Consider the following 57,671-nt stretch of genomic DNA (forward strand, 5'->3'; position numbering starts at 1 on the left):
TCACGAACGGTACCCGCGCCGCTGACCTTGGCATCGGCATCGCCCGTTAGAATGGGCGGCCCAGAGCCAGCCCTGCGATCGTATGACTGCCAGCCCGGATCCCGCTCAGCGCATCGATGCACTGCGCCGTCGCATCGAAGACGCCAACTACCGGTATCACGTGCTCGACGAGCCGCAGATGGCCGATGCCGATTACGACAAGCTGATGCGCGAGCTGGAGGCCTTGGAGCGCGCGCACCCGGAATTGGCCAGCGCCGATTCACCAACCCAGCGCGTCGGCCATCTGGCCGTCTCGCGGTTTGCCGAAGTGCGGCATGCCTTGCCGATGCTGTCGTTGGGCAATGCCTTCAGCGATGAGGAAGTGACCGAGTTCGTGCGGCGCATCAGCGAGCGGCTGGAGGTCAAGCAACCGCTGTTTTCGGCCGAACCCAAACTCGATGGCCTGGCGATCAGCCTGCGCTACGAGAATGGCGAGTTCGTGCAGGGCGCCACGCGTGGCGATGGCGCCACCGGCGAGGATGTCAGCGCCAACCTGCGCACCGTCAAGGCGATTCCGTTGCGGCTGCGTGGCGAGGGCTGGCCGCAAGTGCTGGAAGTGCGCGGCGAGGTCTACATGCCGCGCGCCGCGTTCGAAGCCTACAACGCACAGATGCGTGCGCAGGGCGGCAAGGTGCTGGCCAACCCGCGCAATGGCGCGGCCGGCTCGCTGCGGCAGCTGGATGCACGCATCACCGCGCAGCGCCCGTTGAGTTTCTTTGCATACGGCGTTGGCGAAGTGAGCGAAGGCGCACTGCCGCAGAGCCATTCGGCGATCCTGGCGCAGTTGCGCGCGTGGGGCTTTCCGGTCAGTGCGCTGGTGGAGGTGGTGCAGGGCAGCGACGGTTTGCTGGCGTATTACCAGCGCATCGGTGAGGCGCGCGACGGGCTGGCCTTCGATATCGATGGCGTGGTGTACAAGCTCGACGATCTGGCCGGGCAGCGCGAAATGGGCTTCGTCTCGCGCGCACCGCGTTGGGCGATTGCACACAAGTTCCCCGCACAGGAGCAGTCCACCACGGTGGAGGCGATCGAGATCCAGATCGGCCGCACCGGTGCGGCCACGCCGGTGGCGCGACTGAAGCCGGTGCACGTAGCCGGGGTGATCGTCACCAACGCCACGCTGCACAACGCCGACCAGATCGCGCGGCTGGATGTGCGCGTGGGCGACACCGTGATCGTGCGCCGCGCCGGCGATGTCATTCCTGAAGTGGCCGCTGTGGTGGCCGACCAGCGCCCGCCCGGTACCCAGGCCTGGCAGATGCCGACGCAATGCCCGGTGTGCGGTTCGCAGATCGTGCGCGAAGAAGGCCAGGCGGTCTGGCGCTGTTCCGGCGAATTGACCTGCCCGGCGCAGCGCAAGGAGGCGTTCCGGCATTTCGTCTCGCGGCGCGCGATGGATGTGGACGGCCTGGGCGAAAAATTCATCGAAGTGCTGGTGGATAGCGGCCTGGTGAAAGGCGTGGCCGACCTGTATCTGCTCAGCGTGGATCAGCTGCTGCAATTGCGCCTGATCAGCACCGCCGAGAGCCCGCACGCGTTTCTGCGCGAGGCGCGCGACCATCTGGCCAGCGGCGCATATGCGCAGCTGGAGGCCAGCGTGGTCGGCATCGGCGTGGACGTGGCCGGCGAGCGCGAGGTGCCGCAGACCTGGCAGGCCGATCTGCTGCGCGCAGGCTTGCCGAGCTTCGACTGGAACCGCAAGAAGATCGCCACCAAGTGGGCGGAGAATCTGATCGAGGCGATCGAGACATCGCGCGCCACCACGCTGGAGCGTTTCCTGTTTGCACTGGGCATCGAGCATGTAGGCGAAAGCACGGCCAAGGCCTTGTCGGCCTGGTTCGGCGATCTGGAATTGATCCGGCATCTGCCGTGGCCGCTGTTCAAGCGCGTGCCGGACATCGGCGGCGAAGTGGCGCGTGCGCTTGGGCACTTCTTCGATCAGGCCGGCAATCAGCAGGCCATCAATGACCTGCTGCAGCGTGGCGTGCGTATCGGCGATACGCATCCGCCTTCGCCCAAGCTGAGCGAGGCGCTGAGTTTTGCCAGCGTGCTGGAAGACATGGACATTCCCAAGGTGACGCCGGTGCGTGCGCAGCAGCTTGCCGCGGCGGTGGATTCGTTCGCTGCGTTGCGCACGGCCGGTGCCGATGCCTTGCAGCAGGCCGGCGTTCCCGCACCCGTGGTGGCCGCGTTGCTGCAATGGCTGGATCGCCCCGAAAACACTGCGCTCGCGAATGCGGCGCAGCAGGCGATGGAAACCGTGCTGGCGCGTCTGCCCCAAGCCGATGCACTGCAGGCCGGCCCGCTCGATGGCCAGACCGTGGTCATCACCGGGACCCTGGCTGCATTGACCCGCGATGCGGCCAAGCAGCGGCTCGAAGCATTGGGCGCCAAGGTTGCCGGTAGCGTGTCGAAGAAGACCGCGTTCCTGGTGGCCGGCGAAGAAGCCGGTTCCAAGCTCGACAAGGCGCAGTCGTTGGGCGTGGAGATCTGGGACGAAGCGCGTCTGCTGGCCTTCCTGGGCGAGCACGGCCAACAGCCATGAACACGGCGCAGTTGGATCTGGCCGCGCTGCAGTTGCGGGCGCGGCTCAACGCCACGATCCGCGAGTTTTTCGCCGAACGCGGCGTGCTGGAAGTGGAAACGCCGGTGCTTTCGGAGGCCGGCAATACCGAGCCGAATATCGAAAGTTTCAGCACGCGCTTCACCGGCCATGTCGATGCCGGCGCGCCGCTGCGCTGGCTGCGCACCTCGCCGGAATATCCGCTCAAGCGCCTGCTTGCCGCCGGCGTGGGCGATTGCTACGAGCTGGGGCGGGTGTTTCGCAATGGCGAAGCCGGTGGCCGTCACAACCCCGAGTTCAGCATGCTCGAATGGTATCGGGTGGGCTGGAACGATCGCAGTCTGGCGCAGGAGACCATCGAACTGGTGCGTCGCGCGCTGGCACTGGTCGGGCGCCAGGCGAGGGTGCAGGTGCTGACCTATCGCGCGCTCTTTGTGCAGACGTTGGGCATCGACCCCGTGTGCGACCCGCTCGAAAGGCTACGCGCTGGCTTGCATGACGTCGCCATCGATCCCGTGGGCCTGACCCGCGACGATTGGCTGGACCTGCTGATGACCCATCGCATCCAGCCGGGCTTTGCCAGCGACACCCTGACGGTGGTGCACGATTGGCCGGCCAGTCAATGTGCGTTGGCGAGGATCCGCCATGATGACCCGCCGGTGGCCGAGCGCTTCGAGCTGTATCTGGGCAGTTTCGAGGTGGCCAATGGCTATCACGAACTGAACGATGTGCAGGAGCAGCGTGCGCGGTTTGAGCGCGACAACGCCGTGCGTGCGGCACGTGGATTGCCGCAGCTGCCACTGGACGAGCGCCTGCTGGCGGTGTTGTCGCAGTTGCCCGACTGCGCCGGTGTGGCGGTGGGCGTGGATCGCCTGTTGATGGCCTTGCGCGACACCACGCAGATTGCCGACGTGCTGGCGTTCGACTTCGCCCACGCCTGATTCATCTGGCTGTCATCGGCGCCGTATTGCTATCTTCACATCGATGATGCTCTCATCTTCACGTCCACGGGGGCGCGGCGAAGATCGTTCGGGGTGAGGATTGTCGGCATGAAGTGGCTGGTCAGCTTATGCGGTTTGTGGTGCTTGCCGCTGCTGCTGCTCGCCGATGCGCGCGCGTCCGACCGCGCAGCCGGCGTGGTGCGCTGCGAGTCCAAGGACCTGGCGCGCGTGCACTGCGCGATGGAGACCGCCCAAGGCGTGCAACTGGTCCGCCAGCTCTCCGAAACCAGCTGCATCCGCGGTAGCGAATGGGATGTCGAACGCGATGGCGTGTGGGTCGAACAAGGCTGCCGCGCCGAATTCGCCGCAACCCGTGCGCAGACCGCAACCGTGATGCGCCGCGTGGTGCGCTGCGATTCCAATGGCGGCACCGTGGCATGCCCGGTAGTGCTGCGTGGCGCGCCGGTGCGGCTGCTGCGGCAACGCTCGATGTGGCCGTGCAAGGAAGGGCGCACCTGGGGCGTTCGCCGTAACGAAATCTGGGTCTCGCGTGGATGCGATGGCGAATTCGAGGTGGGCGCGGAAGACGGCTCTGGCTTCGTCGCGGTGCCGCGCATGGTCACCTGCGAATCGAAGAAAAGCGCGCGGCGCACCTGCGGCGTGTCGGTGGAACGCGCGGTGCGCCTGGGCCGGCAGATGTCCAAGACGCCATGCGTGGAAGGCCAGACCTGGGGCTGGAGCCGCGATGGGGTGTGGGTGAACGACGGCTGCCGCGCCGAGTTCATCGTCGACTGAGAGCAGCACGACATCGCGCGCGGTCGTCCGGTTGGCAGGGGCGACGCGCAGCAAGCGCCGGTGTACCCGTGGTACGAGCACCGGCCGCGCCCGCCTGCCGGCTGTACAGTGGTGTTGTTCGCCGCGCCAAGACCGCGCGTTCGTGCAACAGCGCAGGCGCTGCGCGCGCCTTACAATGGACGCATGAACGACAGCGCCCATATCGATTACGCCCGCTACGACCACATCCGGCCACTGTTGTGGACCGGCGATGCCCTTGAACTGCTCGACCAACGCAAGCTGCCCTTCGAGGTGGCGCATGTGCGTTGCGACAGCAGCGATGCGGTGGCCGAGGCGATCCATTCGCTGGCCGTGCGCGGTGCGCCGGCGATCGGCATTGCGGCAGGTTGGGGCGTGGTGCTGGCCGCGCGCGACATCGCTGCCGACGACGGCAGCGCTGCGCTGCAGAAGCTCGAACCGGCGCTGCTGCGGCTCAACGCGGCGCGTCCGACTGCCGTCAACCTGGCCTGGGCACTGATGCGCATGCGCCGGGTGCTGGGCGCGGCCGGCGCCGACTGGCGCGAGGTGCTCGCGCGCGAGGCGCAGGCCATCGCCGATGAAGACTTGGCCGCCAACCGCCACATGGGCGCGCTTGGCGCCGCGCTGATCGCCCCAGGCAGCGGCGTGCTCACCCATTGCAACACGGGCTCGCTGGCCACCGCCGGATTCGGCACCGCACTGGGCGTGATCCGCGCCGGCATGGCGCAACAGCGCATTGCCAAGGTGTTCGCCGGCGAGACCCGGCCGTGGCTGCAGGGCGCCCGCCTGACCGTGTGGGAGCTGCAGCAGGACGGTATCGACGCCACCCTGATCGCCGATTCGGCGGCCTCGCATCTGATGAAATCCGGGCTGGTGCAATGGGTGATCGTCGGCGCCGATCGGATCTGCGCCAATGGCGATACCGCCAACAAGATCGGCACCTACCAGCTGGCCATCGCCGCGCGCCACCATGGCGTGAAGTTCATGGTGGTGGCGCCTTCGTCCACGGTGGATATGGCAACGGCCAGCGGGGACCAGATCGAGATCGAGCAACGCGATCCTGGCGAGCTGTTCGGCGTGGGCGGGGTCAGGACGGTGGCCGACGGCATCCATGCCTGGAACCCGGTCTTCGACGTCACTCCGGGCGAGCTGATCGACGCAATCGTCACCGAACGTGGCGTGATCGCGCAGCCGGACCTGGCGCGGATGCAGGCCGCCTTCGGCAGCTGAGCCCGGGGCCGGCCGCCCGGCTGCCAACACCGCCAAAACTCCCTGCAAGTGCTTGTTTCTGGCTGGTAAAGCGGAGGCGTCGGGAGGCCCTGCCGTGGTACAATCCGGCGCTTGAATCGATCGGCGGGAGCGTGGGGTCGGCAGCCTGATGCAAGGGCGCTCCCGACGCGGCTTTCCGGCTCGCCCGCCACCTCACATACGGAACCCGAATGGCAGAAACCGCCAAGGAAATCATCCAGGTCAACCTGGAAGACGAGATGCGCAAGAGCTATCTCGATTACGCGATGAGCGTGATCGTGGGCCGCGCACTCCCCGATGCCCGTGATGGCCTCAAGCCTGTGCACCGGCGCGTGCTATACGCGATGCACGAGCTGGGCGCCCACAGCAACAAGGCCTACTTCAAGTCGGCGCGTATCGTCGGCGACGTCATCGGTAAATACCATCCGCACGGCGACCAGTCGGTGTACGACACGCTGGTGCGCATGGCGCAGCCGTTCTCGCTGCGCTACATGATGGTGGACGGCCAGGGTAACTTCGGTTCGGTCGACGGCGACTCTGCTGCGGCAATGCGTTACACCGAGTCGCGCATGTCGCGGCTGGCGCATGAGCTGATGGCCGACATCGATAAGGAAACCGTCGATTTCCAGCCCAATTACGACGAAAAGGAACAGGAGCCGACGGTCATGCCGACCCGGTTCCCGAGCCTGCTGGTCAATGGCTCGGCCGGTATCGCGGTGGGCATGGCCACCAATATCCCGCCGCATAACCTGACCGAAGCGATCAATGCCTGCATCGCGCTGATCGACACGCCCGAGCTGGACGTCGAAGGCCTGATGGAATACATCCCGGGCCCGGACTTCCCCACCGCCGGCATCATCAACGGCACCGCCGGCATCGCCGCCGGCTATCGCACCGGCCGTGGCCGCGTGCGCATCCGCGCCAAGGCCGATGTGGAAGTGGCCGACAACGGCCGCGAGGCGATCGTCGTTACCGAGATCCCGTACCAGGTCAACAAGGCGCGGCTGATCGAGAAGATCGCCGAGCTGGTCAAGGAAAAGAAGCTCGAAGGCATCAGCGAGCTGCGCGATGAGTCCGACAAGGACGGCATGCGCATCTACATCGAAGTCAAGCGCGGCGAATCGGCCGAGGTTGTGCTCAACAACCTGTACCAGCAGACCCAGATGGAGGCCGTGTTCGGCATCAACATGGTGGCGCTGATCGACGGCCGCCCGCAGTTGATGAACCTCAAGCAGATGCTGGAGGCGTTCATCCGCCACCGCCGCGAGGTGGTCACCCGTCGCACCATTTTCGAACTGCGCAAGGCGCGTGCGCGTGCGCACGTGCTGGAAGGCCTGACCGTAGCGTTGGCCAACATCGATGAAATGATCGAGTTGATCAAGACCTCGGCCAATCCGCAGGAAGCGCGCGAGCGCATGCTGGCCAAGACCTGGCAACCGGGCCTGGTGGGTGCGCTGCTGGGCGCGGCCGGTGCCGAAGCCTCCAAGCCGGAAGATCTGCCGCCGGGTGTGGGCCTGATCCAGGGCTTCTACCAGCTCAGCGAAGTGCAGGCCTCGCAGATCCTGGAAATGCGTCTGCATCGCCTGACCGGGTTGGAACAGGAAAAGCTGACCGACGAGTACAAGCAATTGCTCGGCGTCATCGAAGGCCTGATCCGCATCCTGGAAAACCCGGACGTGCTGCTGCAGGTGATCCGCGACGAGCTGATCAATATCCGCGAAGAATACGGCGACGAACGCCGCACCGAGATCCGTCACAGCGAAGAAGACCTGGACATCCTCGATCTGATCGCGCCGGAAGATGTGGTGGTGACGTTGTCGCACGCCGGCTATGCCAAGCGCCAGCCGGTGAGCGCGTATCGCGCGCAGCGCCGTGGTGGCCGTGGTCGCTCTGCCGCAGCGACCAAGGAAGAAGATTTCATCGACCAGCTGTGGCTGGTCAACACGCACGACACGCTGCTGACCTTCACCAGCAGCGGCAAGGTGTTCTGGCTGCCGGTGCACCAGTTGCCGGAAGCCGGCTCCAATGCGCGAGGCCGCCCGATCATCAACTGGATTCCGCTGGAAGCCGGCGAGCGTGTGCAGGCGGTGCTGCCGGTGCGCGAATACGCCGACAACCGCTACGTGTTCTTCGCCACGCGCAACGGCACGGTCAAGAAGACGCCGTTGAGCGAATTCGCCTTCCGTCTGGCGCGCGGCAAGATCGCCATCAATTTGGACGAGGGCGATGCGCTGGTCGGCGTGGCCTTGACCGATGGCGACCGCGACGTGTTGCTGTTCGCCTCCAACGGCAAGACCGTGCGCTTTGGCGAATCCACCGTGCGTTCGATGGGCCGTACCGCCACCGGTGTGCGCGGTATCCGTCTGACCAAGGGCGAGGAAGTGGTCAGCCTGATCGTGGCCGAGCGTGCCGGCGGCGTGGAAGAAGAGATCGAAGGCGAGGAGGTCGATGACGTGGTGGAAGCCGCCGATGCCGGCGAGTCTGCGGTGATCGAGGTCGCCGACGACGGCAACGTGGCCTACATCCTGACGGCCACCGAGAACGGCTACGGCAAGCGCACTCCGCTGACCGAATACCCCCGCAAGGGGCGTGGCACCCAGGGCGTGATCGGCATCCAGACCACCGAGCGCAACGGCAAGCTGGTGCGTGCGGTGCTGCTGGGCGCTACCGATGAAGTGCTGTTGATTTCCGATGGCGGCACGCTGGTGCGGACACGTGGTTCGGAGATCTCGCGCGTGGGCCGTAACACGCAGGGCGTCACGCTGATCCGCTTGTCCAAGGGCGAAAAGTTGCAGGCGGTGGAACGCCTGGATGCGTCGCTGGATGAAGTGGATGAGGTGGTGGACGAAGCAAGCGCAAGCGTGAGCGACGCGCCGCCAGCCGACGCGTGATCGCATTGCCGCTGCCATGCAGTTGACCAGAAACGCCGGTGAAAACCGGCGTTTTTTTATGCGCGACGTTTTTGGGGCGCCACGCTTTATGGCGTGCGCTGACATCTGCAACGCAGTGTCTTCATGCGTTCGCCGCAAAGATCGCAGCTCTTTCACTGGCACGGGTCGAAGGTTGCGGGTGGTGCGGCGGCGTTGCGTCGCCGCTGGTTCGAAGAGGAACAACTGGTGACGATTCTGGATCGTCCTTCCGGTCGCGGCCATTGGGCGCTGGCGACCTTGGGAGGCGTGATTGCATTACTGGGCGCGGTACTGCTTGCCGGTGGCGTGTGGCTGGCTGCGTTAGGGGGCTCCTGGTACTACGCACCGGCCGGTGCGGCGATGCTCGTTGCCGGCGCGCTGCTGTTTCGTGGCCGCAATGCGGGCGCCTGGTGGTTTGCCGGCGTAGTGGCGGTTTCGTTGCTTTGGACGTGGTGGGAATCGGGCAGCGATTACTGGCGCTGGGTGCCGCGTCTGGGCCTGATCGTGGGTCTGGCATTGGTGCTCGCGCTGCTGCTGCCGAAACTGCAGCGCCCCGTGTCGCGCACCGTATCGCGCAGCCTGGCCGGTGCGCTGGCGGTGGTATTTGTGGTGGCGTTTGCATTGGCGTTCCTGCCGCATGGCGTGATGGAAGCCGATGGCGCGCTGGCGCATGCCGCAGGCGTGCTCGGTGGCCTGGTCACCCGCGACACATCCGCCCCGGTCGCGGCGTCCGGCGCACAGCCGGCCAACGCACCTGCCGATGGCGATTGGGCCGCGTACGGACGCAGCCAGGCCGGCCAGCGCTATTCGCCGTTGCAGCAGATCAATCGCGACAACGTAGCGCAGCTGCAGCAAGCCTGGCTTTTCCACACCGGCGATCTGCCCACCAAGCGCTGGGGTGCGGAAACCACGCCGCTGAAGGTGGGCGACAGCCTGTACCTGTGTACTGCACGCAACCAGGTGATTGCGCTGGACGCCGCCAGCGGCAAGCAGCGCTGGCGCTACGACCCCAAGGTCAAGGACGAAGCGATTCCGTACACGGCGGCATGCCGAGGGGTCTCGTATTACGAAGTGCCGGCGGCTGCCAACGCTGCGGATGCTGAAACAGCTGCAACGTCATCGGCGCAGCTATGCGGCACGCGCGTGATCGAAGGTACGCTCGACGGGCGCTTGATCGCGCTGGATGCACGCAGCGGCACGCCGTGCCCGGATTTCGGCAGCAACGGTCAGGTCGATATCACTGTCGGTATGGGCGAGACGCCGCCGGGCTATGTGTCGATCAATTCGCCGCCGGCCATCGTGCGCGGCGTGGTGGTCACCGGGCATCAGGTGCTGGACGGGCAGAAGCGTTACGAGCCTTCCGGTGTGATCGAAGGCTTCGATGCGGTGACCGGCAAGTTGCGCTGGGCCTGGGATATGACCCATCCGGAATGGAACGGCGCACCGCCGCCGGGGCAGAGCTGGACGCGCGGCACACCCAATATGTGGACCACCGCCGCAGCCGATGAGCAGTTGGGTTATGTCTATCTGCCGATGGGCAATTCCACCGCCGATTACTGGAGCAGCTCGCGCACGCCGCAGGAGAACCGTTACGCGACCTCGCTGGTGGCGCTGGATGTCGCCACCGGCAAGCCGGTATGGAATTTCCAGACCACCCACATCGATGCATGGGATTACGACCTGGGCTCGCAACCGAGCCTGATCGACTTCCCCAGGGACGGCGTCAGCGTGCCGGCGGTGCTGTTGCCGAGCAAGCAGGGCGAGCTGTACGTCCTGGATCGGCGCACCGGCAAGCCGCTGGTGGGCGTGGAAGAGCGAGCGGTGCCAGGCGGTGGCGTGGAGCCGCAGATGCGTGCCAAGACGCAGCCGTTCTCGCTGTATCACACGCTGCGCAAGCCGGATCTGACCGAGCGCGACATGTGGGGCATGACCCCGATCGATCAGTTGGTGTGCCGTATCCAGTTCCGCACCGCCAGCTACAAGGGCATCTATACGCCGCCGGAAGCGGACCGGCATTCGATCGAGTACCCCGGCTACAACGGCGGCTCGGATTGGGGCAGCGTGGCAGTGGACCCGCGGCGCGGCGTGATCGTGGCCAACTACAACGACATGCCCAACTACAACCTGCTGGTGCCGCGCGCCAAGGCCGACAAGCTGGGTTGGGCACCGCGCGATGAGGTGCGTGGCGATGCGGGCGGTGCAGAAGGCGCAGGCGACCCGCAGTCCGGCACGCCCTATGCGGTCAACGTCAATGCCGGCTGGCGTCTGCCGTTCACCAAGCTGTTGTGCAAGGAACCGCCGTACGGCGGCATCCGCGCCATCGATCTGGCCAGCGGCAAGACGCTGTGGGACCGCCCCTTCGGCAGTGCGCGCGGCAACGGCCCGTTCGGCATCCGTTCCGGCCTGCCGATCGAAATCGGGACACCGAACAATGGTGGCGCGGTGGTGACGGCAAGCGGTTTGATCTTCATTGCCGCAGCCACCGACGACCTGATCCGCGCGATCGATCTGGCTACCGGCAAGGAGCTGTGGCACGCCAAGTTGCCGGCCGGCGGCCAGGCCAACCCGATGGTGTACGAATACGGTGGCCGCGAGTATCTGGTCATCATGGCCGGCGGGCACCACTTCATGGAGACCCCGGCAGGCGATGCATTGATCGCCTACGCGTTACCGCAGAAAGCGCAATGATGATGTCGGAGGTGAGCGGGATCGGCTGTTAAAGACAGGCGCGTACGCAGACGCCATGCCACGTGGTTGGTATCCAGAGTCGGAGTGTGCAATGCAAGCAGACATGCTGATTTCGCCCGCGCGTCGTCCGCCGGCAGCTAACGAGGGATCGCACCATTCGTCAGTGACTCAGGACCGTTGAAGCACGAAAAAGCGCACCGCAAGCGGTGCGCTTTTTTCTTGAAGCACATCTGGCAAGCGCTCAGCTATCTCGGCAAGACAATGCTGATCTGCCCAGTGCTTGCCCACATGATGCATCAGGCCGCACGCTTTCCCGATTCCCGATTCCCGATTCCCGATTCCCGATTCCCGATTCCCGATTCCCGAATCTCGAATCTCGAATCCCGAATCCCGAATCCCGAATCCCGAATCCCGAATCCCGAATCATCCAACGTTCGCCGCCACCTCATCATCCTGCACCGCATCGCGCACATCCTGCGCCAGCGTCGCCTTGACGATGATGGAGCGAATCGCGTCGGTGGCCTCGGACAGCGGCACATCGTTGCTCAGGCGCTGGAAGGTATCGCGGCTGTTGTAGCCGGAGCCATCCTTCAGGTAATGCTCGTACATCGACAGCAGATCCTGGCAGGCGGTGATCAGCGCAGCGACATTGCCACGCACCAGTGCATGGCCAACCTGATCGAAGCTGTGCAGGCAATCGGCAAGCCAGTGCAGGTCGTAGCGCGCGGTGGCAGGCTCGGGTGCATTGTGGCCGCGGCTGTAGGCGCTGTAGCGACGCAGGCTGCGTGCCACGCGCGCCACATGCGCGAACAGCGTGCCGATCTCGCTGGCGATATCCAGCCGCTGCACCAGCACCATGGGAATCACCTGGCCGGCCGCGGCTGCCTGCTGTTCGGAGGCGTTCTGCTCATGCTGGTCCAGCGATTGCTTGAGCACGGCATAACTGCGCTGCAGCGATTCCAGTTCCAGCGTGGTGGCCGCCGCACGCGCCTTCAGTTGCGACAGCGCCGCCTGGTAGCGGCCAAGGCTGTCCTGCGTGCTGGCAAGCTCGCCGGATTCGGCACGCAGCTGGCGGCCACGCACGAACGCCAGCCCGGTAGCGATCAGCGCCCAGAGTGCGAAGGCAGGCACCAGGTAGATCAGGATGCCCATGGGGATTCCTCGAAACGTTGCATATCTTGTCGGCCTGCAACGCGCAGACTTGAGGCTGATCCTTGGTGCAAGCCCTGATCCGCGACATCGAGCTCAGACGCCGCAACTGCCTGCTCGCCGGCGCACACGATCTGAAGCGGGAAGTGGTAGCCGGCAGAGGCCCGACAGCGGGCGCCTGCGGGTGGCAACTGCACGAAGCGAGTTTCGGGCGGGGCAGCCCTGCTGCTGCAGCGGTGCTGCCAAGCGTGACGCCGTTGGGCTGGATCAGCCCAGAATCCCCGGCAAATCCAGCCCTTTTTCCTTTGCGCAATCGGTTGCAATGGCGTAACCGGCATCGGCGTGGCGCATCACGCCGGTGGCCGGGTCGTTCCAGAGCACGCGTTCGATGCGCTTGTCGGCGGCCTCGCTGCCGTCGCAGACGATGACCATGCCGGCGTGCTGCGAAAAGCCCATGCCGACGCCGCCGCCGTGGTGCAGCGACACCCAGGTGGCGCCGCTGGCGGTGTTGAGCAGGGCATTGAGCAGCGGCCAGTCGGAGACCGCGTCCGAGCCGTCGGCCATCGCTTCGGTTTCGCGATTGGGCGAGGCCACGCTGCCCGAATCCAGATGGTCGCGGCCGATCACCACCGGCGCCTTCAGCTCGCCGCTGCGCACCATGGCGTTGAAGGCCAGGCCCAGCCGGTGGCGATCGCCCAGGCCCACCCAGCAGATGCGCGCAGGCAGGCCCTGGAAGGCGATCTTTTCGGCTGCCATGTCGAGCCAGCGATGCAGGTGCGCATCGTCGGGTATGAGCTCCTTGACCTTGGCGTCGGTCTTGGCGATGTCGTCCGGGTCGCCGCTGAGCGCGACCCAGCGGAACGGGCCGATGCCGCGACAGAACAGCGGGCGGATGTAGGCGGGCACGAAGCCAGGGAAATCGAATGCGTTGTCGATGCCGGCCTCCAGCGCCATCTGGCGCAGGTTGTTGCCGTAATCCACGGTGGGCACGCCCAGTGCGTGGAAGGTGAGCATGGCGCGGATGTGGTTGGCCATCGACTCGCGCGCCGCCGCTTCCACTTCCTTGGGCGCACTTACGCGCTTTGCGTCCCAGTCTTCCACGCTCCAGCCCTGCGGCAGGTAGCCGTTGACCGGGTCGTGTGCGGAGGTCTGGTCGGTCAACAGATCCGGCTTGATCCCGCGCAGCAGCAGTTCGTCCAGCACGTCGGCAACATTGCCGAGCAGGCCGACCGACAGCGGCTTCTTCGCGGTGCACGACTCCTCGATCAGGCGCAGCGCCTCGTCCAGTGAGTCGGTCCACGTATCCAGATACCCGGTGCGCAGGCGCATGTCGATGCTGGAGCGGCGGCATTCCACTGCCAGGCAGGAGGCGCCGGCCATTACCGCCGCCAGCGGTTGCGCGCCGCCCATGCCGCCGAGACCGCCGGTGAACAGCCACTTGCCGGCCAGGTTGCCGGCGTAGTGCTGGCGGCCCATTTCCACGAAGGTTTCGTAGGTGCCCTGCACGATGCCTTGCGCGCCGATGTAGATCCAGCTGCCGGCGGTCATCTGGCCGTACATGGCCAGGCCCTTTTGATCGAGTTCGTTGAAGTGGTCCCAGTTGGCCCAGCGCGGCACCAGGTTGGAATTGGCGATCAGCACGCGCGGCGCATCGGCATGGGTGCGGAACACGCCCACCGGTTTGCCGGACTGCACCAGCAAGGTCTGGTCCTCGTCCAGACGCGTGAGCGCAGCAACGATGGCGTCGAAGGATTCCCAGTCGCGCGCGGCGCGGCCGATGCCGCCGTAGACCACCAGTTCCTGCGGGCGCTCGGCCACGTCCGGGTCCAGGTTGTTCAGCAGCATGCGCAGCGGCGCTTCGGTCAGCCAGCTCTTGGCGGTGAGCGTGGTGCCGGTGGCGGCGCGGATGACGCGGGTTGCATCGTGACGGGTCATGCCAGGTTCCTTGCAATCAACGGTTGGCCGCAGGTGGCGCGGTGTCGGAAGAGGGCGCATTGGCGAAGTGCAGGCAGGCCTGCAGCACGTGGCGCAGGACTGCGCGCAGCACCACGGCGTGTACCGGCTGCCACGGCGTTGGCCAGTTTTCGGGAGTCAGGCTGTCCGGCTCGCGCATGTAGCCGCGGCAGGCCAGTTCCATCTGCAAGGTGTGCACGCCCTGCTCGGGCTGCGCGTAGTGGCGGGTGATCCAGCCGCCCTTGAAGCGCCCGTTGCGCACCGTGCTGGAGCCGCTGCTGCGGCACAGGCTTTCCACCGCATCGACCAGGCGCCGGTCGCAGCTGCGGTCCTCGTTGCTGCCGATGTTGAATTGCGGCAATTCGCCATCGAACAGATGCGGGATGAACGAGCGGATCGAATGCGCGTCGTAGACCACGATCTTGGCGTGCTGCGCGCGCAGGCGCGCAATTTCCTCGGCAAGCGCGGCGTGGTAGGGGTCGAACCAGCGCGTGCGACGCAACGCGATCTGCGCCTGATCCGGTGCCGCGCCATCGGCATACAGCGGCTGGTTGTCGAAGGTGGTGAGCGGGCACAGGCCGGTGGTGTTCTGGCCCGGATACAGTGAAGCCCCGCTCGGGTCGCGATTGACGTCGATGACCGAGCGCGAGATGGCAGTCCGCAGCGTGGTGGCGCCCAGCGATTGTGCGAAGTCGTAAAGCTGGTGTACCCACCAATCGGTATCGCGGCGCGCCAGCCACGGCGACACGAACTGGTCGGCCACGTCCTCCGGTAACTCGGTGCCGGTATGCGGAAAACTGATGATCAACGGCGCGTCGCCGCGGTGCAGTTCCAGCCAGTCTGGCAGGGCGCTCATCGCTGCGCTCCCTGCAAACGTGCTGCGAGCGTGCGGCATGCGTTGCGCCGCTGTGCATTGCGGATGCGTCGCGTGCGCGCTGCCGCGTCACCGTTGGTGTGTGTGTTCGAAAAGATCGCCAAAGACTGCAGCTGCGGCCGCGACGATGCAGCGATTGATTCGATGCAGAAGCGCTGCCGGCTCATACGTCCTGCTCCACACCCGGCAATGGGATCGCCACCGCCTGCGCCAACGCGCCCGAGCGCACCAATGCGCTGGCAGCCAGCATATCCGGATGAAAATAGCGGTCGTCCTGCAGTGTCGGCACCTGCGCGCGCAACAGGGCACGCGCCGCTTCCAGCGCGGTGCTGGAGCGCAGCGGCGCATGGAAGTCGCAGCCCTGCACGGCGGCCAGCAGCTCGATGCCGATTACGTGTGCGGCGTTCTCGGCCATCGCCAGCAAGCGACGCGCACCGTGCGCCGCCATCGACACGTGATCTTCCTGATTGGCCGAGGTCGGAATCGAATCCACGCTGGCTGGATATGCGCGCTGCTTGTTTTCCGATACCAGCGCGGCAGCGGTCACCTGCGGAATCATGAAGCCGGAGTTCAAGCCCGGGCGCGGGGTGAGAAAGGCGGGCAGGCCGGACAGTGCGGGGTCGACCAGCATCGCGGTGCGGCGTTCGCTGATCGAGCCGATTTCGCACACCGCCAGCGCCAGCATGTCCGCGGCAAAGGCCACCGGCTCGGCGTGGAAGTTGCCGCCAGACAGCGCTTCGCCGGTATCGCTGAAGACCAGCGGGTTATCGGACACGCCATTGGCTTCGATCTCCAGGGTGCGCGCGGCCTGACGCATCACATCCAGCGCCGCGCCCATCACCTGCGGCTGGCAGCGCAGGCAGTACGGGTCCTGCACGCGCACATCGCCCAGCCGATGCGATTCGCGAATGGCCGAATCGGCCATCAGGGCGCGCAACGCCGCCGCAGTGGCGATCTGCCCGGGTTGCCCGCGCAGCGCGTGGATGCGCGCATCGAAGGGCGTGTCCGAGCCCTTGGCCGCTTCCACCGACAACGCACCGGTGACCAGCGCGGCTTGGAGGACGGTTTCGATTTCGAACAGACCGGCCAGGGCGCAGGCGGTGGAAAACTGGGTGCCGTTGAGCAGGGCCAAGCCTTCCTTTGCGCCCAGCACGCGCGGCTGCAGCTGCGCGCGTGCAAGCGCGTCGGCAGCAGGCAGGCGCTGCGCGCCGACGAAGGCTTCGCCAACGCCGATCATCACCGCGGCCAGATGCGACAGCGGTGCCAGATCGCCGGACGCGCCTACCGAGCCCTGGCACGGCACCACCGGCGTGATGCCGGCGCGCAGCATCGCTTCCAGCAACGCCAGCGTGTCCGGCTGCACGCCGGACGCACCCTGGGCCAGGCTGGTGAGCTTGAGTGCCATCATCAGCCGCACCACCGGCACCGGCGTGGGCTCGCCGATGCCAGCGGCGTGCGAGAGCACGATATTGCGCTGCAGGGTCTGCAGATCCTCGCGCTCGATACGCACGCTGGCCAGCTTGCCGAAGCCGGTGTTGACGCCATACACCGGCTCGCCACGCGCGACGATGGCTTCCACCGTTTGCGCACTGCGCAACACCGCAGCAGCGCATGCATCGTCCAACGCGACGTCGGCACCGCGGTACAGCGCACGCCATTGCGCCAGCGTGACCTGGCCGGGTTGCAAGACAACAGAAACACTCATGACGACTCCGGATTCAGCACAGATGCCCGCGCCAGACGCGGGCATGAAGAGGATTGAAGCCCATGCGGTAGACCAGATCGGCCGGCGCATCGATGTTCCAGATCGCCAGGTCGCAGTCCATGCCGGCGCGCAACTGGCCCAGGCGCTCGCTACGCCCGAGCGCACGCGCCGCCTGGCGGGTAAACCCGGCGATGCATTCGTCCACGGTCATGCGGAACAACGTCGCCGCCATGTTCATCGCCAGCAGCGGGCTGGTCAGTGGCGAGGTGCCCGGATTGCAGTCGGTGGCCAGCGCCAGCGGCACGCCGGCCGTGCGCAGCGCGGCAATCGGCGGCAGCTGGGTATCGCGGGTGAAGTAGAACGCGCCTGGCAACAGTACTGCCACCGTGCCGGCAGCGGCCATCGCCGCAACGCCGGCCGGGTCCAGGTACTCGATGTGGTCGGCCGACAACGCGCCGTAGCGTGCGGCCAGTTCCGCGCCATGCTGGTTGCTCAATTGTTCGGCGTGGATCTTGATGCGCAAGCCATGCGCTTGCGCCGCAATGAAGACCTGTTCGGCCTGCGACTGCGAGAACGCCAGATGCTCGCAGAACACGTCCACCGCCTCGGCGAGCCCTTGCGCGGCGATCGCCGGAATCATCTGCGTGCAGACCTGGTCGATGTAGTGCTGCGCCTGCCCGCCAGGCGGCACGGCATGCGCGCCCAGGAAGGTCGGCACCACTTCCACCTTGCGCAGCGCGGCGAGTTGGCGTGCCACGCGCAGCTGCTTGATTTCATCGTCCAGCGTGAGCCCGTAGCCGGATTTGATTTCCAGCGTGGTCACGCCTTCGGCGAGCAGCGCATCCAGGCGCGGCAGGCTGGCGGCCAGGAGTGCCGCATCATCGGCGGCGCGGGTGGCGCGCACCGTTGCCACGATGCCGCCGCCGGCTGCGGCGATGTCGGCATAGCTGGCGCCGCGCAGGCGTTGCTCGAACTCATTGGCGCGATTGCCGGCGTACACCAGGTGCGTGTGGCAATCGATCAGGCCGGGGCTGATCCAGCGGCGCTGGCAGTCGTGCGCACTGTCGGGCTGCAGCGCTGGCGCCTGTGCGGCCGCGCCGGCGTAGACGATATGGCCGTGCCGGCAGGCGACGATGCCATCGTCCACGATGCCCAGGCCGCCATCGGCCGCATCCAGGGTCATCAGTTGCGCGTTGTGCCACAAAACGTCGCAATGCATGGCGCAGGCTCGTGGTGTCTGATATGTATATACAATAAATTCGGCGATCGAGGGTGTCCAGTGGCAGACCAACAGGCGCAGGTGTTCTGGGCAGCCCGGGCCTTGTTGCCCGACGGCTGGGCGAGCGGCGTGCGGATCACGCTGTCACAGGGCCGCATCGGCGAGGTGCATGTCGATGCGCCTGCCGCCCCTGCCGACACGCGTTGCGATGTAGTGCTGCCTGGCCTGGGCAACCTGCATAGCCATGCCTTCCAGCGCGGCATGGCGGGGCTGACCGAAGTCGGCGGGCGCAGCGGCGACAGCTTCTGGAGCTGGCGCGAGCTGATGTACCGCTTCGTCGACCGGCTCGACCCGGACAGCCTGCAGGCGATCGCCGAGCAGGCCTATGCGGAGATGCTCGAAAGCGGCTTCACCCGGGTCGGCGAATTCCATTACCTGCATCACGCGGCGAGCGGTGCGCCGTATGCGCAGGCCGGCGAAATGTCCGAGCGCATTGCCGCCGCTGCCGCCAACACCGGCATCGGGCTCAGCCTGTTGCCGGTGTTCTATGCGCACTCGGATTTCGGTGGTGCTGCCCCCAGCCCGGCGCAGCGCCGTCTGATTCACGACATCGACGGCTTCGCGCGCTTGCTGGACCACTGCAGACACAGCCTGAAAGCGCTGCCGGACGCGGTGCTCGGGCTGGCGCCACACAGCCTGCGCGCGGTGACTCCGCAGCAACTGGCAGCGCTGGTGCCGCTTACCGATGGCCCCATCCATCTGCATATCGCCGAGCAACAGCGCGAAGTGGACGCCTGCCTGGCCTGGTCCAAGCAGCGCCCGGTGCAGTGGCTGCTGGCCAACGCGCCGGTGGATGCGCGCTGGTGCCTGGTGCACGCCACGCATGTGGATGCACACGAACTGGATGCGATTGTCGCCAGCGGCGCGGTGGTGTGTCTATGCCCGATCACCGAGGCGAACCTGGGCGATGGCGTGTTCCCGATGCAGGCCTTTGCTGCTGCGGGCGGGCGGTTTGGCGTGGGCTCGGATTCGAATGTGCTGATCGATGCAGCCGAAGAACTGCGCCTGCTCGAATACGGCCAGCGCCTGACGCTGCGGGCGCGCAATGTCTTGGCGCAGGGGCCTGTGTCGAGCGGGCGCTGGCTCTACGACCAGGCCGGCCTGGGTGCCGCGCAGGCGCTGGGCCTTGCACAGACCGGCATCCGTGCCGGCGCAGCGGCCGATCTGATCGAATTGGACACCGCGCATCCGGCGCTGCAGGCGCGCAGCGACGACGCATGGCTGGACAGCTGGCTGTTTGCCGCGCGCGGCAACGCGGTGCGCAATGTCTGGCGCGGCGGGCGCTGGGTGGTGCGCAACGGGCAACATGTCGACCGCGCCCGTATCGCCACACGGTTTGCCGCGGTGTTGCGCAGCCTGCTGGGCCAGTGACATTGGCCGTCGCACGGCGGCAAGAGCGGTCAGGTGGATGCCCAGCGGCGCGCCGGAGTCGTGGTGTACGCTTCACACCCGCCGGTTACCGGCCCCGGCCGCAACTGCCAGTGGCTGCGCCTGAACCGCGCCAAGCGGGTGCGCGCGCGCAGCCTCGCTCCTGGAGCCGGCGCAGACGCAGCTGCGTCGCCACAGCAGGTGCACGCAGTGCCCTTGTCCATGCGGCGTGCATGGTGCATGCCGCAACGTGCAGCTGGCGCACGCTGCCGACCCTGCGGCATGCCGATTGAATCGCCGCTCTTTCCGGAGACCCGTGCTTTGACCGCCACCACCACCATCGTGCCTGGCACCTTGCATCAGCGCATCCGCCAGGATCTGGAACAACGCATCCATAGCGGCGACTGGCCGCCCGGGCACCGCGTGCCGCCCGAGCACGAGTTGATGGCGCAATACGGCTGTTCGCGCATGACCGTGAACAAGGTGCTCGGCTTGCTGGCCGATGCCGGCATGATCGAACGCCGCCGCCGTACGGGTTCGTTCGTGGCACGGCAGCACCCGCATCTGGAACAGGTGGCGCTTTCGATCCCGGACATCGAAGTGGAAATGACCACGCGCGGCCATGCGTATCGGTTCTCCTTGTTGTCGCGGCAGCTGCGCAACGTGCGGCAGCGCGTGCCGCAGGAACGTGCGCTGGGCAGTACCGGCAAGGTGCTGGAATTGCAAAGCGTGCACCTGGCCGACGGCCGCCCGTTTGCGCTGGAGCGCCGGGTGATCGACATCACCACCGTGCCCGACGCATTGGACCAGCCGTTCACGGAGGTGGCGCCGGGCAGCTGGTTATTGCGCAACGTGCCATGGACGCGTGCCGAGCACCGCATCAGCGCTGCCAGTGCCGACGCCGCGCAGGCCAAGCAGCTCCAGGCGGACGATGGTGCGGCGTGCCTGGTGATCGACCGCCACACCTGGCGCGGCGAGCTGCCGGTCACCTACGTGCGCCAGATGTTCTTAGGCGGTTCGTACGATCTGGTGGCGCGGTTCGCGCCAGGACTGCGCTGAGCTGATGTCGGCAGGCGAAGGGCGCGGTACCGCAGCGCTCGAGTCGCTGCGGTTGTTGGCTGAATTGTCATCGGCCGTGTTGCAGTCGCTTTACGCCGCGATGGCGGCGACTGCGCGTTCGCAGGCATGTGTCCGGTTGAGCAAGCGCAGCGACGCTTCACCAAGACCGCAGCCAACGTCCCAGAATCAAATCGTGCTGCACTGACGCCAGCGTACCGGCTCAGCGGTTCCCGGGCGGGGGTTGAGCTGCACACGCACCGTGCGCAGGTACGGGTAGCGTTGCAGCTCGCGGCAAATCAGCGGCCATGCCGCGCTGTCTTCCACCGTCCGATCCACTACCAGGGTTGCCTGGGTCAGCCAGATGCCGCGCACCAGTCCCGGTGTCTGCGCCAACGCCTTGGAAACCTCCCGCTGATAGCCCTGGATGGTGGCCGCATCCGGTTCTGCGCCGGCTGCCGGCGCGGCCGGCGCCGCAGGAGTGGGTGAGGGCGTCGGCTGGGCAGGACTGGCGGAGGCGGTAGGTGCCGCGACCACGCGGGCCGGTGCAGGAGCAGGCGAAGACGCCGCGGTGCGCGATGTGGCCGGCGTCGGCGTCGGCGTCGGCGGGCGCAGCGTCAGCACCGCCATGACTGCCAGCGTCGCCAATGCGGCACCGGCGATGATGCTGTGGCGGATCGCGCGGCGGCGCGCCGCACCGACCACGCCGGCTTCCACATCGCCAGGCAGATAGGGTTTGAGCAGCGGCCACAGACGCACACCGTCCAGCACTTCGATCGATTGCTTCTCCGCGGCGGCGATGCCTTCGCGCTCCATGCGGCCTTCGGTCACCATCACGCCGCCGTTGGCACCGGCCAGCCGCGCCATCGCGCCCAGCTCGTTCACTGCCGCCACGCCGATGCGATAACCGCGCCCGTGCTTGCAGGCCACCAGCCGGGTGCCATGCTCGGTCTGCATCATGAAATCGGCGGTGGGCAGGCCATCCTGCGGCAACTGCGTGGGCTGCCATCCGCGTTGATCCTGCAGAACGCGCAGCACCACGGCGGAAAAATCGCGCCAGTGCATGATGGCCATGGCGCGTACGCCTTCATGCACTTCATTGGCGCGTCGTCGCACTAGCCACAGGTAGGCAGACACCGCCAGCCAGAGCAGCAGTGCGGCCAAGGGCGCCAGAATCCAGTAAGGCATGAGCATCAAGCAATGGCGCGTATAACGAATCGTGCGTGTAGAAGAATCCTTCGCGAAAGATTCGTCAATGGATCGTGCGCGGTGATATCGCGAGCCGTGATCAAGATAGCGAAAGACCCGCCAGTCCGAAGCCGTGAGGGGAGGGGAGCAAACGGACTTCGTAACGCAGGACTGGCGGGTCGTCCCCGATTGTCCAAAAAATCATGCTGCTTTGCAACATCGGGAGGCGGGGCTGCTTTGAAGCGCTAAGGCCTTGATTCACAAAGGCTGCACGGGTCCGAATCGCGCTTCAGCAACGCCGCATCCTTATGCCGGTCCATCGCCAGTGCCTGGCTGCGGCCTGCCGAACACACCACTCAGGGTCGTTGTACGCACCGGCGCAGGGGGAACAGCCAGTGACACCGCTCAAGGTGGCGAGGGCTACGCGCTGGCCGGCGGGCAGACGTGTAGCGCGCACTTGCACCTGCACCTCGGCGATGACGCTCTTCATCGCCTCGGGCAACAGCCGCGCCGTCTCGTGACAGCGCGGCTGCTTCACCGTGGTGCCTATTCCGGGTCGAACGCAGCGGGATTGCCGGACGACGATGCCGCCCCGGCACCCGCGCCGCCCGCGCCGGTCGTCTCGCTGGCGGCCTGCGCCGCCTGGTTGGCGGTACGGTTGGCACGCTTGGTGGCCGCCGTATTGGCGCGGACCTGGGCTTTTAGCGACTCCACCTCGCGCCGCAGGTTTTCCAATTCTTCCTGCTTGGGAATGTTGAGCGTGCGCAGGACACCCTTCACGCGTTCGTCGAAGGCCTTGCCCAGTTTGTCCCAGCCGCGCACCGCGGTATCGCGTGCCTGCTCGAACTGGGTTTCCACCTCTTCGCGCAATTCGTCGACGCTCTCGGCTGCCCTGCGCTGGCCGGTGCGCTCATAGGCGGCGCCCTCGCGCACCAACGAGTCGAACAGCTTGCTGCCTTCGTTCTGCACGCGCCCGAGCGCGCCCAGGCCGGCAAGCCACACGGTCTGAGCCGATTCGCCAAGCCGGCGCGAGATCTGTTCCGCCTGCGCCTGGAAGCCCTGGGCCGCGTTGCCGCGGTTACCGTTCTGATCGTATCCGGTCGTCATGCGATGCTCCTGTAGGTTGCCAACGTGACATTGCATTCACCCTAGTGCCGACCCTGCATCGGGCAGGTGAAACAGTGCCCGATCAGGCGAGCTGAAAGCATCTACCCGCAGGCGCCCGGGCAGGTGACTTGACGCTGAAGCAGCGCAGACCCAGTCGCTCCATCAGGCCAGTTTCTCGGCCAGCAAGCGACGGATTTCCGATTCCACCATCGGCTGCATCGCCGACAGCAAAAAGCCGAGCTCGGCGGTGACGTGCACTTGCTGCGGGAGCAGCGCGATTGCTCCGTCCACGCCCGCACGTGCGATGCGCAAGGTGTCGCCTTCCCAATGCGAAGCGACGCCGTAGCGATCGGCCAGCTTGCGCGCCGCCTCGTCGATGGCCGCGCGGGCCTGGGCCGGCGTCAAGGAATGGTCGTGGCGGATATCGATGCTGGACATGGGGGCGATGGGTCATGCGAAAAGTGAGGGCGCATTGTGCGCATGCCAGGGCCCCGCTCCAAGTGCGGCCGTGTGTGGTGGTGTTGTCGAGGTCGGAAATGCAGGTCTGCGAGCTGCGCTGCCCTGGCGCCTGCTCAGCCGGCGGCAGCGCGTCCCTGGCGCGCGCGCCAGCGATCCAGCACGCTCCGATCACGAACGATGGCCGCGCATGGGGACAAACCTGCTAGGCTGCGGCCGGTGCGCGACCTGCAAGTTCATTTCACCCACCGGCAGCAGCCGGATCATTCCCTCAAGCCCGGCGTCCACCGGATCGTCCGTCATGCCTCCGGCAGCGTGCGGGTGGTCGGCGATGCGCAGGGCGCGTTGCTGTTGGCGCAGTTTTGCCTGGACCAACGCGGCCTGTGGCTGCAGGTCGCCAACGGAATCCGCGGTATCCACGTCAATGGGCGCCCGGTGCGCCGCATGGCGCTGCTGCGTGCGGGCGATGCGATCTATGCCGATGGCGTGGAAATGCTGTTGCGCAGTGCCCCGTCCAGTGCGCCGGCCAATGATATCCACGACGACGCGGCCAGCCTCGGCGAGGTCTGCCTGCTGTTGCGCGGCATAGGCGGCCGCCATCACGGGCGCAGCTTTACCCTGGATCGCGCGCGTCTGGTCGGCAGCGATGCCGCCGCCGATATCGTCATCGACGACCCGGCATTCGCGGCGCAGCACGCGCGTCTGGAGCGGCACGGCGACCGTGTGCTGATCCGCGATCTGGGCTCGGAAGAGGGGAGCTGGATCAATGGCGTCCAGGTGCGCGACGGCTGGCTGCAGGCGGGCGACCAGGTCGTGTTCGATGCGCGCCACCGCTTCGTGGTGGAGGTGCCGCGGACGCACCACAGCACCACCTGGGATCTGCCCGATACCGAACCCCTGCCGCCGCCGCGTGCGGCTGCAGAGCCGACGCGCGCACCGGTGAAGGTGGCCCGCTGGCCCTGGTTGCTGCTCAGCGCGGTGTTGCTGGCGGCGGCGTTGAGCGCCTTGCTGTGGTTCGGCGCGCGCTGAGTTTTTTCCAGACGCGCCAGCCCAGCAAGACCGCAAGAATGCCCGCGTACAGGGCCGGCTCGCGGATGTCGGATTTCACCAGCCACCAGAAATGCAGCACCGCCAGCAGGCCGATCGGGTAGATCAGCATGTGCAGGCGGCTCCAGTTGCGCTTGAGCCGGCGCATCCACCCCTGGGTGGAGGTGATCGCCAGCGGCATCAGCAACAACCACGCCGCAAACCCCACCGTGATGTAGGGGCGCTTGAGGATCTCCTCGAAAATCTGCGTCCAGAAGCCGCGCAGGTCCAGCGTGAGGTAAGCCGCCAGATGCACGCTGGCGTAGAAGAACGCGTACAGGCCCAGCATGCGGCGGAAGCGGATCACCACGGCCTGCCCGGTGAGTTGGCGCAACGGCGTGATCGCCAGCGTGATCAGCAAGAAACGCAGTGCCCACAGCCCGGTGCGGTGTTCGATCTCGGCCACCGGGTCGGCGCCCAGCGCGTCGCTGCCGCGTTGCCACACCTGCCAGAATTGCCAGCCGAGCAGGGCGATCGGCGCCAGCGCCGCGGCATGCACCAGGGCCTTGGCGGCAATCACGGAAGTGGATGTCTTGGCCATGCGATCTCGAAGAAGGAAACAAGGCTGAAGCGTAGGAGCGCACCCGGGCGCGACTGGCATGACCAATAAAGCCAGCCGCGCCCGGGCGCGCTCCTATGCCGGGTCGATGTCAGAGTGTGCGTTGCCTAGAACCACTTCTTCAGGTCCATCCCCGCATACAGCGAGGCGACCTGCTCGGCGTAGCCATTGAAGGGCTTGGTCGCAATCCGCTCGGCAAACAGCTTGCTGGCGGTACCGGCGATGCGGCGCTCGGTCTTCTGGCTCCAGCGCGGATGGTCCACGGCCGGATTGACGTTGGAAAAGAAGCCATATTCGGACGGCTGCAGATCGTGCCAGGCGGTCTCGGGCATTTTTTCAACGAAACGGATTTCCACGATCGACTTGATGCTCTTGAAGCCGTACTTCCACGGCACCACCAGGCGCAATGGCGCGCCGTTCTGTTGCGGCAGCGGCTTGCCGTACAAACCGGTGGCCAGCAGGGTCAGCGGATGCATCGCCTCGTCGATGCGCAGGCCTTCACGATACGGCCAGTTGATCGAACGGTAGCGCACGCCCGGCATCTGTTGCGGGTCGGCCAGGGTGGTGAATGCGACGTACTTGGCCTTGGAGGTCGGCGCGAAGCGCTTGAGTACCTCTCCGAGCGGCACGCCCGTCCACGGGATCACCATCGACCAGCCTTCCACGCAGCGCAGCCGGTAGATCCGTTCTTCCGGCGCGATGCCCTTGAGCAGCTCATCCAGCGACAGGCTGCCGGGCTTCTCGCATTCGCCGCCCACCTTCACTGTCCAAGGCGACAGCTTCAGGGTCTTGGCCGCCTTGGACGGATCGGTCTTGTCGGTACCGAACTCGTAGAAGTTGTTGTAGCTGGTGACGTCTTCCAGCCGGGTCAGTTCCTCGGCCGTGCGAAACCCGCTGCGCGCCTGCGCCGGCGTCACCACGGTCTTGGGCGGCGGGGGCGGGTCGGCCTCGGCACAGCCGGCCACGCCCAGCGCGGGGGTCAACGCAAATAACTGCAGCAGCCGGCGGCGGTCGCGGTAAACGGCCTCATCGGTGATCTCGCTGGACGGCAAGTTGAAAGCATCGCGAAACGACATGGCAGGCTCCGGCAGTGGCTGCAACGTGAGAGTAACGAACCGGGACAAAAGTTCGCCTTGGCACCTGTCTACGTTACGTCAGGCTCAGTCAAAAGGATGCAGCTGCAACTTTTTTGTCCGCTGCCAAGCCCGATGCGCTGCGGCATACTAGAAGGCTAGCTCGACCAAGGTGTGCCATGACACGCGCGTTCAATTTCAGTGCCGGCCCTGCGACATTGCCGGAATCGGTCCTGCGGCAGGCGCAGGCAGAGATGGTCGAGTGGAACGGCGTCGGCGCCTCGATCGTGGAAATCAGCCACCGCAGCGCCGATTTCATGGCGGTGGCCGCTGCCGCCGAAGCCGATCTGCGCAGTTTGTTGTCGATTCCCGACGACTATGCAGTGCTGTTCACCGCCGGTGGCGCCACCACCATCCAGGCGCTGCTGCCGCTGAATTTTGCCGCGCCCGGCCAGGCGGCCGACTACGTGATCACCGGGCATTGGGGCAAGACCGCGATCAAGCAGGCGGCAACGTCCGTGGACGCGCGCATCGCGGCCGACGCGCAGGCCGATGGCTTCGTCGACATTCCCCCTGCGGGCAGCTGGACCCTGTCGCCGCATTCGGCCTATGTGCACATCACCGCCAACGAAACCATCCATGGCGTGGAGTTTCGCGACACGCCGGACGTGGGCACGTTACCGTTGTTTGCCGACTTCAGTTCGTCGATCGCCTCCGAGCCGCTGGATATTTCGCGCTACGGGCTGATCTACGCCGGCGCACAGAAGAATCTCGGTCCGGTCGGCATTTCGGTGGTGATCGTGCGGCGCGATCTGCTGGAGCGCGCGGGGCAGCCGCGTGCGGACATCTTCAATTACGCCTCGCATGCCGCGCGCGATTCGATGCTCAACACGCCGCCGACCTGGAATTGGTACCTGCTCGGGCTGACCGTGAAGTGGATGCTGGAACAGGGCGGGGTGCAGGAGTTCGCGCGTCGCAATGCCGAGAAGGCCGCGCTAGTGTATGGCGCCATCGACGGCTCCGGCGGCTTCTATCGCAACCTGATCAAACCGGCAGTGCGTTCGCGCATGAACATCCCGTTCTTTCTGCCGGACGAGCAGCTGGATGCGCTGTTCGTCAGCGAATCCAAGGCAGCCGGGCTGCTCGCATTGAAGGGGCACAAGGCGGTCGGTGGCATTCGGGCGTCGCTGTACAACGCGATGCCGGTGGCCGGCGCGCAAGCGCTGGCCGCGTTCATGCACGACTTCCAGCAGCGTCACGGCTGAGTCTTTATCTACCTGCGGCGTCTGCCGCGCAGGCGCATGCGCTGACAGCGCACATGTGCCGCCATTTTTAGGAATGCCCCGCGATGGCCCCCAAGTCCAACAAGCCCACGGCCGCCACAGGCGGCAAGAAAAAGCCGACCAAGACATCGGTGCGTGCTTCAGACAGCAAGCCTGCAAACACGCCGGCTGAAAAGGCTGCGATCAAGACCGCAGCACCGGTGCTGGCCGATGTGCGTGCCAAGATCGACGAGATCGACCGCAATATCCAGGCGCTGATTGCCGAGCGCGCCAACTTCGCCCATCAGGTCGGCAAGGCCAAGGGCAAGCTTGCAGCGGCGGTGGATTACTACCGCCCCGAGCGCGAGGCGCAGGTGCTGCGCATGGTGGTGGACCGCAACGAAGGCCCGCTCAGCGACGAAGTGCTGGTGCACGTGTATCGCGAAATCATGTCGGCATGCCTGGCCCAGCAGGAGCCGCTGAAGATCGGTTATCTCGGCCCGGAAGGCACCTTCAGCCAGCAGGCGGTGCTCAAGCATTTCGGTCGCTCGGCGGTGGGCTTGCCGATGGCGACCATCGAAGAAGTGTTCCAGGAAGTGGAAGCCGGCAATGCCGATTTCGGCGTGGTGCCGGTGGAAAATTCGGGGCAGGGCACCATCCAGGTCACCTTGGACATGTTCCTGACCTCCAACCTGAAAATCTGCGGCGAAGTCGAGCTGCGCGTGCATCAGTACCTGCTCTCGCGCAACGGTCGGCTGGAAGATATCGAACGCATCTATGCGCATTCGCAATCCTTCGCGCAGACTGCAGGTTGGTTGCGCTCGCATCTGCCCAAGGTGGAGAAGATCGCGGTGTCCAGCAACGCCGAGGGCGCTCGCCGTGCACGCAATGCCGAAGATGCCGCGGCCATCGGCGGCGAAAGCGCAGCGCACGTGTATGGCTTGAAGAAAGTCATCATGAAGTCGATCGAGGACGACGACGACAACACCACGCGTTTCCTGGTGATCGGGCGGCAGATCTTTCCTTCGTCCGGACACGATCGCACTTCGGTGCTGGTGTTCATCCACGACAAGCCGGGTGCGTTGTTCGACGTGCTCAGCCCGTTCGCACGCCACGGCATCAGCATGAACCGCATCGAGTCGCGGCCCTCGCATCAGGCCAAGTGGGAATACGGCTTCTTCATCGATCTGATCGGCCATGTCGAAGACGATGCGATGAAGCAGGCGCTGGCCGAGCTGAAAGCGCACTCGGCACAGATCAAGGTGCTGGGTTCGTATCCGGTGGCCATTCCCTGAGCGTCGACGCTCGCTTCCACAGTCCATGCTGGCGCGCCGCAACCTTGTATTGGCTGCAGCGCCGCAACCTTCTTCAAAGCGCATCGTCAGCGTTGGCGATGCCGTAGCCATCGGATCACATGCATGAGCAGCAGCACGCATCACTGGATTGCCCGACGCGGCATCGCACTGCAGGGCAGCCTGGCCATTCCGGGCGATAAATCGGTTTCGCACCGCGCGGTCATGTTCGCCGCGCTCGCCGACGGCGTTTCGCAGATCGATGGGTTTCTGGAAGGCGAAGACACGCGCGCCACCGCTGCCATTTTCGCCAAGCTGGGCGTGCGCATCGAAACGCCGTCGGCGTCGCGGCGCATCGTGCACGGTGTGGGTGTGGATGGTCTGCAGCCGCCGACCGAGGCACTGGATTGCGGCAATGCCGGCACCGGGATGCGTCTGCTGGCCGGCCTGTTGGCTGCGCAGCGCTTCGACAGCGTGCTGGTGGGAGACGAGTCGTTATCCAAGCGGCCGATGCGGCGCGTGACCGGCCCGCTGGCGCAGATGGGCGCGCGGATCCAGACGCAGGACGACGGCACGCCGCCATTGCACGTGCACGGTGGGCAGGCGCTGCACGGCATCGATTTCGTCTCGCCGGTTGCCAGTGCGCAGGTCAAGTCTGCGGTGCTGCTGGCCGGTCTCTATGCGCAGGGCGAGACCTCGGTGACCGAGCCGCATCCCACCCGCGACTACACCGAGCGCATGTTGTCGGCGTTCGGCGTGGAGATCGATTTTTCGCCCGGTCAGGCCCGTTTGCGCGGTGGACAGCGTCTGCGCGCGAAAGATATCGCGGTACCTGCGGATTTTTCGTCGGCTGCGTTCTTCATCGTCGCAGCCAGTGTTGTTCCTGGCTCGGAAGTCGTGCTGCGCGCGGTCGGACTGAATCCACGCCGCACCGGGCTGCTGGCCGCGTTGCGCCTGATGGGCGCGGATATTGCCGAAGAAAACCATGCCGAACACGGCGGTGAGTCGGTCGCCGATCTGCGCGTGCGTTACGCGCCATTGCGTGGCGCGCAGATTCCCGAAGCGCTGGTGCCGGACATGATCGACGAGTTCCCGGCCTTGTTCGTCGCTGCCGCTGCGGCGAGCGGACAGACCGTGGTGACCGGCGCTGCCGAATTGCGGGTCAAGGAGTCCGACCGCTTGGCGGCGATGGCTACCGGCTTGCGCACGCTCGGCGTGCGGGTCGACGAAACGCCGGATGGTGCCACCATCCACGGCGGCAGCATCGGCAGCGGCGTGATCGAAAGTCATGGCGACCATCGCATCGCCATGGCGTTCGCCATTGCCGGCCAGCTGTCCACGGGCCAGGTGCAGGTGAACGACGTGGCGAATGTGGCGACCTCGTTCCCGGGCTTCGACACCCTGGCACAGGGCGCCGGGTTCGGGCTGGAAACCACCGGGCACCGCTAACGCCTTATCCGTCGCAGAATTGCTTGGATCTCACGGTTCGCACGGCTGGCATAGGAACGCAGCCGCTCGTGGGGCTGGGGATGACCCACACGGTGTAGTGCTTCCACTGCATGCGTGATGTGCCGCTCTTGCATCATCCATCAGCGGCACGCTTGCTTGGAGGCGCGACGTGGGTCGAAACCAGGACCGCCGGTGATTTGCAGGCTAGCGCGTGCCCATCCGCAAGGGTGCGCAGAACGTTCTGCCGGCAAGTCAGCAGCCAGAAACGCGCCGCGACTTCGCTCACGTTGCCGTCAAGAAGCCGCCGCGCTGCACAAATCTTCAACGCTGCGCGGTGAATTCCACCGGCACCTGCACAGTGCTCACCACTGCATGACCGTCGCGCGTGGCGGGCTCGAAGCGCCACCGACGCAAGCTCTCCATCACCGCTGCATCCAGCCGCGGGTCGTCGCTGCCGCTACGGTCGACGATGGTCACATCGCTGACTCGGCCCTGCACATCCAATTGCAAACGTGCGGTGCGGCTGCCTTGAATGCCGGCGCGTGCCACGCTAACCGGGTAGCTCGGCATTGCGTTGCCCGGAAGCGGCTTGGCCTCAACGCTGCTGACGGCTGGGCGAGCAGGCTGGTGCGCCACCATCGTCATCGCGCGCGGGCCATCGGTCGTCGGCAGGATTTGCCGACTCGCCGCCGGCAGCGGCCGCGTGTCAGTAGCGAACGACTCGTCGCTATGGCGCGCCCACCACCAGCTGGGGACCACGATGAGCAAGGCAACCAGCGTTGCCCACATCCAGGGCGAAGCGCCGTCGCTCGCCACGTCCTGGGGCCGCTCCACGGAGCGCCGGCCGTGTTGCGGTAGCGACGATGGGTGAGCGGATGAAGGATTCGAAGTGACGGACATGGCCGACCTCCTGGCGCATCTGCGGATGACGTGACCAGTCTGGTTGGCGCTACCTGAGGGGCAGCTAAGGCGGCCAGCGGATGAAACGCTAGTGCTTGCTGGATGTTCAGCTTAGTCAAGCTGACATTGCGGCGCAGTTAAAACCACATGGTGTTTGTGCTGCGTAGCGTTAACCAAGGCTTGCTGCGCCAGGCTCGGGCACTCGCGATTCGGCGACACGCAACATGCCCGAGGGTTAGTTCCGCTTACTGCGCAGGCTTGAACTCGAATGGGATGTCCATGCTGCCAGCCACCGGCTGGCCATTGCGCTGCGCCGGGTGGAAGCGCCAGTGCCGCACCGCTTCCATGGCCGCACGGTCCAGATCGCGCGAGCCGCTGCGCTGCACCAGGGTCACGCCACCGGGATTGCCGGCGGCATCCACGTCGACCCGCACCACCACATCACCGGCATCGCCGCGACGCAGCGCAGCCGGCGGGTAGCGCGGTGGCGGCATCTGGCCCTGGATCGGTACCGGGCGGTCGCCGCCAGCGACCGGCGCGTTGACCGCCGCGGCGCTGCCAGCGGCACCTGGCGCACCGGGTGCCGCATTTTCCGGCAGCGGCGTCGGTGCGGGTGGGGCAGGTGGCGGGGTGTCCACGAGGGTGGGTGTTTCAGCTGGCGGCTTGGCCTGCGGCATGTCGCTGGCACCGTCCTGCGCGGGCAACGGCGCCGGCAGCGGTGCGATGGTGTCGTCGGCCTGCGCGCCTGCGGTCGGCTGTGCCGGCGAGGCTTTATAGAAGTCGTCCTTGCGGCCGGTGGCCCAGACCAGCAGGAACAACAGCAGGCCGGCAGCGAAGGCGATGCCGGCGATTTTCAGCGTGTGGCGGGGCAGACGCAGCACGATAGGGCGATCGGACGCAGGACGGGGCGCGGGCATAGGGCTCACCTGAAGAATCGCCACAATTCTGGCATAGCCGTAGTGAATCGATCGCAGCAGGTGGCGGAACAGGCGATAATCTCGTGCTATTCCACTGACGCCCATATTCCGATGCTAGATCCGGCCCTGCTTCGCCAACACCCCGCCGACCTTGCCGAGCGCCTGCGCAGCACGCGCAGTTTCTCCCTGGACACTGCGGAACTGGAGTCGCTGGAGAGCGAGCGCAAGCGTATCCAGGTGCGCACGCAGGAACTGCAGAGTCAGCGCAATTCCAAGTCCAAGGCGATCGGGCAGGCCAAGGCCAAGGGCGAAGATGTGGCCGCGCTGATGGCCGAAGTGGCTGGGTTCGGCGATGAGCTCAAGGCGTCCGAAGATAAGCTGGATGCGATTCGCGCCAAGCTCGAGGGCATCGCGCTTGGCCTGCCCAATCTGCCGGCCGAGGATGTGCCGCTTGGCAAGGACGAAAGCGAGAACGTCGAGCAATCGCGTTGGGGCACGCCGCGTCAATTCGATTTCGCCGTCAAGGACCATGTGGAACTCGGCGCGCCGCACGGTTGGCTGGATGGCGAAACGGCAGCCAAACTGTCGGGCGCGCGGTTCACCGTGCTGCGTGGTCCGGTCGCGCGTCTGCACCGTGCCTTGGCGCAGTTCATGCTGGACCTGCATCTGGGCGAGCACGGCTACGAAGAAACCAACGTGCCGCTGCTGGTCAATGCCGATTCGATGCGTGGCACTGGTCAGCTGCCGAAATTCGAAGACGATCTGTTCCAGACCGAAGTGGGCGAGTCGCGCCGTTATCTTATCCCCACCTCCGAAGTGCCGCTGACCAACATCGTGCGCGACGAGATCATCGATGCCGAGCGTCTGCCATTGCGCATGACCGCGCATTCGATGTGTTTCCGCGCCGAAGCCGGCAGCGGTGGCCGCGATACGCGCGGCATGATCCGCCAGCACCAGTTCGAGAAAGTGGAGCTGGTCACCGCCTGCGCGCCGGAAGACAGCGATGCCGAGCATCAGCGCATGACGCGCTGCGCCGAAGTGGTGCTGGAACAACTCGGCCTGCCGTATCGCAAGGTGTTGCTGTGCACCGGGGACATGGGCTTTTCCGCGATCAAGACTTACGATCTGGAGGTCTGGTTGCCGTCGCAGAATACCTATCGCGAAATTTCGTCCTGTTCCAATTGCGGCGATTTCCAGGCGCGGCGCATGCAGGCGCGCTGGCGCAACCCGGTCAGCGGCAAGCCGGAGTTGCTGCACACGCTCAACGGTTCCGGCACTGCCGTGGGCCGCGCGATGATCGCGGTCATGGAGAACTACCAGAACGCCGATGGCTCGATCGACGTGCCGCAGGTGCTACGTCCGTACATGGGCGGGCTCGAGCGCATCGGCTGAGTGCGGCTGACGGGAAGACGGCGCTCATCACCAGGCGGTGTGGGCGGTGTTCGATGTGCATAGTGCATTCGGGCACTGCGGCTGCCCGGCCAGATCCACGCCCATCAGACGCGCGCTCGCTACGCGTTGGTAGCGGCCACCAAATGCGAGTGTCGAGTGCCGTGTGCGATGTCTGGCGCACAGCGTTCGGGAGCGTGTGAGTGCGAGCTCCCTGGCTACTGGATACCGACGCGAAAAAAACGGGGCCAGCGATGGTCCCGTTTTTCGTTGCCGGCATGTCGCAGTCATGACGACCTTTCGACGCGTCAACGCATCAAGCCCCAGGCTTACGCGCTCACAACAGCTTCTTCTTCCTCACCCAGCCCCGCCAGCGCCGAGGCCAGCGCATCGGCGCGATGCTGTGGCGAATACGCCACGCCCTCTGCACGCACGAAGCTGATGTCGTCGATGCCCAGGAAGCCCAATACCTGGCGCAGATACGGCTCCTGAAAATCGTTGGTCGGCTCGGCATAGATGCCACCACGCGCGCTGGCGATGATGACGCGCTTTCCGCCAGCCAGGCCTTCCGGGCCATTGGCGGTGTAATGGAAGGTGCGCCCGGCGACTGCGATGCGATCGATCCAGGCCTTGAGTGTGGAGGGGATGGCGAAGTTGTACATCGGTGCGCCAATCACGATGACGTCGGCTTGCAGGAACTGCTGCATCACCGCTTCGGCGGCCGCGGCCTCTGCCGGATCGGCCTGCGCCAGCGTCTGCGCGGTCAGATGCGGAATCGGGTGGCGGTCGAGGTCGCGATACGCTACGTCCACCTCGGGATGGAGCCGGCGCTGCTGCTCCACGACGGCGGCGCTGAGCACGCGGCTGACGGAATTGGCGCCCAGAGCGCTTGAATCGAGGTGCAGCAGTTTCATGGCAGTGACCTGTGGCAAGCGGCAGCGCCGCGGAGGTGTGCAGGCTATGTCGTTGCTCTGTTGGAATAAAGGTGATTAAATATCACGTATCGTTCTATCCATGGATACCTGCGCCATGCACGACCTGAATGACCTGTACTACTTTGCGATGGTGGTGGATCACGGCGGCTTTGCCGCTGCCGAGCGTGCGCTTGGCATCCCCAAATCGCGCCTGAGCCGACGCATCAGCCAGCTCGAGACCGACCTGGGTGTGCGCCTGTTGCAGCGCTCCACGCGCCGTTTCGCCGTGACCGACGTCGGCACCAGCGTGCACCGGCATGCGCAAACCATGCTCGCCGAGGCCCAGGCCGCGCGCGAGGTGGTGGATCGTCTCAGCGCCGAGCCGCGCGGTCTTGTACGTGTGAGCGTTCCTGTCTCGCTTGCGCAGATCCAGTTGCCCAAGTTGTTGCCGGAATTCCTGGCCAAGTATCCCAAGGTGCGGCTGCAGCTCAATATCAGCAATCGCCGCGTCGATGTCATCAACGAGGGCTACGACATCGCGCTACGCGTGCGCTCGCGCCTGGACGACGATGGCAGCCTGGTGATGCGCAGCTTCGGCCAGGTGCAGGAACTGCTGGTTGCCAGCCCCAAATACCTGGATCGCGCCGGGCGCCCCAAGGACCCCAGCGAGCTGGCCAATCACACCACCATGAGCACCAGCGAAGACGAAGCGCACCAGCGCTGGGAGCTGCACGGCCCGAACGGCGAAATGCGCCGCGTCGACCTGCAGCCACGCCTGGCCGGCTTCGACTTCCCGCTGCTGCAGTCGATGGCGCGCGACGGCTTCGGCATCACCATGCTGCCGGAAACCGTATGCGCCGAAGCGGTGCGTAGCGGCGAGCTGGAAGTGGTGTTGCCGCACTGGTCGCTGCCGCAGGGCATCTGCCATGCCGTGTTCGCCTCGCGTCGCGGCCTGCTGCCGGCGGTGCGGGTGTTCATCGACTTCCTGGCCGAACACCTGCCGCAGGAAATCGAGCGCTCACGCCTGGATTGCGGTGGCAATTGCGCCGAGTTAGCGGAAAAGCTCAAGCGTGCCGCCGGCACAGCGCCGCGCTTGGTGGTGGCCGAAGCGGGCTGAGCGTCTGCGGCGAAGCCTGCCAAGGCCCGGGTTGGCCGCGGAGGCCGGCCGGCGTGTACGTCGGCAGTCCCTCAGCTGCGGGGCAGTCAGTTCGCTGCAGATGTTATGCAGGCTGCCTGTGTGCTCAGGCGTCTTCGGCCGACCGCACCGTGTAGCGGCCGAGCACCACGAGCAGCCCGGTACGCTACGCCAGCCAACGGCGGTGGCGTCACTGAGCAAAACGTGCCCGGGCATGCGAGAATGCGCGCCCGGGAGCGATCCCGGGAAGAATGAGCCGCACAGGATGTTCGTGCGGCCATAGCCAGGGCCACCAGCGCAAGGCGGGGGCGCCCGCGTGACATCCGATCGATCCCTTCGGCGGTCACGCGCAGCAGCATCGGAGAGATGGCCGAGCGGTTTAAGGCACCGGTCTTGAAAACCGGCGAAGGGTCAAACCTTCCGTGGGTTCGAATCCCACTCTCTCCGCCACTTGTGGTTGCAAATCGCATAGGCGCCGTGACGTTCCGCCAACGCACACAGCTGGTCCCATCTCCTGTTCCATCCTCAGCGCGATGTCATCCTGCCGATCAATGTGTCATCGGGCTGGTCGCTCAGCGATGCGGTCGACCGCAGAGCAGGTGGTCGCGCTGCAGGTTTGCATCGCTGCCACCGCTTTCAGGGCGATCTGGTGTAAGCAGCGCTCGCCTTGCGACAGGAATTGCACGCGCTTAAAAGCAGATGAGCCAGATCCGCGTGCGGGCAGCTGTCGCGTGTCCATCACTTGCCGTCGGCGCCGGCAGTGATAGTGCTGTACTGCCACCCAGTTTAGCGATTGCTGCAATGCATGACCCCTCTGCTTTGATCAACACCGACGCGCCTGCGCTGCAGGCCGCTGGCGATGACGCCGGGAAGCTCTGGACGATCGGTCATTCCACCAGGACCTGGGAGGCGTTCGTTGCGCTGTTGCGCGCGCATCGGATCGAGGCATTGGTGGATGTGCGGCGCTTTCCAGGCTCGCGTCGCTACCCGTGGTTTGCCAGCGACACGATGGCGCAGGCATTGGATGCAGCGTCGGTGCGCTATCTGTGGCTGCCCGTGCTGGGTGGACGTCGCAAGGCGCAGCCCGGATCGCCCAATGGCGCGTGGCGCAACGCGGCGTTTCAGGGCTATGCCGACCACATGGCCAGCGCCGACTTCGGCGCCGGGCTGGAGCAGGCGATGGCCATGGCGCGGGAGCGGCGTACCGCGCTGATGTGTGCCGAAGCGCTCTGGTGGCAGTGCCATCGCCGCTTGATTGCGGATCTGTTGCTGCACCGCCGGTGGCAGGTGCTGCACATTCTTGGCGACACCGCGGTGCAGCCGCATCAGTTGAATGCCGATGCGCGCCCGGCTGGGCGCGATCTGATCTATCCGCCGCGGCAGGATGGCCTGTTTTCCGCCGAATAGGCGCCTGCGCTAAGTCCAAGCCCAGACGATCGCCGCAACCTTTGCGTGTGCATCGAACCCTATTCGCGCGGGCTCACAGCACCGTTGCATTGACCTTGAAGACTTCCACTGCGCGAGTGAGTTGCGTGGAGTGCTGCTCCAACGCATGCGCAGCGGTGCTGGCGGCTTCGACCAGGCGCACATTGTGTTGTGTGGTCTCGTCCATCTGCGCAATGGTGCGATTGACCTGTTCGATACCGCCGGCTTGTTCCTGCGAGGCGGCGGAGATGTGGGCCATGATGTCGGTGACATGTTGGACGCTGGTGACGACTTCGCCCATGGTGGTGCCGGCGGTATGCACGAGGGTGGAGCCCTCGGCGACGCGTTGTACGGAGTCGTCGATGAGCCGCTTGATTTCTTTTGCTGCATCCGAGGAGCGGTGCGAGAGCGTGCGCACTTCCGATGCGACGACGGCGAAGCCGCGGCCCTGTTCGCCGGCGCGCGCAGCTTCGACCGCGGCGTTGAGGGCCAGGATGTTGGTCTGGAAGGCGATGCCGTCGATGACCGAAATGATGTCGGCGATGCGCCTGGACGAGGCCTCGATGCCGGACATCTGTTCGATCACCTGGCCGACCACGTCGCGACCGTCCGAGGCGATGGCGACGGCGCCGCGCGCGAGCTGGTTGGCGCGCGTGGCGTGCTCGGCATTCTGCCTGACGGTAGAAGTCAGCTCTTCCATCGAGGCGGCAGTTTCTTCGAGGCTGGCGGCCTGTTGTTCGCTACGCTGCGCCAGCTCCTGATTGCCGCTGGCGATATCTTCTGCGGCGAAACTGATGCTGTTGGAGGTTGTCTGGATGCGGGTGACGATGTCGGTGAGGCGGTGCACGGTGCTGTTGGCATCGTCACGCATGGAGGCGAACACGCCGTGGAAGTTGCCGGACATGCGCACGGTCAGGTCGCCCTCGGCGATCGCACGCAGCAGCTCGGAGAAGCTGGCCAGGTTGGTGTCGGAGGTGGCCATCATGGTGTTGAGGTTTTCCACCATCAGGCGAAAATCGTGCTCGAACTTTTCCGGCTGGCCGCGTTGCGCGAAGTCGCCGGCGCAGGCGGCCTGGGTCAGTTCCTGGATCTGCGCGTTGATGGCCTGCAGGTTGCGCTTGACCTGCTGCATGGTGGCGGTGATGGCGGATTTTTCGCCGGGATACTGCTCGATGTCCTGGGTAAGATCGCCGATCGCGTAGTTGCCCATGACCTCGGTCATGCGCAACTGGGTCTGCACGTGGGCGTGCACGAGTGCGTTGGTGTCTTGCACCATGTCGCCGTACTCGCCGGGAAAAAGCTGCGCGTCGGTGCGATAGCTGATTTCGCCGGCGTCGTGGCGCGCGGCCATGCTGCGTTGCGCGGAGATCACCTCCTGCAGGCGCCGCTGCATCTGCTGCATGGCGCGCAGCAGTTGCCCGGATTCATCGCTACTGGTGGGGGTGTCCTGACTGCGCAGGTCGCCGTCGTTGATGCGTTGGGCCAGGCGCAGCGACTGGCGCAGCGGCAGCACCACACTGCGTGAGAGCACGAACGCGATGCCGGCGCCCAACAGCAGGGCGACGACGGTGGACATCACCATCAACATCGCGAAACCGCGCGCGGTGGCAACGGCTTGCCTCGCGGCTTGGCGATTTTTGGTTTCCTGCAGGTCGATGAAGGCATTGATGCTGGCCAGCCAGGCGATGAAGGCCGGGCGCGCTTGCTGCAGCAGGTGCTGTTCTGCCTGCGCCTTGTCGGCCGCATCGCGGAACGCGCGCACTTGCGCGATCAGCGGCAGGGTGCGTTGCTCGATGGCCTTGATCTGCTGGAGAATGTCTTTCTCTTTCGCATCGGTCGAGTTGGCGATCATGTCGTCCAGCGGTTGCGCAGCGCGGGCGTAATCGGCCGCGAGCTTGTCGATCGATTGTTCGGCGGCGTGGCGGTTCGCGGGGTCGTCCATCAGCACGACATCGCGCAGAGCGATCGCGCGGTCGTGGACGCTGCCACGGAAGTTGATCGCATAGCGTTGCTTGACGCTGTTGACCTCGTTGATGGCAGTGAGTTGCTGGTCGATGCTGCGAACGCGTTGGATGCCGACCACGGTCAGGATCACCATCAACAGGATGATCGCGAGAAAGCCAAGGGCCAGGCGCTGTCCAATGCGCAGATTCGGGAAGAAATGCATAGGGGTTCGATCGGTGTTCCGACTGGCGGAAGAGCGGGGGAGTCCCGGCAATTGCAGGGAGACGAATACGCACGCGACACCGCAGGAGCCAGCGCAACGCCCGCCCCTGCAGTGGTGTCTCGACGTGTTCGTTAGCGACCTCTAGCTTTGAAACTGAAGCCGCAGCGTCTGCCGGTTCAGGTGCCGTGGAGCTTCCGACGCGCGCCGCGCGATCTCTTCGCGCGCGCGGGCCGTGCTGCCGCGCTTGGCGCGCCGGTACCTGTCAAGGGCGCTTAGGAATAACGCGAGAGATCCGGCGCCTTGATCGCCGGCGTCATCCACTTTGCAGCGAGGTTCTGCACGCTTGGCTGGCTGGCGAGTTTGAGCGCGCCATGCAGCAGATGGATGCCGAGCCGGCTATGCGGGTTCATCAGGCGCGGGCCGATCTTCGGCACGCCCTGTGCCTGGTCGACCATCGGGCGCATGGCGCTGGCGTAGGCAGCGAAGGCTGCGTCCAGAGTGTCTGCGTGGGCGATTTCGTTGGCCAGCACATACGCGCCGGTCACTGCCAGGGTGGCGCCGATCCCGGCCAATGGCGTCGCGCACCACGCCGCATCGCCGGTAAGCACGGTGCGGCCGCTGTGCCAGCGTTGCATGCGTACCTGGCGCAGGGCATCGAAGTAGAAATCGTCGGTGCCGTGCATGCCATCGAGCACGCGCGCCGCCTGCCACCCGGCATCGGCAAAGCGCTCGTGCAGGTAGGCCTTCTGGGCGTCGATGCTCCAGTCCTGTTCGCCTTCGGGTGGTTTCTGCAGCGAGAGCATGGCGCGCGTGGTGCCGTGCCGGTCGGGGCGCAACGAGATGCTGCGCCCGCCGGTGGTGTGGTACCAACGCCACAACCGGTCGTCGTCGGCGCTGCGCGGGATGGTGAAGTAGGCGATGGTCAGATCCATCCAGCGCGGATCGTTTTCCCCGGGGAAGACCTGTTCGCGCGTCGAAGAGCCCACGCCTTCGGCGACGATCACTGCGTCGAAGCGTTCGCTGCATCCGCTTTCGAAGGTGACGGTTGCGGCATCGCTGCCGGCAGCGTCTTGGATGCTGGCGATGCGGTCGCCGAAGCGGTATGCCACATGGCTGCGCGCGGCATCGTAGAGCAGGCGGGCCAGATCGCCGCGCAGGATCTCCAGTTCGGCGGTGGGGCCATCGCCATCGACGTCTTCGGTCTTGAAGGTGGCGACGGCCTGGCCGTGCGCATCGATCCAGGCGGTGCCTTCTTCGCCGGTTCCCTGGGCCTGCGCGGCCTGTTCCAGGCCCATGCGTTGCAGCACCTCTCGGCCGACACCACGCACATCGATGTTCTGGCCGCCATCGCGAAACCGGCTGGCGCGTTCCACCACGGTGACATCGAAGCCACGATGGGCGAGTGTCCAAGCGGCAGTGTTGCCGGCGATGCTGGCGCCGGTGATGAGGATGCGACGCGGCATTGCAGTCACCAGGGCATTAAATATCAGGCGTGATATTACACGTCCTGGCCGTGACGCTCCATGTTCGCGATCAGCCGATGCATCAGTGCGACGGTCTGCTGTACCTCGTCGGCGGAAAAGCCTTCCAGCGCCACTGCGTTCATACCCAGCAGCGCACGGCCGCCAAGTTCGGCAATCTTACGCCCGCGGGCGGTGAGCGCCACCAGCGCGGCGCGGCGATCCTGCGGAGTCGGGGTGCGCTTGATGAGCTTCAGTCCCTCTAGCTTGTCCAGCAGTGCCACCATGGCCGGCTGCTTCACGGCCGAGGCGATGACCAGGTCGCGCTGCAGCATCGGGCCTTTCCAGGACAGTAGCATGATCGGACCGATCAGCGCCAGCGACACGCCGTGCGGCCGCAGTTCGGCGTCGACCAGACGGTTGAAGACCCGCGCTGCATGGTTGGCCAGATACCCCGGCGCGACCGCAGCCTGCGGATGGATGAGTTCATTCTGATCAAGCATCTGTAAGACCGTGCGTTGCCCTGGAGCCATCGGGCAATGTTACGTCTCCTGCGGTGCGGCATGGCGCTCGATGCTGCGCGGCAACGCGCGCGCCCGGCGGCTTGGCTGCCAGGACGATCCCGCGCTGCTGTGCAGCCCGATGACGGCACGACCCCATGCGCGCAGGTCGACGGCCGTACCGGCCGTGGCGTAGGCTGCGCGCTGCCGCACACGCAGGCGTGGAAGCTGCCTGGTTCAGTCGCCGCATACGGGAGTGGCTGGACGCCACCTGCCATAGGCCAGATGATGGGCGAGGACGCGCGGCTCCGGTGTTGCCGATGCGTCATAGGTTGCGGCGATCTGGTCTTTTCAACGGTTGGACATGATGTACGGATGGGTGATGGAGAAGCACGCAGCAGGCGACCTCGCGGTCGTGCACGGTGCGTGCTGGAACGGCGACCTGCGTGTGGACGCAATGCAGGGACGTCCTGCATGAATGCGGAATTTCCGCACGGCAACAGCGTCATGGCGCAGGCGGTGCGCAGCCACGACTGGGCGGCCAGCCCGCTGGGACCTACCGCTCAGTGGCCATCGCCATTGCGCAACGCGGTCGATCTGATGCTGGGTTCGCCCGAAAGCATGTATGTGGTGTGGGGCGATGCGCTGACCTTTTTCTACAACGACGCCTACACGCCGATCCTTGGGCCGCGCCAGGCGCAGGCGCTGGGTGCGCCGTTGCGCGTGTTGTGGGCCGACGCCTGGGAGGCGGTGCGCGAGCCGATCGAGGCGGCATTCGTCGGCCAGGCATCGCGCTTTGAGGAAGTGCCGATCGGCATGAATCGCTACGGCGTGCCGGAGCAGACCTGGTGGACGTTCTCGTTCTCGCCGATCTATCTGGACGATGGGCGGGTGGGCGGCGCGTTCTGCGTCACCAACGAAGTCACCGCGCGCAAGCTGGCGCAGGCGCGGCTGGCCGACGAACACGAGCGCCTGATCCGCCTGTTCGAGCAGGCGCCGATGTTCATGGCCTTCCTGAGCGGGCCGCAGCATCGGGTGGAGTTCGCCAACCCGTGTTATTCGCGTCTGATCGGCCACCGTGACGTCATCGGGCGGCCGTTGGCCGAGGCGCTGCCGGATGCGGTGGAACAGGGACATGTGCGCCGCCTGGACGAGGTGTACCGGTCCGGGCGCGCGTTTTCGGCCAATGCGCTGCCGTACAACGTGCAAGCCGTGCCCGGTGGTCCCACCGAGCCACGCTTGCTGGATCTGGTCTATCAGCCGATCGCAGGCGCCGATGGCACCATCTCCGGCATTTTCGTGCAGGGCCTGGATATCACCGACCGCATCAGCCTGGAACGCGCGGTGCGCGAAGCCGAAGTGCGCAACCGGCAGATCCTGGACAGCGTGATGGACTACGCCATCATCGCCACCGATATGCACGGGCGGGTGACGTCGTGGAACGAGGGCGCGCGGCGCATCCTGGGCTGGAGCGAGGCCGAGATGCTCGGGCAAACACTGCAACGTACCTTTACCCCGGAAGACGTCGAGCAGCGGCAGATGCTGATCGAGGCCGCTGCCGCACTGGAAAGCGGCAGCGGCATGGACGAGCGTTGGCACGTGCGCAAATCCGGCGAGCGGTTCTGGGCCAATGGCTCGCTGATGGTGTTGCGCGAAGAAACCGGCGAGGCGATCGGGTTCGTCAAGGTGTTGCGCGACCGTACCGCCGAGCGGCTGGCCAGCGAGGCGCTGCAAAAGAGCGAGCGGCGCCTGGACGCACTGGTACGCGCGTCATCGCAATCGATTTTTTCCGCCAGTGCCCACTGGCGCGAATTGCGCCAATTGGTGGGCGACGGCGTGCTGAGCGACGCGGCATCGGCCACGCCCGACTGGCAGGCGATGGTGCACCCGGACGACCGCGCGCGGTTGGCGCAAGCGCTTGCGCAGGCGACTGCCGCCAAGTCCGGTGTGGATGTGGAATACCGGGTGCTCGGCGCAGATGGGCAGGTGGGCTGGACCTTGATGCGCGCGATTCCGTTGTTGGATGAGCGCGAGCAGATCGCCGAATGGTTCGGCACCTCTGCCGACATCACCGACAAACGCGTGGCCGAAGAGCAGCTGCGGCAACTCACCGAGACGCTGGAAGAGCGCGTGCGCGAACGCAGCGCGGCGTTGTTGCTGGCCGAAGAGAAGCTGCGTCAAAGCCAGAAGATGGAGGCGGTGGGGCAGCTGACCGGCGGGCTGGCGCACGATTTCAACAATCTGCTCACCGCCATCAGTGTCGGCCTGGAACTGCTGCAGACGCGCATCGAACAGGGCAAGTACGACCGGCTGGAGCGCTATGTGGAAATGGCGCAATCCAGCGCCGCGCGCGCCACCGCACTGACCCAGCGGCTGCTGGCGTTTTCGCGCCGGCAGACGTTGGCGCCCACCGCACTGGATGTGGAGGCGCTGGTGCGCGGCATGCACGACATCATTGCGCGCACGCTGGGGCCGTCGATCGCGCTGCAGCTGCATCCGGCGGACCAGGCGTGGCAGGTGCTGGTGGATGCGCCGCAGCTGGAAAACGCGCTGCTCAATCTCTGCATCAACGCGCGCGATGCCATGCCCGATGGTGGGCGGCTCACCATCAGTCTGCATAACCGCGCGCTGGATGCCGCCGCCGCCCAGCAGCTGGATCTGCCGGCTGGCGATTACGTGTGCCTGAGCGTGCAGGACACCGGAACCGGCATGACCGCAGAGGTCATGTCCAAGGTGTTCGAACCGTTTTTCACCACCAAGCCCATCGGCCAGGGCACCGGGTTGGGCCTGTCGATGATCTATGGGTTCACCCGCCAATCCGGCGGGCATGTACGCATCGATTCGGAAGTGGGTGTAGGCACCACCATGGCCTTGTACCTGCCGCGCTTCACCGGCGTGCTGGCGCAGGGCGAGGTGGCACCTGCGGATGCGCCGCTGCAGCGCAGTGCTGCGCACAGTCGCACCGTGCTGTTGGTGGAGGACGAGACCGCGATTCGTGTCTTGATCTCCGAAGTGCTCACCGAGGCCGGCTACCGGGTGATCGAAACCGCCGAGGGCAGCGCGGCGGTGGAGCGCTTGCGCTCGCAAGAGCACATCGATGTGCTGGTGACGGACGTCGGCCTCACCGGTGGCCTCAATGGGCGCCAGGTTGCCGATGCCGGGCGGCAATCGCGTCCTGCATTGCCGGTGCTGTTCGTCACCGGCTATGCGGCCAGTGCCGCGGTGGGCGCGGGCCAGCTGGACGATGGCATGGAGGTGTTGACCAAGCCCTTCCAGGCCATCGAGCTGGAGCGGCGGGTGGCGCAGTTGCTGGAGCGGCGCGCGCGCTAATCGGTGCCGGTGCTGCGGGTCGTCGGCTGCACCGGCGTCGACGCCTGCAACCTGCATGTCGCGGCGAACATGGCGCAACGATGTTGCGTGCGTGCGCGGTTGGGCCTGCCTAGAGCGCCGTGTGTACGATGCCCAGCAGATCGCGCAGGGAAAATGGCTTGGTTAACAGACGCATGCCGGTATCCAGAAAGTCGGCACGTCTGGCGATTTCGCCCGCGTAGCCAGTCATGAAGACAATGGGCAGCGCGGGGTAGAGCCTGCGCGCCTGGTCGGCAAGGTCGCGCCCGTTCATGCCAGGCAGGCAGATGTCCGATAGCAGCAGATCGAACGGACATGCCCTGGTGAGTTGCGTGAGCGCATGTTCGGCATCGGCGGACGCCACCACGTGGTAGCCCTCGTCGCCAAGGATATCTGCAGCCATTTCGCGGATTGCGTCGTCGTCTTCGACCAACAGGATGCGTGCGTTGGGTGATGCGTGAGCCACTGCGGTCCTCGAGCGATCGCAATGCTGCGATGCTTCCAGACGCACGTTAGGCGCGCCTGCGTGACGGCGGCGTGGGATGCTGAGCTACGTTGCGTTCATCATCGCTGCCAACGTCATTTGCCACGTCGGCGAATGATCAAAAGACTCGGCAACCCTGGTGATTTGCGATACCTGCAGCAGCGATGCCGTGAATCGCGTCAAGCAAAGCAAGCTGATCAGTTCAGTCGCGCCCACCGGCGATTATCACGCACGTGTTAAATTCAGCTCTATGAAGAACGTGACGCCGATGATCGCAAACCGCATCACCACTGGCAGCACCGGGCTCGACACTATCTTGCGAGGTGGGTTGCCTGCTAACCGCTTGTACCTGCTTGAAGGCCAGCCTGGCGCCGGCAAGACGACGCTCGCACTGCAGTTCTTGCTGGATGGCGCGGCCAAGGGCGAGAGTTGCCTGTATGTGACCTTGTCGGAAACCATCGACGAACTCACTGAAGTGGCTGCCTCGCACCATTGGTCGTTGGAGTCCCTGCATATTTTTGAGCTGGCATCTGCAGAGGCGTTCCTTGGCGAAGGGCGGCAGCAATCCATCCTGCATCCGTGGGAAATGGAACTGGATGGCACCATCAAGCTCATCCAGGCCGAAGTGGGCCGGGTGAAGCCGACGCGGGTGGTGTTCGATTCGTTGTCCGAGTTGCGTTTGCTCGCGCAGGATTCGCTGCGCTATCGGCGCCAGGTACTGGCGCTCAAGCAGTATTTCGCGCCGCGCAACATCACCGTGTTTCTGGTCGACGATCTCACCGGCGAAAACGGCGAGCGGGACGCGCATCTGCACAGCCTGTGTCACGGGGTGATTTCGCTGGAGCGCATGACGCTGGAGTTCGGTGCGGCGAGGCGGCGCATGCAGGTGCAGAAATTGCGTGGCGTGGATTTCATCGCCGGCTATCACGACCTGGCCATCGTCACCGGCGGCATGCGGATCTATCCAAGGTTGATCGCCTCCGACCACCACCGGCCATTTGTCGGCGAGCCGGTACCGAGCGGCGTGGAGCGCATCGATGCATTGCTGCACGGCGGCCCGTTACGCGGGACCAGCACGCTGGTGACCGGGCCAGCCGGCTCGGGCAAGACCAATCTGGCCCTGCAGTTCGTGGTTGCCGCGTGCGAGCGCGGCGAGCATTGCTGCGTGCTGGAGTTCGACGAGCGCACCGGCACCTTGTTGAAGCGTGCCGAAGGCCTGGGCATGGATCTGCGCAAATATATGGATGCGGGTCTGCTGGAGTTGCATCAGATGGATCCGGCCGAAGTCACGCCGGGCGAGTTTGCCTGGACGGTGCGCGGCAGCGTGGAGGAGCGCGCGTGCCGCATTCTGGTGATCGACAGCCTCAACGGGTATCTGGCCTCGATGCCGCAGGAAAAGCAGCTGATGTTGCAGATGCACGAGCTGTTGTCGTATCTCAACCAGAGCGGTGTGACCACGTTCCTGATCAACCCGCAGCAGGGGCTGGTCGGCAGCATGGGCACCAGCAGCACCCTCAATGTCTCCTACATGGCCGACACCGTCGTCTTGCTGCGCTTTTTCGAGGCGAAAGGACGCATTCGCAAGGCGTTGTCGGTGATCAAGAATCGCAGCGGCGCACACGAAGATGCGATCCGCGAACTGCGCATCGGCAACAGCGGTCTGCAGCTGAGCGAGCCGCTGGAGAAATTCCACGGCGTGTTGACCGGTACACCGCAGTTTGTCGGAGACGACGGCCCATTGCTGGATCGTCCCCTTGACTATCTGTGACGCGGACGGCTCCATCGTCCATATCGTCGCGCCGTTCGGCCGCGATGCGCACAGCATTGCCAGCATCGTTGGCGAACGCGGACTGATATGCCGGGTCCATGCCACGCTGGGCGCGCTGGCAGGCGACCTGCACGATGGCTCCGGCGTGGTGGTGCTGACCGAAGAAGCCATCCGTGGCGACCTGCATGCGCTGTCGCACATCCTGCAAGGCCAGCAGGCCTGGTCGGACATTCCGTTCGTGTTGTTGCGTACGCCGCGTGGTACGCACAACCGCCGGCAGGTGCGGCTGCCGGCCGACATGACCAATGTCATCGAGTTGGAGCGGCCGCTGAGCTCGGCCTCGTTGCTGAGCGCCATCTCCACCGCGTTGCGCGCACGGCAGAAGCAGTTCGTCATCCGCGACCAGCTGGCGCATTTGGCCGAAAGCCGCGCCGCGCTGGCGCAGAGCGAGGCCGAACTGCGCCGCGTGACCGATGCGCTGCCGGTGCTGATCGCGTTCATCGACAAGAACCTGGTGTACCGCTTTGCCAACCGTTCTTACGAAGACTGGATTGGGGTGCCGCCTGCCAATGTGATCGGGCGTCCGCTGGTGGATGTGGTGGGGCCTGCGGTGGTCCAGGAGCGCCGCGCCTGGATCGAGGCCGCGTTGGCCGGGCAGACCCTGACCATCGAAACCAGCTGGCCGCATGCCGATGGCCGGCGCCGCGACGCGGAAATCCGCTACATGCCGCGCTTCGATGCAGACGGCAAGGTGGATGGATTCCATGTGTTCGCCACCGATGTGACCACGCGTGCGCTGGCGCTGGAATCGATCCAGCAACAGGCCAACCTGCTGGAAGCCAAGGTGGCCGAACGGACCGCCGAGTTGCAGCAGCAGATGCTGGCGCGCGAATCCAGCGAAGCTGCACTGCGCCAGGCGCAGAAGATGGAAGCGGTCGGCCAGCTCACCGGCGGCATCGCACACGATTTCAACAACATGCTCACCGGCATCTTGTCTGCGCTGGATCTGGCACGGCTGCGTATCGACCAGGGGCGCACCGAAGGGCTGGGCCGCTTTCTGGATGTGGCTTCCGCCTCGGCATTGCGCGCAGCTGCGCTTACCCAGCGCCTGCTGGCCTTCTCGCGGCGTCAGTCGCTACAGGCGCGGGATCTGCAGTTGAACGATCTGGTGGTGTCGCTGCAGGAGTTGCTGGCGCGCACGCTGGGCGAATCGGTGCGTCTGGAGATCGATCTCTGTGCGGAGCTGCCTCAGGCGTACGTGGACGAAAACCAGCTGGAAAGCGCACTGATCAACCTGGCCATCAACGCGCGCGACGCCATGCCCGACGGTGGGCAGCTGCGTATCGCAACCCGGCAGCTGCAGGTGGAAGACCAGCCGCTGGAACTCGGGCGTGGCATCGCCCTGGCGCCGGGGAATTACGTGGTGGTGTCGGTCGCAGACACCGGGACCGGCATGCCGGCCGACGTGCTTGAACGCGTGTTCGAACCGTTCTATACCACCAAGCCGATCGGCCAGGGCACCGGCCTGGGCATGTCGATGATCTACGGCTTCATGCAGCAGTCCAACGGCCAGGTGTGGGTGGAGTCGCAGCCGGGCACGGGCACCACGGTCAGCCTGTATCTGCCCGCCGGGGTCGCGGCGCAAACCGCAGTGCCGCAGACGCAGAGCGATGCGGTGCTGGCAGGGCAGGGCCAGCAGGTGCTGGTGGTGGAAGACGACGAGCAGGTGCGGCTGCTGGTCACCGAGCTGCTCAGCGAGCTGGGTTACCAGGCCGACGTGGTGGCCGACGCGGACGCGGCCCTGCCGATTCTTGCCTCGCCACGCCGGATCGACCTGTTGGTCACCGACGTCGGCCTGCCGGGACTCAACGGACGCCAATTGGCCGAGATCGCGCGGCAGTCGCGGCGCGATCTGCCGGTGATCTTCATGACCGGCTACGCGGAAACGGCGCGCGACCGTGGCGAATTTCTCGGCGAAGGCATGAGCATGATCGCCAAGCCATTCACGCTGGGCGAGTTCAGCGGAAAGCTGCACGATGTGCTGGGGCCTTCGGTCTGAGCACGGCTGGCGCGATGTGGCGAACCAGTTGAACGTGGATGCTGCATGGGAGCGACGTGTAACGGCCGCTTTCGCTCTCGGGTCACGAGCTGTTTGTCTCGCGATTGCGCGGTCTTTCGGTGGCTGCACTCCAGCTGGCAAGGTTGCGCGAGAGACTGCAATGCGATGACGGCGATTTGCCGCCACTGCACGGCACGATGCGTCGCGCTTGATTGTGCGATGCGCTGAGGCGGAGTGTTTTCGCCAGGTGCCGCGTCTAACGGATGACCAGCTGCTTGGCATGCTGCACACGCTGTGTAATTGCACTGCGTTGCAGCTATCGCAATCAGACCGCATCACGCAGGGGGCGTTGCTCAGCGCGTGCCATGCGCGGACTGCCGCGCGCTGGCCATCGATTCGGCCACCGCGATCTTGTCTGCCACCGCCTTCTGCATCGGCGATCCGGTTTCCAGCAAACCGTGCAGATGCCGCCAGTGCGCAGTGGCTGCGGCGAAGTCCTGCTGTTGAAAATCGCTGATGCCCAGCAACCAGAGCCCACGCTGGTTGTCCGGCTCGCGTGCGATCACCTGCTGCAAGCGTGTGCGCGATGCTGCGTCGATGGCGAAATCGTCGTGCGTGGCCATGTCCGCCGCTACCCAGCCCACAATGGCGGCGCTGATATCGGGAGCGATCTTGAGCGCTTGTGCATACGCCTCGCGCGCTTCGGCGGGTCGGTCGTTCTGCTCGAATGTCTTGGCTTGCTGCATGAAGCGATCCAGCGCCTGCGCCTGCGCATCGGCAGTGGTGCGTGCCGATTGCGCCTGCCCCGCAGCCGCAGACGGTGGCAGCGAGACGACGTGGGCTGGCTGCGCTGCATACACCTGCGTCACGATCGCCTCCGGCGCGCCCACCAGCCGATACAACCCGGCCGTGGCCAGCGGCAGGCCCAGTCCCAGCAGAATTGCCCAGCGGCGGCGCGCATCACCGCTGCCGGTGGGGCGGCGCAGCAGTGGTGCCAGCAACAGCAGCAAGGCCAGCGCCACCAGCACGGCACTTGCGATATAAAAACCCGCCATCACCATTCTTCCTCCGCCTGCGGCGCCACCGGCGTCCCGGCACGCGCACGGTGACGCACGGTGTGGACGACCACGCCGGCACCTGCAGCCAACATCAGCGCCGGCCCGAACCACAGCAGCCAGGTGCCGCGTTTGACCGGTGGGTCGTACAACACGAAATCCGAATAGCGATCGACCATGTACTGCTTGATCTGCGCATCGCTCTTTCCGGCCTGCAGTTGCGCGAACACCTGATGCCGCAGATCGCGCGCCAGGCTGGCGTTGGAATCGGCCAGGTTTTCGTTCTGGCAGACCAGGCAGCGCAGTTGCGCGGTCAAGCGCTGGAAGCGCGCTTCTTCGCTGCGGTTCTTGAACGGCAGCGGGTCCACCGCCTGCGCCGCCAGCGAGGGTGCCAGCAGCATGCCAAGCAGCAACACCAGCAACAACCGCACGCGGCGGCCTTGCGCGCGCCAATGCCAGCGCCAATGCAACACGCGTGTTTGAAGCGCCGAGGCCATCACGGCGTGTCCTTGCGCAGCGCGGCGATGGCCGGCAGCAACTCGTCGTCGATGGCATCCGGGGTCAGCACGCCGATGTGCTTGTAGCGGATCATGCCTTGGGCATCGATCAGGAACGTCTCCGGTGCACCGTAGACGCCAAAGTCGATGGCGGTCTGGCCGGCTTCATCGGCGATCACCACAGCATACGGGTTGCCAACGCGCGCGAGCCAGGCGGTAGCATCGGCGGGCACGTCCTTGTAGTTGTAGCCGATCAGCGGCACGCCGAGCCGGCTGGCCTGGGCCATCAACACCGGGTGTTCGTGCACGCATTCGGCGCACCAGCTGCCGAACACATTCAGCACGTAGGGTTTGCCCAGCAACTGCTCACGGCTGACGCGTTGCGCGGGCAGATCCAGCCGCGGCAACGAAAACGCCGGTGCCGGTTTGCCGATCAATGGCGATGGAACCTCGCGCGGATTGTGCTGCATGGTCCGCAGGATGCCGACGCCGAACAGCGCCGCCAGCAACACAAAGCCCAGCAAGGGCAGCAGACGATTCACGGGTGCGATTCCTGTGCGATGACGAGCGCTGGTTGCGCCGAAGAGGCGGCCGCGGTGTGTGCAGTCACCGGCGCACGAAAGCGGCGTGCGCAGGCGCTGACGAAACCGCCGAGCATCATCACCAGGCCGCCGGCCCAGATCCAGCGAATGAAGGGTTTGTAGTACAGCCGCAGCGTCCAGTCGTCTTCGATGTGCTCATCGTCCAGTGGCTCGCCCAGGGCCACATACAGGTCGCGGGCGATGCCAGGATCGATCGCCGATTCGGTCTGGATCCGCTCGCTGCTGTACAGGCGTTTTTGCGGATGCAGTTGCGCGACGATCTGGCCGTCGCGGCTGACCTGCACGCTGCCTTGTTCGGCTTTCCAGTTTGGCCCATCCACCAACTGCACCCCATCGAAACGGAAGCTGTAGCCGGCGATCTGCGCCGACTCGCCGGGCGACAGCCGCACATCGCGTTCCACCGACAGGCTTTCGGAGACCAGCACGCCGGCAACGAACACCGCCACGCCCGCATGTGCGATCAGCATGCCGGCCATTTCCGCCGGAAAGCGCCGCCCGCGCGGCATGTCGCGCCAGCGTTTGACCATGTACAGCGCAGTGCCCGCAGCCACCCATGCGGCCACGCCCATGCCGGCGATCGCCTTGGCCTGGCCATCGGCAAACACACTGCCGACCAGGGCACACGCAATTGCGGCGATGCCGGCGCGCGTGCCGAGTGCTTTCAAGGGTGCGACGTCGGCCTTGCCCCAGCGCAGGTATGGGCCGAACGGCAGCAACAGCACCACCGGCAACATCAACAACGGAAACAGCAGGCCGAAGTAGGGCGGCCCGACCGAGACCTTGCCCAGCGCAAACGCGTCGGCGATCAGCGGGAACAAGGTGCCCAGCAACACCATGGCCGCAGCCACGGTGAGCAGCAGGTTGCCCACGAGAATGCCGGTTTCGCGCGAGGCAGCGGCGAACGGTTTGCCGCTGGCGATCTTGGGCGCGCGCAGTGCATACAACAGCAACGAACCGCCGACTACCGCAACCAGAAAGATGAGGATGTACAGGCCGCGGCGCGGATCGGCCGCAAACGCGTGCACCGAGGTCAGCACGCCCGAGCGCACCAGGAAGGTGCCCAGCAACGACAGCGAAAACGCCAGGATCGACAGCAGGATGGTCCACGCGCGTAGGCTGCCGCGTTTTTCGGTGACCGCCTGGGAATGGATCAACGCAGTGCCGACAAGCCATGGCATGAAGCTGGCGTTTTCCACCGGGTCCCAGAACCACCAGCCGCCCCAGCCCAGTTCCGCATAGGCCCACCAGCTGCCGGCGACGATGCCGGCGGTGAGACAAGCCCAGGCCACATTGGTCCACGGCCGCGCCCAGCGCACCCAGGCCTGTTCCAGCTCGCCGCCGAGCAATGCTGCCACGGCGAATGCGAATGCCACCGAAAACCCGACATAGCCGGTGTACAGCACTGGCGGGTGGAAGGTCATGCCCGGGTCCTGCAACACCGGATTGAGCTCGTTGCCATCCAGCGGAATCGGCGACAGCCGCCCGAACGGATTGGAGGTCAGCAGGATGAAGGCCAGAAAGCCCACCGAGATCAGCCCCAGCACCGCCAGCACGCGGACGGCAAAAGGCTGCGGCAAGTGCCGGCTGAACGCGGCCAGCAGCACCGTCCAGGTGGCCAGGATGGCAATCCATAACAGCAGCGAGCCTTCGTGGGCGCCCCACACCGCGGCGAAACGGTAATACCAGGGCAGGGCGATATTGGCGTTTGCGGCGACATAGCCCACCGAAAAATCCAGCGACAACAACGACCAGGCGAGCAGGCCGAACGCCATCCAGACGAACACCGCCTGGCCCACGGCGGCAGGCCGCGCGATACCCATCAATGCGGTGTTGCCGCGCCAGGCACCGATCAAGGGCAGTACGCCCTGGGCGAGCGATAACAGCAGTGCCAGGATCAGTGCGATCTGGCCGAGCTCAGGCGTCATGGTCGAACCGCATAGTGAAACGGAAGGGAGTCATCGACGTGCGTGGTGCCCACTGGCCGCGCTTCAACGCGGCGCGGCCAGCGGTGCGGCGGTGGCGGGAATCGGCTTGCCAAGGTGGCCCTCGGCCATCGCATCCTTCAGCTCTTTCGGCATGTAGGTCTCGTCGTGCTTGGCCAATACTTCGTTGGCCACAAAGCGCCCGGCCTGCATGCGCCCGTTGGCGATGACCGACTGGTTGTCGCGAAACAGGTCCGGAAGAATGCCGGTGTACTCCACCTGGGTCGCCGCGTTTTTATCGATGACAGTGAAGCTGACTTTCAGCGAATCGCTGGAGCGCTGGATCGAGCCGGCCTTGACCATGCCACCGAGGCGGAATTGATGGTAACCGGCCGCTTCCCCCGCGCGTACCTGGCTTGGGGTGAACAGGTAGCTCATGTTCCGCTGCAAAGCGAACACGATGAGCGTGACGGCCAGCGCGGCGGCGGTGAGTACGCCGATCACAAACCACAGGCGTTGTTTGCGCGTGGCGTTCATGGCGCGTCGCGCTCCAGTGCCGGTACCGGTTGGTCGCGTGCATGTCGCGGGGCCTGCCGCTGCAACTGCCCGCGCAGCTCGCGCGGCAGCCGACGACGGCGTAGCCAGGGCGCTGCAAGATCGGCCAGCAGCACCAGCACGAATAAGGCATAAGCGGTCCACACGTACTGGCCGTAACCGCCCATCGCCAGAAAGGTGCTCATGCGGTGCGCTCCGTCAACACGATGCGGCGGACCCAGTCCTTGCCGCTTTCCAATGCCAGCAATTCCACCCGCACGCGGCCAAACAAGCTGGCGACGTAATAGCACTTGGTGGCCAGCATCATGGTCAGCAGCGGCCACAGCATGTCTGCGCTCATCGTGGAGGGGCCGAGCAGGCGCACGGTGGAACCCTGGTGCAGCGTGTTCCACCACACCACCGAGTAATGCACGATGGGCAGATTGACCAGACCCACCAGTGCGAGCAAGCCGGCGGCGCGCATTGCCTGGCGGCGGTCTTCCACCGCGTGGTACAGGCCCAGCACGCCGAGGTACAAGAACAGCAGCATCAACTCGGAGGTGAGCCGCGCATCCCAGGTCCACCAGGTGCCCCACATCGGCTTGCCCCACAGTGCGCCGGTGCACAGGGTGATGAAGGTGAAGGCTGCGCCGATCGGCGCCGAAGCCATGGCGGCCACTTCGGCCAGCTTGATGCGCCACACCAGCGCAATGAACGCCGAAACGCCCATCGCCGCGTAGATGAAAAGACTCATCCAGGCACTGGGCACGTGGATGAAGATGATGCGGTATGCATCGTGCTGCTGGTAATCCGGCGGTGCCAGGACCAGGCCGCCGTAGGCTGCGACCGCGCCGAGCAACGCGGCCAGCCCTAGCGCCCACGGGCGCACGCTGCCGGCGACACGATAGAAGGTCGGCGGCGAGCTGAGTCGATGCAGCCACAAGGGAATCCACTTGGCCATGCCGGTGCCGTCAGTTGGAGTGTTTGGCGTGAGGCGCCAGCGCCTGCACTGCGGCGCCGGCGTTGACCTGCAACTGCCCGTCGGAGACCTTGCTGGTGCGCTGCATGAGCTCGCGCAACGCCTTGGCATCCATCGACGGTTGCAGCGACAACAGCAGCGCGGCCATGCCGCTGACATGTGCGGCGGCCATCGACGAGCCGGAGGTGAAGTCGTAGCGGCCGTTCGGTTGCGTGGTCAGGATGTCCTTGCCGGGCGCGCTGAGCACGCCGGGCATGGCCGGTGTTGCGCTGCTGCTGCGCACGACCAGCACGCCGGGGACGTCGTTGGGAAAGCCATCCAGACGCCCGTTCGGTGGCATTGCCGCCACCACGATGCGGCCCTGTTGCACCAGCTGCTGCAGCATCTTGCTCAGCAGCGGATCGGCGGGGCCGCCCAGGCTCAGGTTGATCACGCGCGCGGAGCTGTTGTCGATCGCCGCCAGCGCCTTGGCCAGGGTGAAGGTGTTGCAACGTGCGGTGGCGCCGACCGTAGGCGCGTACCAGCATGCCTTGTAGATACTCAACATGGCCTTGGGTGCCATGCCGACGATGCCCTGGTGATTGTTGCTGCCGGCGGCAATGATGCCGGCCACTTCGGTACCGTGCGAATCGGTACTGGTCTTCGCCGGTGTGTCGTCGACCAGATCGTGCACCTCGCGGATGCGCGCCTTCAGGTCGGGGTGGTTGGTGTCCACGCCGGTATCGACGACGGCGATCAGCACGCCGCGGCCCTCGGTCACGGTCTGTGCGCTGGCGGCATCGGTGTCGATAAAGCCGCGTTGCATGTCCACGTACGGGTCGTTGTAGCTGGACAGCGAGGTCGTCTTTTCCGACGCATCGGCGGAGAACACCGAAAAGTCCTGCACTGGCTGCACCAGCTCCACGCCTTCGTCGTCGGCCAATGCACTGACCAGTGCATCGCGCGACACGCCCGGCGGCGGTTGCAGCACAGCGCAATACAGGCCCAGCGAGGTGATCGGCCAGGCCGAGACCTCGCGTAATTTGTAGCGCTGCTTGATGCTGTCCATGCGCGCGGCAGCCTTCTGGCCGGCGCCGTAATAGCTGGATGCGTAGCCGATAAGGCTGGAGCCGGCGCGGGCCGGCGGTGCGGCGAGCGGGTTGGCCACCGCCAGCAGGATGTCGCGGCTGCTGTCGGGCGTTTGCGCATCGGCCAGCGGCGTGGGGGTGCCGGCAACGTCCGTCACCGGCTCCTGGAGGGCTGCGGCAGCGTGCGCGTTGGAGGGCGCGCCCAGGCCGGCGAACGCGGCGATCAGGCCAATGGCGAACAGGCGATTCATGGGGCCGAGACGATCTCCGCCAGCCGGATGCCCGGGGTGGCGCGTAGTTGCTGCACGGTCTGCTGCGGCTGCGCCGGGGGCCGCGGTGCGGCCGGCACCACGGTGTAGGCGCCCATGTCGTTGGGGCCGCCGACCACCTGCAACTGCTGCGCATGCAGCAGCCGGTCCCAGTCGGCCACGGTCATCCTTGCGTCCGGCACCACGCGGATGGCGCCCTGCGGCACCGGCAAGGCCGCGACGCTGCTGAGCGTGCGGTAGTCGTGCGATGGCGATGGCGCGGGCGAGGCCAGCTTGACGCCCATCACGCCCAGCCCGATGGCCTGGACCAGCGCGGCGGCGGCCAGGGCGCGGACCGTCCAACTGCCGGAGCGGCGTGCGGCGGGCGCGCGCGCAGGTGCGCTGTGCTGCTCCGGTGCATCCAGGCGGCCGAGCAGGCGTTGCAGACCGGCGTTCGGGTCCAGCTTCACTGTCGATGGCAGCGCCAGGGCCTGGCGCAGGCGATTCTGTTGGGCGAATTCGGCGCTACACGAGGCGCACTTGGCCACGTGCGCGATCAGCCAGGTGTTTTCTTCTTCGGTGGCACTGTCCAGCAGCACCGCCGGCATCAATTCCCAGGCGTGCGAGCATTCCTTGCCAGGCGCGATGAAAAACGTCTTCATTGCATGGTCTCCGTGCAAGGGGCGCCGCCGGCCAGGCCGGGCAGCACATTGCGTAATTTGACCCGGGCGTGGAACAGCCGGGCTTTGATGGTGCCAACCGGGCACTGCATGATGTCGGCCACTTCTTCGAGCTTGTGGCCGACGCCGTAGACCAGTTCGACCACCAGGCGCTGGTCCGGCGACAGCCGTTCCATGCCCTTGTCCAGCCAGTCGCGCAGTTCGCGGTCGTCGTTGTCGTCGGCGCTGGGGGCGTGGTCTTCCACCAGGGCGGTGTCGTCGATGGCTTCGCCGTCATGCTGGCGCAGGCATTTGAGTCCGCAGCGGTAGGCGATGCCCATGATCCAGGTGGACACCTGCGAGTCGCCGCGGAAGTCGCCGGCCTTTTGCCAGGCGATCCAGAAGCAATCGTTGATGGCCTCTTCGATGAGGTCCGGGCGGCGGGTCAGCCGCGACAGGAAGCGGCACAGCCGGCCGTGATAGCTGTGGTACATGCTGGCCAGCGCGTCGCGATCGCCCCCGGCCATGCGGCGCAACAGCATGCGGTCGGTGGCATCGCCCAGGGTGTCGGTGTCATTCATCGGTGGAGGCATGGCAGGTAACCCACGTCAGTGCGCGCAGGCAGGCAAAAGGTTGCGTGTGGATCAGAAGGTTCTGGCGACCGTGCCCAGCCACGGCATGTCGCCGGGGCCGCCCTGCATGCGCGGGGTGTTGCCGCTGGTCAGGATGCGCTCGGCTTTCAGCGTCCATCCGTCGCGGTTCCACTTCAGGCCCACTTGACCGTACTGATAGCGGCCCGAGCGCGCTGCACCGTAGGCCATGGCCGGAAAACGCGACGAGCCGGCACCGAGCGACAGGCTGACGTCGTTGCGCAGCGGGACGTTGGCAGTGACGTCCAACGCCACGTTCCACGGCGACCGGTCGGCCCGCGGGAAATTGAAGGTGGACAGCGAAAACGTCAGCAGGTCGCGGTAGGACCAGGCCAGGCTGGCTTCCTGGCGGTCGAAGGTGCGGGTGGCGCGGTCGGTCGGGTAGCCGTAGTAGAGCAGGCTGGCCTGCATCTGCCAGCGGTCGTCCAGCATCCAGGCGCGCCCGACCTGGGCGGTGACCGCGACCGGATCGCTCCAGGCCGGGGACTGCAGCGCCACCGAGGTGGACACCGACCAGCCGGGGGCGGGCAGCCAGTAGCCGGCGGCCTGCACGGTGACCTTGTTGGGTGCGATCGAGATGCCTCGGTCGATCAGGCTGGAGGTCAGCGCCACTGCACCGCCGAAGTCCTTGGCCAGGGCGCCACCGCAGGCGCCGGCTGCCAGGGTGAGCAACAGCCACTGCACCAGCGTGCGGTGCCGGCGTGGTTGGCGACGCACCCGCGGTCGGCATGGTTGCTGGGCGGACGCGGCCGGTCGCGCTTCGCACCATGGGTGGCGTGCGGCACTGTCCAACAGTGCGCCCACGCAGAAACCCGCGCGGGCGCAGTCGCGTCGCGGTCGGGAGGGGAGCGGCTTGGAAGCTGGAACGGTGGGCAATGGCGTGGGCGGGTGTCAAACAGGGACGCGATGGTGCCCCAGGTCGGCGGACGAGACCA

The 57,671-nt window shown here is 65.9% G+C and carries 46 protein-coding genes, 1 tRNA gene and 1 pseudogene; 20 read left to right on the forward strand and 28 right to left on the reverse strand.

Going from position 1 to position 57,671, the window contains the following annotated elements; all coding sequences use genetic code 11:
- Nucleotides 1-82 precede the first annotated feature (82 nt).
- From ligA to FLG15_RS08020, 6 genes are all read left to right on the forward strand, one after another.
- A complete protein-coding gene (gene ligA / locus FLG15_RS07990; RefSeq protein WP_150145798.1) occupies nt 83-2,584 on the forward strand; it encodes an NAD-dependent DNA ligase LigA in 2,502 nt (833 codons plus the stop codon).
- The gene (gene epmA, locus FLG15_RS07995; protein WP_150145800.1) at nt 2,581-3,543 is read left to right on the forward strand and encodes an EF-P lysine aminoacylase EpmA; all 963 of its coding nucleotides are present in this window, start codon (nt 2,581-2,583) and stop codon (nt 3,541-3,543) included. The genes ligA and epmA overlap by 4 nt, the downstream gene beginning before the upstream one ends.
- Nucleotides 3,544-3,651: 108 nt before the next feature.
- Nucleotides 3,652-4,338, forward strand: coding sequence for a DUF3011 domain-containing protein (locus FLG15_RS08000; RefSeq protein WP_005914882.1), 687 nt, complete (start codon nt 3,652-3,654; stop codon nt 4,336-4,338).
- 183 nt (nt 4,339-4,521) lie between these two features.
- Nucleotides 4,522-5,586, forward strand: a complete 1,065-nt coding sequence (gene mtnA / locus FLG15_RS08010) for an S-methyl-5-thioribose-1-phosphate isomerase (protein WP_057679895.1) — start codon at nt 4,522-4,524, stop codon at nt 5,584-5,586.
- A 209-nt stretch (nt 5,587-5,795) separates the two neighbouring features.
- Nucleotides 5,796-8,495: a DNA gyrase subunit A gene (gene gyrA, locus FLG15_RS08015; protein WP_150145802.1), complete on the forward strand. Its 2,700-nt coding sequence runs from the start codon at nt 5,796-5,798 to the stop codon at nt 8,493-8,495.
- A gap of 225 nt (nt 8,496-8,720) precedes the next feature.
- Nucleotides 8,721-11,201 (forward strand): membrane-bound PQQ-dependent dehydrogenase, glucose/quinate/shikimate family, encoded by a 2,481-nt coding sequence (locus FLG15_RS08020; protein ID WP_057679897.1) that lies wholly within the window; start codon nt 8,721-8,723, stop codon nt 11,199-11,201.
- 423 nt (nt 11,202-11,624) lie between these two features.
- On the opposite strand, the gene FLG15_RS08030 is transcribed toward FLG15_RS08020, so the two are convergent.
- From FLG15_RS08030 to hutI, 5 genes are all read right to left on the reverse strand, one after another.
- Nucleotides 11,625-12,353: a hypothetical protein gene (locus FLG15_RS08030; RefSeq protein WP_017158165.1), complete on the reverse strand. Its 729-nt coding sequence runs from the start codon at nt 12,351-12,353 to the stop codon at nt 11,625-11,627.
- Between the two features lie 264 nt (nt 12,354-12,617).
- On the reverse strand, nt 12,618-14,285 hold the full coding sequence (gene hutU, locus FLG15_RS08035; protein WP_057678549.1) for a urocanate hydratase: 1,668 nt from the start codon (nt 14,283-14,285) through the stop codon (nt 12,618-12,620).
- 16 nt (nt 14,286-14,301) lie between these two features.
- Nucleotides 14,302-15,159: an N-formylglutamate deformylase gene (gene hutG / locus FLG15_RS08040; RefSeq protein ID WP_057678550.1), complete on the reverse strand. Its 858-nt coding sequence runs from the start codon at nt 15,157-15,159 to the stop codon at nt 14,302-14,304.
- Nucleotides 15,160-15,340: 181 nt separating this feature from the next.
- Nucleotides 15,341-16,882 carry a histidine ammonia-lyase gene (gene hutH, locus FLG15_RS08045; RefSeq protein WP_150145806.1) on the reverse strand — a complete coding sequence of 514 codons (1,542 nt, stop codon included), beginning with the start codon at nt 16,880-16,882 and terminating at the stop codon, nt 15,341-15,343.
- A 13-nt stretch (nt 16,883-16,895) separates the two neighbouring features.
- The gene (gene hutI, locus FLG15_RS08050) at nt 16,896-18,101 is read right to left on the reverse strand and encodes an imidazolonepropionase (RefSeq protein ID WP_057678552.1); all 1,206 of its coding nucleotides are present in this window, start codon (nt 18,099-18,101) and stop codon (nt 16,896-16,898) included.
- A gap of 60 nt (nt 18,102-18,161) precedes the next feature.
- Here hutI and FLG15_RS08055 point away from each other — a divergent pair, with 60 nt between their 5' ends.
- The 3 genes and pseudogenes from FLG15_RS08055 to hutC all read left to right on the forward strand — a co-directional run bounded on the left by FLG15_RS08055 (nt 18,162) and on the right by hutC (nt 20,588).
- On the forward strand, nt 18,162-19,532 hold the full coding sequence (locus tag FLG15_RS08055; RefSeq protein ID WP_150145808.1) for a formimidoylglutamate deiminase: 1,371 nt from the start codon (nt 18,162-18,164) through the stop codon (nt 19,530-19,532).
- Between the two features lie 60 nt (nt 19,533-19,592).
- Nucleotides 19,593-19,822: pseudogene (locus FLG15_RS08060) on the forward strand (hypothetical protein).
- Nucleotides 19,812-20,588 carry a histidine utilization transcriptional repressor HutC gene (hutC, locus tag FLG15_RS08065; RefSeq protein ID WP_017158172.1) on the forward strand — a complete coding sequence of 259 codons (777 nt, stop codon included), beginning with the start codon at nt 19,812-19,814 and terminating at the stop codon, nt 20,586-20,588. Before FLG15_RS08060 ends, hutC begins: the two are co-directional and overlap by 11 nt.
- A 186-nt stretch (nt 20,589-20,774) precedes the next feature.
- Here the strand turns inward: hutC and FLG15_RS08070 are convergent, their stop codons facing one another.
- The 3 genes from FLG15_RS08070 to FLG15_RS08080 form a co-directional block, all read right to left on the reverse strand.
- Complete coding sequence (locus FLG15_RS08070) at nt 20,775-21,779, reverse strand: restriction endonuclease (RefSeq protein WP_057678555.1); 1,005 nt, start codon at nt 21,777-21,779, stop codon at nt 20,775-20,777.
- Nucleotides 21,780-22,319: 540 nt separating this feature from the next.
- Nucleotides 22,320-22,880, reverse strand: a complete 561-nt coding sequence (locus FLG15_RS08075; protein WP_057678556.1) for a phasin family protein — start codon at nt 22,878-22,880, stop codon at nt 22,320-22,322.
- A 162-nt stretch (nt 22,881-23,042) separates the two neighbouring features.
- On the reverse strand, nt 23,043-23,318 hold the full coding sequence (locus FLG15_RS08080) for a polyhydroxyalkanoic acid system family protein (protein ID WP_017158175.1): 276 nt from the start codon (nt 23,316-23,318) through the stop codon (nt 23,043-23,045).
- Nucleotides 23,319-23,555: 237 nt separating this feature from the next.
- Here FLG15_RS08080 and FLG15_RS08085 point away from each other — a divergent pair, with 237 nt between their 5' ends.
- Nucleotides 23,556-24,365, forward strand: coding sequence for an FHA domain-containing protein (locus FLG15_RS08085; RefSeq protein ID WP_017158176.1), 810 nt, complete (start codon nt 23,556-23,558; stop codon nt 24,363-24,365).
- On the opposite strand, the gene msrQ is transcribed toward FLG15_RS08085, so the two are convergent.
- The gene (gene msrQ, locus FLG15_RS08090; protein WP_057678557.1) at nt 24,307-24,963 is read right to left on the reverse strand and encodes a protein-methionine-sulfoxide reductase heme-binding subunit MsrQ; all 657 of its coding nucleotides are present in this window, start codon (nt 24,961-24,963) and stop codon (nt 24,307-24,309) included. The two genes, FLG15_RS08085 and msrQ, sit on opposite strands and share 59 nt — an antisense overlap.
- A 125-nt stretch (nt 24,964-25,088) precedes the next feature.
- Complete coding sequence (gene msrP / locus FLG15_RS08095; RefSeq protein ID WP_017158178.1) at nt 25,089-26,057, reverse strand: protein-methionine-sulfoxide reductase catalytic subunit MsrP; 969 nt, start codon at nt 26,055-26,057, stop codon at nt 25,089-25,091.
- Nucleotides 26,058-26,233: 176 nt separating this feature from the next.
- On the opposite strand from msrP, the gene serC reads away from it, so the two are divergent.
- From serC to aroA, 3 genes are all read left to right on the forward strand, one after another.
- Nucleotides 26,234-27,319, forward strand: a complete 1,086-nt coding sequence (serC, locus tag FLG15_RS08100; protein WP_017158179.1) for a 3-phosphoserine/phosphohydroxythreonine transaminase — start codon at nt 26,234-26,236, stop codon at nt 27,317-27,319.
- 83 nt (nt 27,320-27,402) lie between these two features.
- Complete coding sequence (gene pheA / locus FLG15_RS08105) at nt 27,403-28,611, forward strand: prephenate dehydratase (RefSeq protein ID WP_057678559.1); 1,209 nt, start codon at nt 27,403-27,405, stop codon at nt 28,609-28,611.
- Between the two features lie 123 nt (nt 28,612-28,734).
- Nucleotides 28,735-30,057 carry a 3-phosphoshikimate 1-carboxyvinyltransferase gene (gene aroA, locus FLG15_RS08110; RefSeq protein WP_057678560.1) on the forward strand — a complete coding sequence of 441 codons (1,323 nt, stop codon included), beginning with the start codon at nt 28,735-28,737 and terminating at the stop codon, nt 30,055-30,057.
- A gap of 321 nt (nt 30,058-30,378) precedes the next feature.
- Here aroA and FLG15_RS08115 read toward each other — a convergent pair whose 3' ends face one another.
- Together FLG15_RS08115 and FLG15_RS08120 are read right to left on the reverse strand one after the other, a co-directional pair.
- A complete protein-coding gene (locus FLG15_RS08115; protein ID WP_039569248.1) occupies nt 30,379-30,846 on the reverse strand; it encodes an energy transducer TonB in 468 nt (155 codons plus the stop codon).
- A gap of 356 nt (nt 30,847-31,202) precedes the next feature.
- Nucleotides 31,203-31,874 (reverse strand): energy transducer TonB, encoded by a 672-nt coding sequence (locus FLG15_RS08120; protein ID WP_057678561.1) that lies wholly within the window; start codon nt 31,872-31,874, stop codon nt 31,203-31,205.
- Between the two features lie 111 nt (nt 31,875-31,985).
- Here FLG15_RS08120 and serS point away from each other — a divergent pair, with 111 nt between their 5' ends.
- Nucleotides 31,986-33,266 (forward strand): serine--tRNA ligase, encoded by a 1,281-nt coding sequence (serS, locus tag FLG15_RS08125; RefSeq protein ID WP_057678562.1) that lies wholly within the window; start codon nt 31,986-31,988, stop codon nt 33,264-33,266.
- Between the two features lie 326 nt (nt 33,267-33,592).
- On the opposite strand, the gene FLG15_RS08130 is transcribed toward serS, so the two are convergent.
- On the reverse strand, nt 33,593-34,177 hold the full coding sequence (locus FLG15_RS08130) for an FMN-dependent NADH-azoreductase (protein ID WP_057678563.1): 585 nt from the start codon (nt 34,175-34,177) through the stop codon (nt 33,593-33,595).
- A 100-nt stretch (nt 34,178-34,277) separates the two neighbouring features.
- Here FLG15_RS08130 and FLG15_RS08135 point away from each other — a divergent pair, with 100 nt between their 5' ends.
- The 3 genes from FLG15_RS08135 (at nt 34,278) to FLG15_RS08145 (ending at nt 36,719) form a co-directional block, all read left to right on the forward strand.
- Nucleotides 34,278-35,294 carry a LysR family transcriptional regulator gene (locus tag FLG15_RS08135; protein ID WP_003485786.1) on the forward strand — a complete coding sequence of 339 codons (1,017 nt, stop codon included), beginning with the start codon at nt 34,278-34,280 and terminating at the stop codon, nt 35,292-35,294.
- A 378-nt stretch (nt 35,295-35,672) separates the two neighbouring features.
- Nucleotides 35,673-35,762, forward strand: a tRNA-Ser gene (locus FLG15_RS08140).
- A 351-nt stretch (nt 35,763-36,113) separates the two neighbouring features.
- Nucleotides 36,114-36,719: a DUF488 domain-containing protein gene (locus tag FLG15_RS08145; RefSeq protein WP_057678564.1), complete on the forward strand. Its 606-nt coding sequence runs from the start codon at nt 36,114-36,116 to the stop codon at nt 36,717-36,719.
- 73 nt (nt 36,720-36,792) lie between these two features.
- Here the strand turns inward: FLG15_RS08145 and FLG15_RS08150 are convergent, their stop codons facing one another.
- The 3 genes from FLG15_RS08150 to FLG15_RS08160 all read right to left on the reverse strand — a co-directional run bounded on the left by FLG15_RS08150 (nt 36,793) and on the right by FLG15_RS08160 (nt 40,867).
- Nucleotides 36,793-38,904: a methyl-accepting chemotaxis protein gene (locus tag FLG15_RS08150; protein WP_057678565.1), complete on the reverse strand. Its 2,112-nt coding sequence runs from the start codon at nt 38,902-38,904 to the stop codon at nt 36,793-36,795.
- A gap of 272 nt (nt 38,905-39,176) precedes the next feature.
- A complete protein-coding gene (locus tag FLG15_RS08155) occupies nt 39,177-40,367 on the reverse strand; it encodes an FAD-dependent monooxygenase (RefSeq protein WP_150145810.1) in 1,191 nt (396 codons plus the stop codon).
- Nucleotides 40,368-40,402: 35 nt separating this feature from the next.
- Complete coding sequence (locus FLG15_RS08160) at nt 40,403-40,867, reverse strand: MarR family winged helix-turn-helix transcriptional regulator (RefSeq protein WP_017155047.1); 465 nt, start codon at nt 40,865-40,867, stop codon at nt 40,403-40,405.
- A 471-nt stretch (nt 40,868-41,338) separates the two neighbouring features.
- Here FLG15_RS08160 and FLG15_RS08165 point away from each other — a divergent pair, with 471 nt between their 5' ends.
- Complete coding sequence (locus FLG15_RS08165; protein ID WP_150145812.1) at nt 41,339-44,194, forward strand: hybrid sensor histidine kinase/response regulator; 2,856 nt, start codon at nt 41,339-41,341, stop codon at nt 44,192-44,194.
- A gap of 109 nt (nt 44,195-44,303) precedes the next feature.
- Here FLG15_RS08165 and FLG15_RS08170 read toward each other — a convergent pair whose 3' ends face one another.
- Complete coding sequence (locus FLG15_RS08170; RefSeq protein ID WP_017155051.1) at nt 44,304-44,648, reverse strand: response regulator; 345 nt, start codon at nt 44,646-44,648, stop codon at nt 44,304-44,306.
- A gap of 298 nt (nt 44,649-44,946) precedes the next feature.
- On the opposite strand from FLG15_RS08170, the gene FLG15_RS08180 reads away from it, so the two are divergent.
- Nucleotides 44,947-46,464, forward strand: coding sequence for an ATPase domain-containing protein (locus tag FLG15_RS08180; RefSeq protein WP_057678599.1), 1,518 nt, complete (start codon nt 44,947-44,949; stop codon nt 46,462-46,464).
- Entirely contained in the window at nt 46,451-48,523 is a 2,073-nt protein-coding gene (locus FLG15_RS08185) for a PAS domain-containing hybrid sensor histidine kinase/response regulator family protein (protein WP_150145815.1), read from the forward strand. Before FLG15_RS08180 ends, FLG15_RS08185 begins: the two co-directional genes overlap by 14 nt.
- A gap of 353 nt (nt 48,524-48,876) precedes the next feature.
- Here the strand turns inward: FLG15_RS08185 and FLG15_RS08190 are convergent, their stop codons facing one another.
- From FLG15_RS08190 to FLG15_RS08240, 11 genes are all read right to left on the reverse strand, one after another.
- Nucleotides 48,877-49,584, reverse strand: coding sequence for a tetratricopeptide repeat protein (locus FLG15_RS08190; RefSeq protein WP_057678570.1), 708 nt, complete (start codon nt 49,582-49,584; stop codon nt 48,877-48,879).
- Nucleotides 49,578-50,075, reverse strand: coding sequence for a cytochrome c-type biogenesis protein (locus FLG15_RS08195; RefSeq protein ID WP_057678571.1), 498 nt, complete (start codon nt 50,073-50,075; stop codon nt 49,578-49,580). Before FLG15_RS08195 ends, FLG15_RS08190 begins: the two co-directional genes overlap by 7 nt.
- Entirely contained in the window at nt 50,075-50,617 is a 543-nt protein-coding gene (locus tag FLG15_RS08200; RefSeq protein WP_057678572.1) for a DsbE family thiol:disulfide interchange protein, read from the reverse strand. Before FLG15_RS08200 ends, FLG15_RS08195 begins: the two co-directional genes overlap by 1 nt.
- Nucleotides 50,614-52,602, reverse strand: coding sequence for a heme lyase CcmF/NrfE family subunit (locus tag FLG15_RS08205; protein WP_057678573.1), 1,989 nt, complete (start codon nt 52,600-52,602; stop codon nt 50,614-50,616). Before FLG15_RS08205 ends, FLG15_RS08200 begins: the two co-directional genes overlap by 4 nt.
- A 63-nt stretch (nt 52,603-52,665) precedes the next feature.
- Nucleotides 52,666-53,136 (reverse strand): cytochrome c maturation protein CcmE, encoded by a 471-nt coding sequence (gene ccmE, locus FLG15_RS08210; RefSeq protein ID WP_057678574.1) that lies wholly within the window; start codon nt 53,134-53,136, stop codon nt 52,666-52,668.
- Nucleotides 53,133-53,339 carry a heme exporter protein CcmD gene (gene ccmD, locus FLG15_RS08215; RefSeq protein ID WP_057678575.1) on the reverse strand — a complete coding sequence of 69 codons (207 nt, stop codon included), beginning with the start codon at nt 53,337-53,339 and terminating at the stop codon, nt 53,133-53,135. Before ccmD ends, ccmE begins: the two co-directional genes overlap by 4 nt.
- Nucleotides 53,336-54,094, reverse strand: a complete 759-nt coding sequence (locus FLG15_RS08220; RefSeq protein ID WP_150145817.1) for a heme ABC transporter permease — start codon at nt 54,092-54,094, stop codon at nt 53,336-53,338. The genes ccmD and FLG15_RS08220 overlap by 4 nt, the downstream gene beginning before the upstream one ends.
- A gap of 10 nt (nt 54,095-54,104) precedes the next feature.
- Nucleotides 54,105-55,430, reverse strand: a complete 1,326-nt coding sequence (locus FLG15_RS08225; protein WP_150145819.1) for a S8 family peptidase — start codon at nt 55,428-55,430, stop codon at nt 54,105-54,107.
- Nucleotides 55,427-56,089, reverse strand: a complete 663-nt coding sequence (locus FLG15_RS08230) for a zf-HC2 domain-containing protein (protein ID WP_057678578.1) — start codon at nt 56,087-56,089, stop codon at nt 55,427-55,429. Before FLG15_RS08230 ends, FLG15_RS08225 begins: the two co-directional genes overlap by 4 nt.
- Nucleotides 56,086-56,679, reverse strand: coding sequence for an RNA polymerase sigma factor (locus FLG15_RS08235; protein ID WP_209228153.1), 594 nt, complete (start codon nt 56,677-56,679; stop codon nt 56,086-56,088). Before FLG15_RS08235 ends, FLG15_RS08230 begins: the two co-directional genes overlap by 4 nt.
- Before the next feature lie 51 nt (nt 56,680-56,730).
- A complete protein-coding gene (locus FLG15_RS08240; RefSeq protein WP_057678580.1) occupies nt 56,731-57,453 on the reverse strand; it encodes a TorF family putative porin in 723 nt (240 codons plus the stop codon).
- Between the last annotated feature and the right edge of the window lie 218 nt (nt 57,454-57,671).

The sequence above is a fragment of the Xanthomonas phaseoli pv. dieffenbachiae genome, from assembly GCF_008639345.1.
In the GTDB taxonomy this organism is placed as follows: domain Bacteria; phylum Pseudomonadota; class Gammaproteobacteria; order Xanthomonadales; family Xanthomonadaceae; genus Xanthomonas; species Xanthomonas phaseoli.

Bases quoted from the DNA above. Each gene is read 5' to 3' on its own strand.
- ligA (WP_150145798.1), top strand. From the start codon at position 83: ATGACTGCCAGCCCGGATCCCGCTCAGCGCATCGATGCACTGCGCCGT.
- epmA (WP_150145800.1), top strand. From the start codon at position 2,581: ATGAACACGGCGCAGTTGGATCTGGCCGCGCTGCAGTTGCGGGCGCGG.
- FLG15_RS08000 (WP_005914882.1), top strand. From the start codon at position 3,652: ATGAAGTGGCTGGTCAGCTTATGCGGTTTGTGGTGCTTGCCGCTGCTG.
- mtnA (WP_057679895.1), top strand. From the start codon at position 4,522: ATGAACGACAGCGCCCATATCGATTACGCCCGCTACGACCACATCCGG.
- gyrA (WP_150145802.1), top strand. From the start codon at position 5,796: ATGGCAGAAACCGCCAAGGAAATCATCCAGGTCAACCTGGAAGACGAG.
- FLG15_RS08030 (WP_017158165.1), bottom strand. From the start codon at position 12,353: ATGGGCATCCTGATCTACCTGGTGCCTGCCTTCGCACTCTGGGCGCTG.
- hutU (WP_057678549.1), bottom strand. From the start codon at position 14,285: ATGACCCGTCACGATGCAACCCGCGTCATCCGCGCCGCCACCGGCACC.
- hutG (WP_057678550.1), bottom strand. From the start codon at position 15,159: ATGAGCGCCCTGCCAGACTGGCTGGAACTGCACCGCGGCGACGCGCCG.
- hutH (WP_150145806.1), bottom strand. From the start codon at position 16,882: ATGAGTGTTTCTGTTGTCTTGCAACCCGGCCAGGTCACGCTGGCGCAA.
- hutI (WP_057678552.1), bottom strand. From the start codon at position 18,101: ATGCATTGCGACGTTTTGTGGCACAACGCGCAACTGATGACCCTGGAT.
- hutC (WP_017158172.1), top strand. From the start codon at position 19,812: ATGCCGATTGAATCGCCGCTCTTTCCGGAGACCCGTGCTTTGACCGCC.
- FLG15_RS08070 (WP_057678555.1), bottom strand. From the start codon at position 21,779: ATGCTCATGCCTTACTGGATTCTGGCGCCCTTGGCCGCACTGCTGCTC.
- FLG15_RS08075 (WP_057678556.1), bottom strand. From the start codon at position 22,880: ATGACGACCGGATACGATCAGAACGGTAACCGCGGCAACGCGGCCCAG.
- FLG15_RS08080 (WP_017158175.1), bottom strand. From the start codon at position 23,318: ATGTCCAGCATCGATATCCGCCACGACCATTCCTTGACGCCGGCCCAG.
- msrQ (WP_057678557.1), bottom strand. From the start codon at position 24,963: ATGGCCAAGACATCCACTTCCGTGATTGCCGCCAAGGCCCTGGTGCAT.
- msrP (WP_017158178.1), bottom strand. From the start codon at position 26,057: ATGTCGTTTCGCGATGCTTTCAACTTGCCGTCCAGCGAGATCACCGAT.
- serC (WP_017158179.1), top strand. From the start codon at position 26,234: ATGACACGCGCGTTCAATTTCAGTGCCGGCCCTGCGACATTGCCGGAA.
- pheA (WP_057678559.1), top strand. From the start codon at position 27,403: ATGGCCCCCAAGTCCAACAAGCCCACGGCCGCCACAGGCGGCAAGAAA.
- aroA (WP_057678560.1), top strand. From the start codon at position 28,735: ATGAGCAGCAGCACGCATCACTGGATTGCCCGACGCGGCATCGCACTG.
- FLG15_RS08115 (WP_039569248.1), bottom strand. From the start codon at position 30,846: ATGTGGGCAACGCTGGTTGCCTTGCTCATCGTGGTCCCCAGCTGGTGG.
- FLG15_RS08120 (WP_057678561.1), bottom strand. From the start codon at position 31,874: ATGCCCGCGCCCCGTCCTGCGTCCGATCGCCCTATCGTGCTGCGTCTG.
- serS (WP_057678562.1), top strand. From the start codon at position 31,986: ATGCTAGATCCGGCCCTGCTTCGCCAACACCCCGCCGACCTTGCCGAG.
- FLG15_RS08130 (WP_057678563.1), bottom strand. From the start codon at position 34,177: ATGAAACTGCTGCACCTCGATTCAAGCGCTCTGGGCGCCAATTCCGTC.
- FLG15_RS08135 (WP_003485786.1), top strand. From the start codon at position 34,278: ATGGATACCTGCGCCATGCACGACCTGAATGACCTGTACTACTTTGCG.
- FLG15_RS08145 (WP_057678564.1), top strand. From the start codon at position 36,114: ATGCATGACCCCTCTGCTTTGATCAACACCGACGCGCCTGCGCTGCAG.
- FLG15_RS08150 (WP_057678565.1), bottom strand. From the start codon at position 38,904: ATGCATTTCTTCCCGAATCTGCGCATTGGACAGCGCCTGGCCCTTGGC.
- FLG15_RS08155 (WP_150145810.1), bottom strand. From the start codon at position 40,367: ATGCCGCGTCGCATCCTCATCACCGGCGCCAGCATCGCCGGCAACACT.
- FLG15_RS08160 (WP_017155047.1), bottom strand. From the start codon at position 40,867: ATGCTTGATCAGAATGAACTCATCCATCCGCAGGCTGCGGTCGCGCCG.
- FLG15_RS08165 (WP_150145812.1), top strand. From the start codon at position 41,339: ATGAATGCGGAATTTCCGCACGGCAACAGCGTCATGGCGCAGGCGGTG.
- FLG15_RS08180 (WP_057678599.1), top strand. From the start codon at position 44,947: ATGAAGAACGTGACGCCGATGATCGCAAACCGCATCACCACTGGCAGC.
- FLG15_RS08190 (WP_057678570.1), bottom strand. From the start codon at position 49,584: ATGGTGATGGCGGGTTTTTATATCGCAAGTGCCGTGCTGGTGGCGCTG.
- FLG15_RS08195 (WP_057678571.1), bottom strand. From the start codon at position 50,075: ATGGCCTCGGCGCTTCAAACACGCGTGTTGCATTGGCGCTGGCATTGG.
- FLG15_RS08205 (WP_057678573.1), bottom strand. From the start codon at position 52,602: ATGACGCCTGAGCTCGGCCAGATCGCACTGATCCTGGCACTGCTGTTA.
- ccmE (WP_057678574.1), bottom strand. From the start codon at position 53,136: ATGAACGCCACGCGCAAACAACGCCTGTGGTTTGTGATCGGCGTACTC.
- ccmD (WP_057678575.1), bottom strand. From the start codon at position 53,339: ATGAGCACCTTTCTGGCGATGGGCGGTTACGGCCAGTACGTGTGGACC.
- FLG15_RS08220 (WP_150145817.1), bottom strand. From the start codon at position 54,094: ATGGCCAAGTGGATTCCCTTGTGGCTGCATCGACTCAGCTCGCCGCCG.
- FLG15_RS08225 (WP_150145819.1), bottom strand. From the start codon at position 55,430: ATGAATCGCCTGTTCGCCATTGGCCTGATCGCCGCGTTCGCCGGCCTG.
- FLG15_RS08230 (WP_057678578.1), bottom strand. From the start codon at position 56,089: ATGAAGACGTTTTTCATCGCGCCTGGCAAGGAATGCTCGCACGCCTGG.
- FLG15_RS08235 (WP_209228153.1), bottom strand. From the start codon at position 56,679: ATGCCTCCACCGATGAATGACACCGACACCCTGGGCGATGCCACCGAC.